52 protein-coding genes and 1 pseudogene (1 of these 53 cut by a window edge) are annotated in these 57304 nt (G+C 57.4%); 26 read left to right on the forward strand and 27 right to left on the reverse strand.

Annotation, left to right across the window (positions count from 1 at the left end; translation table 11 throughout):
* On the reverse strand, window positions 1-125 hold a 125-nt coding region (locus tag L1249_RS03555), incomplete at its 3' end, for a helix-turn-helix domain-containing protein (RefSeq protein ID WP_235253415.1).
* A gap of 131 nt (window positions 126-256) precedes the next feature.
* Between L1249_RS03555 and L1249_RS03560 the strand changes: the two genes are divergently transcribed.
* A complete protein-coding gene (locus tag L1249_RS03560) occupies window positions 257-817 on the forward strand; it encodes a lipocalin family protein (protein ID WP_172416351.1) in 561 nt (186 codons plus the stop codon).
* A gap of 13 nt (window positions 818-830) precedes the next feature.
* On the opposite strand, the gene L1249_RS03565 is transcribed toward L1249_RS03560, so the two are convergent.
* Window positions 831-1748, reverse strand: a complete 918-nt coding sequence (locus L1249_RS03565) for a LysR family transcriptional regulator (RefSeq protein WP_044628472.1) — start codon at window positions 1746-1748, stop codon at window positions 831-833.
* 130 nt (window positions 1749-1878) lie between these two features.
* Between L1249_RS03565 and L1249_RS03570 the strand changes: the two genes are divergently transcribed.
* Window positions 1879-2952, forward strand: a complete 1074-nt coding sequence (locus tag L1249_RS03570) for a tartrate dehydrogenase (RefSeq protein WP_058576721.1) — start codon at window positions 1879-1881, stop codon at window positions 2950-2952.
* A 93-nt stretch (window positions 2953-3045) separates the two neighbouring features.
* Here L1249_RS03570 and wrbA read toward each other — a convergent pair whose 3' ends face one another.
* Window positions 3046-3645, reverse strand: coding sequence for an NAD(P)H:quinone oxidoreductase (gene wrbA / locus L1249_RS03575; RefSeq protein WP_044628470.1), 600 nt, complete (start codon window positions 3643-3645; stop codon window positions 3046-3048).
* Window positions 3646-3990: 345 nt separating this feature from the next.
* On the opposite strand from wrbA, the gene L1249_RS03580 reads away from it, so the two are divergent.
* From L1249_RS03580 to L1249_RS03605, 6 genes are all read left to right on the forward strand, one after another.
* The gene (locus L1249_RS03580; RefSeq protein WP_235253393.1) at window positions 3991-4977 is read left to right on the forward strand and encodes a succinylglutamate desuccinylase; all 987 of its coding nucleotides are present in this window, start codon (window positions 3991-3993) and stop codon (window positions 4975-4977) included.
* A gap of 243 nt (window positions 4978-5220) precedes the next feature.
* A complete protein-coding gene (locus L1249_RS03585) occupies window positions 5221-5991 on the forward strand; it encodes an ABC transporter ATP-binding protein (protein ID WP_137094544.1) in 771 nt (256 codons plus the stop codon).
* A gap of 19 nt (window positions 5992-6010) precedes the next feature.
* On the forward strand, window positions 6011-6712 hold the full coding sequence (locus L1249_RS03590; protein WP_058577210.1) for an ABC transporter permease: 702 nt from the start codon (window positions 6011-6013) through the stop codon (window positions 6710-6712).
* Between the two features lies 1 nt (window position 6713).
* Window positions 6714-7445 (forward strand): ABC transporter permease, encoded by a 732-nt coding sequence (locus tag L1249_RS03595; RefSeq protein ID WP_044628466.1) that lies wholly within the window; start codon window positions 6714-6716, stop codon window positions 7443-7445.
* 134 nt (window positions 7446-7579) lie between these two features.
* Window positions 7580-8350: a transporter substrate-binding domain-containing protein gene (locus L1249_RS03600; RefSeq protein WP_044628465.1), complete on the forward strand. Its 771-nt coding sequence runs from the start codon at window positions 7580-7582 to the stop codon at window positions 8348-8350.
* Between the two features lie 421 nt (window positions 8351-8771).
* Complete coding sequence (locus L1249_RS03605; RefSeq protein ID WP_213262355.1) at window positions 8772-9596, forward strand: TraX family protein; 825 nt, start codon at window positions 8772-8774, stop codon at window positions 9594-9596.
* Here L1249_RS03605 and L1249_RS03610 read toward each other — a convergent pair.
* The 3 genes from L1249_RS03610 to purE all read right to left on the reverse strand — a co-directional run bounded on the left by L1249_RS03610 (window position 9574) and on the right by purE (window position 13033).
* Window positions 9574-11199, reverse strand: coding sequence for a diguanylate cyclase domain-containing protein (locus tag L1249_RS03610; RefSeq protein ID WP_058578227.1), 1626 nt, complete (start codon window positions 11197-11199; stop codon window positions 9574-9576). The genes L1249_RS03605 and L1249_RS03610 overlap by 23 nt on opposite strands.
* A gap of 141 nt (window positions 11200-11340) precedes the next feature.
* Window positions 11341-12471, reverse strand: coding sequence for a 5-(carboxyamino)imidazole ribonucleotide synthase (locus L1249_RS03615; RefSeq protein ID WP_058578230.1), 1131 nt, complete (start codon window positions 12469-12471; stop codon window positions 11341-11343).
* A 34-nt stretch (window positions 12472-12505) separates the two neighbouring features.
* On the reverse strand, window positions 12506-13033 hold the full coding sequence (gene purE, locus L1249_RS03620; protein WP_044628462.1) for a 5-(carboxyamino)imidazole ribonucleotide mutase: 528 nt from the start codon (window positions 13031-13033) through the stop codon (window positions 12506-12508).
* Between the two features lie 216 nt (window positions 13034-13249).
* On the opposite strand from purE, the gene L1249_RS17535 reads away from it, so the two are divergent.
* From L1249_RS17535 to L1249_RS03640, 4 genes are all read left to right on the forward strand, one after another.
* Window positions 13250-13522, forward strand: coding sequence for an XRE family transcriptional regulator (locus tag L1249_RS17535; protein ID WP_044628461.1), 273 nt, complete (start codon window positions 13250-13252; stop codon window positions 13520-13522).
* A gap of 255 nt (window positions 13523-13777) precedes the next feature.
* Window positions 13778-14554, forward strand: a complete 777-nt coding sequence (gene dsrO, locus L1249_RS03630; protein ID WP_137094539.1) for a sulfate reduction electron transfer complex DsrMKJOP subunit DsrO — start codon at window positions 13778-13780, stop codon at window positions 14552-14554.
* Entirely contained in the window at window positions 14538-15731 is a 1194-nt protein-coding gene (gene nrfD, locus L1249_RS03635; protein WP_058578228.1) for an NrfD/PsrC family molybdoenzyme membrane anchor subunit, read from the forward strand. Before dsrO ends, nrfD begins: the two co-directional genes overlap by 17 nt.
* Window positions 15724-18819, forward strand: a complete 3096-nt coding sequence (locus L1249_RS03640; RefSeq protein WP_235253394.1) for a molybdopterin dinucleotide binding domain-containing protein — start codon at window positions 15724-15726, stop codon at window positions 18817-18819. Before nrfD ends, L1249_RS03640 begins: the two co-directional genes overlap by 8 nt.
* A 19-nt stretch (window positions 18820-18838) precedes the next feature.
* On the opposite strand, the gene chrA is transcribed toward L1249_RS03640, so the two are convergent.
* The 4 genes from chrA to L1249_RS03660 all read right to left on the reverse strand — a co-directional run bounded on the left by chrA (window position 18839) and on the right by L1249_RS03660 (window position 22525).
* Entirely contained in the window at window positions 18839-20032 is a 1194-nt protein-coding gene (gene chrA, locus L1249_RS03645; protein ID WP_235253395.1) for a chromate efflux transporter, read from the reverse strand.
* A gap of 101 nt (window positions 20033-20133) precedes the next feature.
* Window positions 20134-21819, reverse strand: coding sequence for a dihydroxy-acid dehydratase (ilvD, locus tag L1249_RS03650; RefSeq protein ID WP_044628457.1), 1686 nt, complete (start codon window positions 21817-21819; stop codon window positions 20134-20136).
* Between the two features lie 95 nt (window positions 21820-21914).
* The gene (locus L1249_RS03655; RefSeq protein WP_230834987.1) at window positions 21915-22208 is read right to left on the reverse strand and encodes a helix-turn-helix domain-containing protein; all 294 of its coding nucleotides are present in this window, start codon (window positions 22206-22208) and stop codon (window positions 21915-21917) included.
* Window positions 22205-22525, reverse strand: coding sequence for a type II toxin-antitoxin system RelE/ParE family toxin (locus L1249_RS03660; protein ID WP_159342797.1), 321 nt, complete (start codon window positions 22523-22525; stop codon window positions 22205-22207). Before L1249_RS03660 ends, L1249_RS03655 begins: the two co-directional genes overlap by 4 nt.
* Before the next feature lie 145 nt (window positions 22526-22670).
* On the opposite strand from L1249_RS03660, the gene recC reads away from it, so the two are divergent.
* Complete coding sequence (recC, locus tag L1249_RS03665) at window positions 22671-26234, forward strand: exodeoxyribonuclease V subunit gamma (RefSeq protein WP_235253396.1); 3564 nt, start codon at window positions 22671-22673, stop codon at window positions 26232-26234.
* A 10-nt stretch (window positions 26235-26244) separates the two neighbouring features.
* On the opposite strand, the gene pncB is transcribed toward recC, so the two are convergent.
* Window positions 26245-27420, reverse strand: a complete 1176-nt coding sequence (pncB, locus tag L1249_RS03670; protein ID WP_235253397.1) for a nicotinate phosphoribosyltransferase — start codon at window positions 27418-27420, stop codon at window positions 26245-26247.
* A 286-nt stretch (window positions 27421-27706) separates the two neighbouring features.
* Between pncB and recB the strand changes: the two genes are divergently transcribed.
* Together recB and recD are read left to right on the forward strand one after the other, a co-directional pair.
* Window positions 27707-31522: an exodeoxyribonuclease V subunit beta gene (recB, locus tag L1249_RS03675; protein ID WP_235253398.1), complete on the forward strand. Its 3816-nt coding sequence runs from the start codon at window positions 27707-27709 to the stop codon at window positions 31520-31522.
* Entirely contained in the window at window positions 31519-33780 is a 2262-nt protein-coding gene (gene recD / locus L1249_RS03680; RefSeq protein ID WP_235253399.1) for an exodeoxyribonuclease V subunit alpha, read from the forward strand. The genes recB and recD overlap by 4 nt, the downstream gene beginning before the upstream one ends.
* Before the next feature lie 195 nt (window positions 33781-33975).
* Here the strand turns inward: recD and L1249_RS03685 are convergent, their stop codons facing one another.
* From L1249_RS03685 to L1249_RS03730, 11 genes are all read right to left on the reverse strand, one after another.
* Window positions 33976-34617, reverse strand: coding sequence for a hypothetical protein (locus L1249_RS03685; RefSeq protein ID WP_152621767.1), 642 nt, complete (start codon window positions 34615-34617; stop codon window positions 33976-33978).
* 145 nt (window positions 34618-34762) lie between these two features.
* The gene (locus L1249_RS17660) at window positions 34763-35131 is read right to left on the reverse strand and encodes a DUF6527 family protein (RefSeq protein ID WP_353956170.1); all 369 of its coding nucleotides are present in this window, start codon (window positions 35129-35131) and stop codon (window positions 34763-34765) included.
* Window positions 35128-36534 carry a ThiF family adenylyltransferase gene (locus tag L1249_RS03690; protein ID WP_044628451.1) on the reverse strand — a complete coding sequence of 469 codons (1407 nt, stop codon included), beginning with the start codon at window positions 36532-36534 and terminating at the stop codon, window positions 35128-35130. Before L1249_RS03690 ends, L1249_RS17660 begins: the two co-directional genes overlap by 4 nt.
* Entirely contained in the window at window positions 36531-37445 is a 915-nt protein-coding gene (locus L1249_RS03695) for a multiubiquitin domain-containing protein (RefSeq protein WP_044628450.1), read from the reverse strand. Before L1249_RS03695 ends, L1249_RS03690 begins: the two co-directional genes overlap by 4 nt.
* Before the next feature lie 81 nt (window positions 37446-37526).
* Entirely contained in the window at window positions 37527-40931 is a 3405-nt protein-coding gene (locus L1249_RS03700) for an ATP-dependent helicase (RefSeq protein WP_235253400.1), read from the reverse strand.
* A complete protein-coding gene (locus L1249_RS03705) occupies window positions 40918-41466 on the reverse strand; it encodes a hypothetical protein (protein WP_152621766.1) in 549 nt (182 codons plus the stop codon). The genes L1249_RS03700 and L1249_RS03705 overlap by 14 nt, the downstream gene beginning before the upstream one ends.
* Window positions 41467-41476: 10 nt before the next feature.
* Window positions 41477-41872, reverse strand: a complete 396-nt coding sequence (locus tag L1249_RS03710; RefSeq protein ID WP_230845013.1) for a hypothetical protein — start codon at window positions 41870-41872, stop codon at window positions 41477-41479.
* A gap of 674 nt (window positions 41873-42546) precedes the next feature.
* Entirely contained in the window at window positions 42547-42867 is a 321-nt protein-coding gene (locus L1249_RS03715; RefSeq protein ID WP_044628446.1) for a DUF427 domain-containing protein, read from the reverse strand.
* Window positions 42868-43089: 222 nt separating this feature from the next.
* Window positions 43090-43746, reverse strand: coding sequence for a carbon-nitrogen hydrolase family protein (locus L1249_RS03720; RefSeq protein WP_228168538.1), 657 nt, complete (start codon window positions 43744-43746; stop codon window positions 43090-43092).
* Window positions 43747-43944: 198 nt separating this feature from the next.
* Window positions 43945-44547: a glutathione S-transferase family protein gene (locus tag L1249_RS03725; protein ID WP_044628445.1), complete on the reverse strand. Its 603-nt coding sequence runs from the start codon at window positions 44545-44547 to the stop codon at window positions 43945-43947.
* Window positions 44547-45773: a YbfB/YjiJ family MFS transporter gene (locus tag L1249_RS03730; protein ID WP_058578241.1), complete on the reverse strand. Its 1227-nt coding sequence runs from the start codon at window positions 45771-45773 to the stop codon at window positions 44547-44549. Before L1249_RS03730 ends, L1249_RS03725 begins: the two co-directional genes overlap by 1 nt.
* A 147-nt stretch (window positions 45774-45920) precedes the next feature.
* Here L1249_RS03730 and L1249_RS03735 point away from each other — a divergent pair, with 147 nt between their 5' ends.
* The gene (locus tag L1249_RS03735) at window positions 45921-46814 is read left to right on the forward strand and encodes a LysR family transcriptional regulator (RefSeq protein ID WP_044628443.1); all 894 of its coding nucleotides are present in this window, start codon (window positions 45921-45923) and stop codon (window positions 46812-46814) included.
* 456 nt (window positions 46815-47270) lie between these two features.
* Here the strand turns inward: L1249_RS03735 and L1249_RS03740 are convergent, their stop codons facing one another.
* A complete protein-coding gene (locus tag L1249_RS03740; RefSeq protein WP_044628442.1) occupies window positions 47271-47618 on the reverse strand; it encodes a zinc ribbon domain-containing protein YjdM in 348 nt (115 codons plus the stop codon).
* Window positions 47619-47717: 99 nt separating this feature from the next.
* Here L1249_RS03740 and L1249_RS03745 point away from each other — a divergent pair, with 99 nt between their 5' ends.
* The 6 genes from L1249_RS03745 to L1249_RS03770 all read left to right on the forward strand — a co-directional run bounded on the left by L1249_RS03745 (window position 47718) and on the right by L1249_RS03770 (window position 52783).
* Window positions 47718-48107 (forward strand): ester cyclase, encoded by a 390-nt coding sequence (locus L1249_RS03745; RefSeq protein ID WP_022522627.1) that lies wholly within the window; start codon window positions 47718-47720, stop codon window positions 48105-48107.
* Between the two features lie 250 nt (window positions 48108-48357).
* Window positions 48358-49203 (forward strand): phosphonate ABC transporter ATP-binding protein, encoded by an 846-nt coding sequence (phnC, locus tag L1249_RS03750; protein ID WP_022522626.1) that lies wholly within the window; start codon window positions 48358-48360, stop codon window positions 49201-49203.
* On the forward strand, window positions 49200-50069 hold the full coding sequence (gene phnD, locus L1249_RS03755) for a phosphate/phosphite/phosphonate ABC transporter substrate-binding protein (RefSeq protein WP_022522625.1): 870 nt from the start codon (window positions 49200-49202) through the stop codon (window positions 50067-50069). Before phnC ends, phnD begins: the two co-directional genes overlap by 4 nt.
* Before the next feature lie 9 nt (window positions 50070-50078).
* Window positions 50079-50909 (forward strand): phosphonate ABC transporter, permease protein PhnE, encoded by an 831-nt coding sequence (gene phnE / locus L1249_RS03760; RefSeq protein ID WP_027960098.1) that lies wholly within the window; start codon window positions 50079-50081, stop codon window positions 50907-50909.
* A gap of 9 nt (window positions 50910-50918) precedes the next feature.
* Window positions 50919-51929, forward strand: a complete 1011-nt coding sequence (locus L1249_RS03765) for a phosphonate dehydrogenase (protein WP_022522623.1) — start codon at window positions 50919-50921, stop codon at window positions 51927-51929.
* The gene (locus L1249_RS03770) at window positions 51923-52783 is read left to right on the forward strand and encodes a LysR family transcriptional regulator (protein ID WP_009287603.1); all 861 of its coding nucleotides are present in this window, start codon (window positions 51923-51925) and stop codon (window positions 52781-52783) included. The genes L1249_RS03765 and L1249_RS03770 overlap by 7 nt, the downstream gene beginning before the upstream one ends.
* A 149-nt stretch (window positions 52784-52932) precedes the next feature.
* On the opposite strand, the gene L1249_RS03775 is transcribed toward L1249_RS03770, so the two are convergent.
* Complete coding sequence (locus tag L1249_RS03775) at window positions 52933-53628, reverse strand: haloacid dehalogenase type II (RefSeq protein WP_044628438.1); 696 nt, start codon at window positions 53626-53628, stop codon at window positions 52933-52935.
* 68 nt (window positions 53629-53696) lie between these two features.
* On the reverse strand, window positions 53697-54032 hold the full coding sequence (locus L1249_RS03780) for a zinc ribbon domain-containing protein YjdM (RefSeq protein ID WP_044628437.1): 336 nt from the start codon (window positions 54030-54032) through the stop codon (window positions 53697-53699).
* 57 nt (window positions 54033-54089) lie between these two features.
* Here L1249_RS03780 and L1249_RS03785 point away from each other — a divergent pair, with 57 nt between their 5' ends.
* Complete coding sequence (locus tag L1249_RS03785) at window positions 54090-54275, forward strand: ester cyclase (protein ID WP_228168641.1); 186 nt, start codon at window positions 54090-54092, stop codon at window positions 54273-54275.
* On the opposite strand, the gene L1249_RS03790 is transcribed toward L1249_RS03785, so the two are convergent.
* Together L1249_RS03790 and L1249_RS03795 are read right to left on the reverse strand one after the other, a co-directional pair.
* Window positions 54250-54753, reverse strand: coding sequence for a GNAT family N-acetyltransferase (locus L1249_RS03790; protein ID WP_228168642.1), 504 nt, complete (start codon window positions 54751-54753; stop codon window positions 54250-54252). The genes L1249_RS03785 and L1249_RS03790 overlap by 26 nt on opposite strands.
* A complete protein-coding gene (locus L1249_RS03795; protein ID WP_044628436.1) occupies window positions 54737-55111 on the reverse strand; it encodes a winged helix-turn-helix transcriptional regulator in 375 nt (124 codons plus the stop codon). Before L1249_RS03795 ends, L1249_RS03790 begins: the two co-directional genes overlap by 17 nt.
* Window positions 55112-55203: 92 nt before the next feature.
* Between L1249_RS03795 and L1249_RS03800 the strand changes: the two genes are divergently transcribed.
* The 3 genes and pseudogenes from L1249_RS03800 to L1249_RS17540 form a co-directional block, all read left to right on the forward strand.
* On the forward strand, window positions 55204-55533 hold the full coding sequence (locus tag L1249_RS03800; RefSeq protein ID WP_044628435.1) for a nuclear transport factor 2 family protein: 330 nt from the start codon (window positions 55204-55206) through the stop codon (window positions 55531-55533).
* Window positions 55530-56303, forward strand: a complete 774-nt coding sequence (locus L1249_RS03805; RefSeq protein ID WP_044628434.1) for an SDR family oxidoreductase — start codon at window positions 55530-55532, stop codon at window positions 56301-56303. Before L1249_RS03800 ends, L1249_RS03805 begins: the two co-directional genes overlap by 4 nt.
* Before the next feature lie 91 nt (window positions 56304-56394).
* Window positions 56395-57304: pseudogene (locus L1249_RS17540) on the forward strand (zinc-binding metallopeptidase family protein) (it continues 58 nt past the right edge of the window).

Consider the following 57304-nt stretch of genomic DNA (forward strand, 5'->3'; position numbering starts at 1 on the left):
AAGGCATCGGTACGCCAGCGTAGTATCGAGTTATAGACAAAACGCACGCAGCCGAAAGTCTGAGCCAGCAGCTCAGCCTGTTCGGGGGTTGGGTAAAACCGATATTTATAGGCGCGTTTCGTCATAGCTCACATTTTAGTCTTATTTATGTGAAGATAGCAACCAACTTAAAACGGAGGAGCGGGAACAGGGGCGGCTGACGCCGCCGCGCTATCCCTCCCTGTCCTAAAAGGACGGGGTTTCCCGCGCAACATTGATGAAACCCACATCGCGGCCAAGGAGCCTGGCCACTCTGGTAGCGGTCGCCGCCACCAGCACACTGCTGGTAGGCTGCACCGGCATTCCCGATGGCACCGAACCCGTCACTGGTTTTGAGCTAGAGCGCTATTTGGGCGAGTGGTATGAAATTGCCCGCCTGGATCACTCCTTTGAAGAGGGGTTGGACTGCGTCACAGCCACCTACAGCCTGCGTGACGATGGCGGCGTTAAGGTAATCAACCGAGGCTACAACCTGGAAGCGCAAGCCTGGGATGAAGCCGAGGGGCGTGCTTACTTTATTGATGATGAGAGCGTTGGTCGGCTGAAGGTCAGCTTCTTTGGCCCGTTTTACGGCGGCTATAACGTCCTTGAGCTAGATGACGACTACCAGTGGGCATTGGTGGCAGGCCCCAACCGCGACTATCTATGGATTCTGGCCCGCACGCCAACCCTTGAAGGCGACGTGGAGCAGCGCCTGCGCCAGCGCGCCGCCGAGCTGGACTTCCCCACCGATGAGCTGATTGACGTGGTGCAGGACCAAACCTGTCCAGGCCGCTAGCGCACCCCGTCTGTCAGCCATTGGGCAAGGCGGGCACCCTGCCCGCCATTTCCCGCTGTAAAAAATCAATGAAGGCGCTAATGCGCGTCGGTATATGGCGTCGGTGCTCAAACACGGCATAAAAGTCAGCGCGAACGCCCTGCCAATCGGGCAGCAGCGTGCGCAGCGCGCCGCTAGCCAAGTGCTCGTTCACATCCCACCAGGAGCGCAGCATCACGCCATGGCCATCCAGCGCTAAGCGAGTAATTACCTCGCCGTCATTACTGGCCAGTTGCCCGCTAACTTTCACCGCTTGGCGCTGCGACGAGTGGCGATACTCAAACCGCCATAGCGGGAAGTCGCTATCATTTTCACGAATCACCAAACAGCTGTGCTGGGCAAGATCGCTCGGCACATTCAGCGCAGGCATCTTCGCTATATAGCTTGGCGAGGCGCACAGCACCCGCCGGTTGGGCAGAATACGCTTGGCGACTAGGCGCGAATCCGGCGGCTCGCCAATGCGAATCCCCACATCAAAACCGTGATCGCTTAAATTGAGTGGGAAATTCGTCAGTTCCAGCCAGCTTTCCACCGCCGGGTGTTCTGCGCAAAAGTGTGAGAGCAGCGGCGCAATATGCCGCCTGCCAAAGCCAAAGGTCGCGTTCACCCGCAGCCGTCCAGTAAGCCCTTGGCTCGCGGTATCGCTGAGTGCGCTCTCCAGCGTTTGCAGCTCTTCTAAAATCAACCCACCTTGAGTGAGATAGCGCTCCCCCTCGGCGGTCAGCGTCAAGCGGCGAGTGGTACGCGCCGCCAGCGTCACGCCAAGCCGGGCTTCTAGCTGCTTTAAGCGTTTGCTGACGGCCGAGAGTGACAGCCCCAGCTCTCGGGCGGTGGCAGTTAAGCTCCCTGCCCGGGCCAGCTGCTGAAAAAAGGCGAGGTCATCCAGCATCATGGTATTCTTCACTTTAAGGCAACAATAGCTTGCATAGTAGCCTGATTATCTCGTCGCCAACAGGCGCTACACTCATACCACGAAAACACGCCCTGCTATTTTGTGACGTCTAACAAAACAAGGAGCCCCCATGGCCCATCGTATTGCAGTCATCGCTGGCGACGGTATCGGTACCGAAGTGATGCCCGAAGGAATCCGCGCACTAGAAGCCACCGCCAAGCGCTTCAATATCGACCTGGAATTCACCACGTTTGAGTTTGGTAGCTGCGACTACTACCTGGAACACGGCAAGATGCTGCCCGACGACTGGGTTGAGCAGCTCAAAGGCTTTGACGCGCTGTTCTATGGAGCGGTGGGCTGGCCAGAAAAAGTACCGGACCATATTTCGCTATGGGGTTCGCTGCTGCAATTCCGTCGTCAATTCGACCAGTACATCAACCTGCGCCCTTGCCGGTTAATGCCTGGCATTAAAAGCCCGCTGGCGGGCCGCAAGCCTGGTGATATCGACTTTTACGTGGTTCGTGAGAACACCGAGGGCGAGTACTCCAGCATCGGTGGCAAAATGTATGAAGGCACCGAGCGTGAAATCGTCATTCAGGAAACGGTGATGAGCCGTACCGGCGTGGACCGCGTACTAAAGTACGCCTTCGATCTAGCGCAAACCCGCCCGCGTAAAAAGCTCACCTCGGCCACGAAGTCCAACGGTATCTCCATCACCATGCCCTACTGGGATGAGCGCGTGGCCGAGATGGCCAAACAGTACCCAGAGATCGCCGTGGATAAGTTCCACATTGATATTTTGACCGCCAACTTTGTGCTGCACCCGGACTGGTTTGATGTAGTGGTAGGCAGCAACCTGTTTGGCGATATTCTTTCCGACTTAGGCCCGGCCTGCACCGGCACCATCGGCATTGCGCCCTCCGCCAACATCAACCCGGAAGGCAAATTCCCCAGCCTATTCGAGCCAGTACACGGCAGCGCGCCGGATATCGCCGGTAAAGGCATCGCCAATCCCATCGGCCAAATCTGGTCTGGGGCGATGATGCTGGAGCACCTGGGCTATAAAGAGGCTGGCGATGCCATGGTCGAGGCCATCGAAGCCGTGCTGGGCGAAGGCGATAGCCAGGTGCTTACCCGCGATGTAGGCGGCCAGGGCACCACGGAAAGCTTGGGCAAAGCCATTGCTGATCGGATTGGCGGCTAATCCCCTATAAAAACAACGCCCCATAACGAGCAACGCCTCGCTGCATTAACAGTGAGGCGTTGCTCGTTTTCAGCTAGCATTTTTAGCTAACGATTAACTCGCCAGCTTAGCGGCAATTTCAGCCACGTGTTTACCTTGGAAGCGGGCGATTTTCAGCTCGCGGTCATCCGGCTGGCGGGAGCCATCGCCACCGGCCAGCGTCGCGGCACCGTAGGGCGTGCCGCCGCTTACTTTCGAAATATCAAACTGCTCTTCAATGCCGTAGCCAATCGGCACGATGACCATGCCGTGGTGGGCCAGGGTGGTCCAGGTGGAGGTAATGGTCATCTCGTCGCCACCGCCGGTACCGGTCGAGGTGAATACGCTCGCCACCTTGCCACGCAGCGCGCCGTTGGCCCACAAACCACCGGTTTGGTCGAGGAAGGTACGCATCTGGCCGGCCATGTTGCCAAAGCGAGTGGGCGTGCCGAAGATGATGGCATCGTAATCGGCCAGCTCTTGGGGCGTGGCTTCCGGCGTGGTGAAATCCTGCTTGCCGCCCGCGTTTTTGAACACCTCTTCCGGCATAGTTTCGGGCACGCGTTTGACCGTGACCTCTACGCCATCAACACCCTTTGCCCCCTCCGCCACAGCGGCTGCTAAGGTATCGATATGTCCATACATGGAATAATAAAGTACCAGTACCTTCGTCATTACTCACTCCTTTGGACTTGCATTCAAGCATCAGACAGGTTGCCCACAGCGGGCAGTGAAAACTCATTGAAACATAGCGCAGTTAAGCGTAGATAAAAGCGAATGTTTTCGACGCCGCGCTTCGATTTCATCGATGTGCCGACCTTGCACTTGTGCCACTTCAGCACTAAAAGCGCTGGGCCTGAAAACGCTTGTAGCGATCTGCCATAAGCGTTTTTTTGTGCCAACAACTTTCATCTTCCCACCGACCATTTTCACGCGAACGACGTCCCCACTTGTGGTCAACGGCCAGCGTGGTAAAGGTAGGGCAACAAAAAGCGAATGCCCATGCTTAAGGACACTTTCATGCTAGGCCAATGGCTCGACTGGACGCTTGACGGCGAACGCCCTTCCCCGCGCATCGGCCGCTTCCCAAGCGGCACTTACCATCTTCATGGGCCAGGTGTTCTGGAACTAACGCCCAATATTTTGCGCCCAGAGGCCCGCGCCTGTGTGTTTTCTGCGGCGATACACGGTAACGAAACCGCCCCGGTGGAACTGCTCGGCGATTGGCTGAGCGCTTTGGAATCCAGCACGCTGCAGCTAGGCGCGCCGGTGCTGGTAATCTTGGGTAACATTCCCGCGTTAAAAGCGCACAAACGCTTCATTGCTACCAACCTCAACCGGCTTTTCAAACGCGATCTGGACGAGCGGGGCCCCGAACCTGACCGAGCGCGAGAGCTAATGGAAGCGGTCGATACGTTTTTCAATCGTCATCATGCGCTGCCTAAGCTACATTACGACCTGCATACCGCGATCCGTAGCAGCTTATATACCCGCTTTGTGGTAGAGCCCTATGCAGAAACTGCCACAGACGCTGAACAGTGGCAGTGGTTGGCCGCTGCCGATATGCAGGCGGTGCTGCATCAACATCAGCATAGTTGGACCTTCTCCCACTACAGCAAACACTATCACCACGCACAGGCGTTTACCTTCGAGCTTGGCCGCGTCGCGCCGTTTGGCGAGAACGACATGGCGGCGCTGGCACCGATGCTAACGTTACTCAGCTCGCTCAGCGCAGGTTGCGAGCCGCCGAAAAAAACCGCCGAAACCATGGCCTTTTTTAAAGTACAGCACGAGCTGATGCGCCAAGCGGAGGACTTTACGCTCTGCCTCGACGATGACGTGCCCAATTTCAGCCGTTTCGAGCCCGGCACCTGCCTCGCCAAAGATGGGGTAGCGGGTGATTTCATCGTGGAGAAGACACCATTACATGTGGTGTTCCCCAATGCCCACGTCGACATAGGCGCTCGTGCGGCACTGTTGGTGGTACCCAGTCATGCCATTACCTGACGGACACTTGCGCTACTGTCTGACGATGAAAACGTACTTTTCATAACGACGTCTTTTTTTATAACAACAACGAGAAGGGGCCGTCAGGACACATCGCTACGTACCAAGACCAATGTCGTCCTGATAAAGTACGCGCATTTGGCACAGTCCTGATAGAATCGCCCCTTTTTTCGCGCCAGCCGCACACACGCACGACGAATTCATTTGTTGCTGCTGCGGCAACCCTGTACTGGAGCCTAAGTTATGGCCGCTACGCCTACTCCCCTTGAAGTGCGCAATATTAAAAAGCGCTTTGGCGATACAGAAGTCCTCAAAGGCCTCTCTCTCGAAGCCCAAAAAGGTGACGTCATCACCCTCATTGGTGCCTCAGGGTCAGGCAAAAGCACCTTCTTGCGCTGCATGAATCTGCTGGAACAGCCGGACGACGGCGAACTGTACGTTCACGGCGAGCAAATCCGTTTTAAAACCACCAAGCACGGCCGCGAACCCGCCGACTGGAAACAGGTGGTTCAAATGCGCGCCAAGCTCTCGATGGTGTTCCAGAGCTTCAATCTATGGGCGCACATGACGCTGCTGGAAAACATCATCGAAGCGCCGATCCACGTGCTCGGCAAGCCGAAAAAAGAGGCCATTGAGCACGCCCACGCACTGCTGGACCGCGTAGGGCTTAGCGCTCGCGCCAACGCCTACCCGGCACAAATGTCCGGCGGCCAGCAGCAGCGCGGCGCCATTGCCCGAGCGCTGGCCATGAACCCTGAAGTAATGCTGTTTGACGAGCCGACCTCAGCGCTGGACCCGGAACTGGTGGGCGATGTACTAAAGGTCATGCGTGACTTGGCCGATGAGGGACGCACCATGGTCGTGGTCACCCACGAAATGAGCTTTGCCCGCGACGTTTCCAGCAAAGTAATTTACCTGCACCAAGGTTTGGTAGAGGAACAAGGGGCTCCCGACGATGTACTCGGTAACCCACAGTCACCGCGCCTGAAGCAGTTCCTGGCTCCTAAATACTGATCCGCGAGGCACCCACACCATGCTCGATTTGCAAGGTTACGGCCCCCGCCTGATCGAAGGGGCGGGCGTTACCGTTCAACTGGCCGTTCTATCGCTGATCTTGGCCATCCTCCTAGGGCTGCTGACGGCCAGCGCCAAGATGTCGCGTAACTGGCTGTTACGTCGCACCGCCACCGTTTACACCACGGTGATTCGCGGTGTGCCGGACCTAGTGCTGATGATGCTGCTGTTCTTCGGCGGCCAGATCGGCGTCAATGCCATCAGCGACATGCTGTATTACAACTATGACATCGACATTTACATCAATTTCAATGCCTTTGCCGCAGGCGTACTGACCATCGGCTTTATCTTCGGTGCCTACATGGGCGAAACCTTTCGTGGGGCGTTCATGGCAGTGGATAACGGCCAGATAGAGGCAGGCAAAGCCTACGGCATGAGCAGTGGTTTGGTTTTTCGTCGCATTCGCTTCCCCCAAATGATGCGCCACGCCCTGCCCGGCCTTTCCAATAACTGGATGGTACTGCTCAAAACCACCGCGCTGGTCTCGGTGATCGGCCTGACCGACATGGTCCGAGTAGCCGCCGAAGCTTCCCGCGCGACCCACGAGCCCTTCGTGTTTCTGATCCCTGTGGCGGTGGCCTACCTGCTCATTGCCAGCGTCTCCGAGTGGATCTTTGCGCGCCTACAAAAACGTTACGACATCGGCTTTGGGGGGCAGTGACATGCTAGATATCTCTGCATGGTTTAACGATCTGCTGGCAGACAACCTGATCTTTACGCCCACCACCCTGGGCTACTACTGGGAAGGCTTGGTGACCACCACACAGCTGGTGTTTCTATCGCTGGTGGCCGGGTTAATTCTTGCGGTTCCGCTGGCCATTATGCGCAGCTCTAAGCATAAGTGGATCAGCCTGCCGGTCTATGTGTATACCTACGTATTTCGCGGCACGCCGCTGCTGATCCAGCTCTACATCATCTACTACGGCGTTGTGTTCATCGACGGTATCCAGGAAACCTTCCTGTGGCCAGTGCTAAAAGAAGCCTTCTACCCGGCGCTTATCGCCTTTACGCTCAATACGGCGGCCTACACCACCGAGATCTTCCGTGGGGCGATCAAAGCCACGTCTAAAGGCGAGATCGAAGCAGCGCGCGCCTATGGCATGTCGCAAAACCTAATGATGCGGCGGATTATTCTGCCCAGCGCCTTTCGTCGTGCGCTGCCCGCTTACGGCAATGAAGTCATCTTCATGCTGCACGCCAGCGCGATTGCTAGCGTGGTGACGCTAATGGATCTCACCGGCGCGGCACGCTTTGTGTATGCCCGCTTTTATGCGCCGTTTGATGCCTTCCTGTTTGTCGCGGCCATCTATCTCTGTTTAACCTTTGCGATTTTGTATTTTTTCCGCTTCCTAGAGAAAAAATTACTGGCCCACCTGCGGCCACAAAATTCCTAGCTACAATAAATCCAACACGTCCAGCGTAAAACAAACGTTGGTTCAAATGCAGACTCCCCCTTTTCGCCGACCTCAACCTGGGGTACGTTAAGGGGGATCACCTTGGGTGAACCTGCTTCTTTTGGAGTCTAAAAATGAAAAAACTACTGACTGCTTCTCTGCTGGGCTTGGCCGTCGCTGCAGCATCTTCTGCTCACGCGCGCGATTACGACAACGTGCGTATCGGCGTCGACGTTCCCTACGAGCCCATGGAATACCGCACCGCTGAAGGTGAACTGACCGGCTTCGACATCGACCTGGGCAACGCCCTATGCGAGCGTATCGGTGTTACCTGTGAGTGGGTCGAGCAGGAGTGGGACGGCATTATTCCAGGCCTGATGTCACGCAACTACGATGCAATCATGTCTTCCATGACCATCAACGACGAACGCCGTCAGCAGGTGCTGTTCTCTGACCCCTACATCACCATGCCGTCTGCCTGGTTTGCCCCCGCCAGCCTGGACATCAGCGAAGCCAACGAAGAGACCCTTGCGGGTAAAACCATTGGCGTTCAGCGCGGTACACTGCAGGATAACTACGTTACTGATAACTTCAGCAGCGTTGCCGACATCAGCCGCTATTCCACCGCCGACGACATGGTGCTGGACATGGAAGCACAGCGTCTAGATATCGTCTTCCTCGACTTCCCGATCGGCCAGTCCACGCTGCTAGACAGCGAAGAAGCCGAGTACGTCGTGGTGGGTGAACGCATTAGCGAGCCTAAAGAGTACTTCGGTGAGGGTTTCGGTATCGCCTTCCGTCAGCGTGATGAAGCTCTGGCCGAACAGTTCAACGAAGCTCTGGCTGAGCTTCAGGAAGACGGCACTTACGATGAAATCTACGCCCGTTACTTCGGCGAAGAGTAAGCGCTAACTGCCTAAGATTGCCTCCCCGCTTGGGGAGGCACGCAAGCGAGACGCCATCATGCCCTCACGCCTCCTCTTATCCCCCGCGCTGCACGCGCTTCGCCCAGGTACCCGTGGCAATATCGCCCGTTTCTACCTGAGCGAATGATTCTACGAATAGCCCACCCCGCCTTTTGGCACGCCCGTGCCAACTTCCCCTCGTTACGCTGACCGGTTCGGTAGCCAGCGATATTCTCTACATTCCTGAGTTCATCGGCGTGGATGCGGATTTTATTGTGCTCAGCGAAGGCCGCTGGGCCATTGACCACGTTTGGGCGCTGGGTAAACCGATTTTCAGCGCCTGCCAGGCCCCGTCACTCCAGCGAACTTGCTCCGCCAAACCGGGTCTTTACTATCACTTAACCACATACAAGGAGGTATCATGGCTGAATCGACGGCGGCTCACGCAACGCCACAGGCAAGCGCCGCAGAGGTGTTTCGCCCCTCTTCCCACTGGACGGCCTGGGGACAGTGGCTGGCGCTGTTCACCATGACTGTGGACCACCTGACCCGCTACGTGCTGCCGGGAGACTGGGATTTAGGTTGGGCGGGTTCATCCATTGGGCGCATTGCGTTTCCGCTGTTTGCCGCCATGGTGGCGTGGCACGGCCTGTTTAATACCCGCAACCCACTGCGCTACTCACGGCGGATTTTGATTATCGGCCTCGCCGCGCAAGTGCCCTATATGCTGATGCCACGCGCCTCGGATGCGTTCATTTTGAACGTCTGTTTTACGTTGGCCAGCGGGTTGGCACTAGGAGCGCTGGTACGGCAAGGCTGGCAGCACTATCAACGGCAAACGTTAGGATTTGGTTGGCTCATGTTAGGCGCTGCCGTCGGCGTTACGGTGTGGTATCTACTGGGATTTTGGGTGGAGTATGGCCATAACGGCCTGCTGCTGATTCCGCTGTTTATGTTTGCCATGCAGGCGCTCAGCGAAACCCGAAATGCGTTGAAATCGCGCCTTTGGGCGGGGCTAGCGGCATTTCCTGTGCTCTGGATTGCCGGGCAAATGAACGCCTCCGACATGGCTAAATCGTTCACCGTCGCCACCTGCGTGATCGTGCTGATGCTGGCTGCCGGTGCTGCCCAGCGAGTGCCGCCGGTGGCGCTGGAGATGCCGCGCCGCCTTTGGCTTGCCTGGTACCCAGGGCACTTTGCCTTGATTGCCCTGTGGCTACTGCTTAGCGGTCAATTGGCAGGTTAGGCGCCTGTTCCGCCACACGCTTGTTCACTTCTTCACGCATCCAGGGCTGGTAGCGGCGCAGCCGTGCCCGTCCTTCGGTCTTTGCCTGATACATCGCCGTATCTGCCTGTTTAAGCACATCGGCATGGTCGCAGGCCGTGGCATCAAAACAGGTGTAGCCCATGCTAGGTGTCACCTCTACCCAGCGGCTCTCTAAACGGTACTTGCCGGACAACGCGCTCTGCACCGCATCCATGTAACGCGCCGCCACGGCGTTGAGCGCCTCAGGGTCGGTGACATCAAATAGCGCCAGCAGCACAAACTCATCGCCGCTTAAACGGGCGGCCATATCATCCGCCTGCAAACACGACTCCAAGCGGCGCGCGACCTGCACCAACAAGTCATCCCCTGCGGCATGGCCTAGGGTGTCGTTAATCAGCTTGAAGCGATCCATATCCATAAACATCACCAAACCACCGCGCTGGTCGTTGTTCTGCCCATTACACAGCGCCTCTAAACGCTCGATAAACAGACGCCGGTTGGGCAAATCAGTTAGCGCATCGTAGTAAGCCTGGCGGTAGATAATCGCCTCGTTGCGCTTTCGTTCGGTGAAATCCTCAATAATCGCCACACCGCCCACCATCTGGTTGCTGGCGCTATGTACCCCGTTGAAGAACGCTCGCAAAGGCGTGCCCACACTGGCGTTGGGCAGTTGGTAAGTGCCTTCGTAATAGCCCGTGCCTTTTTCCAGCGCATCCCTAACCGCCTGAGCCACCTTTCGGTCGGCAGAGCGGTCCAGCATGCGGTAGCCGAGTAACTTTGAGCGCTCCACGCTCAGGATAGCCAGCAGTTTGCTGTTACAGTCGGTAATCTGCCCCTGCTCATCGAAGTGCAGCACGCCTAACGGCGAGTGCTGAAAAATAGAGCGATAGCGGTTTTCGCTTTCGCGCAGCTGCGCCTCCCGGGCGGCCATGTTTACCCGCAGGGCAATATTGTCGTGAATAGTACGGCTAAAGCGGCGGCTAGTGGCGATGATCAAACCTAAAAAAAGCACCAGCATCAGGCCGATTAAAATAGAGAGCGGCGAGCCCTGAAACAGAAACTGCAGCTTAAGCGGCAGCAAAATGGGAAGCACAAAGCCAATGGCGATCCACCACACGGAAGAGAGCGTAGTCACGCCCCCCGCAGCAATACCGGCCAGCACAATCGAGAGCGCGGCAATTTGGGCGGGGTGATTGTGGCTAAACAGCAGCACGCCGGAGGCGCCCCACACGCAGCCAGAAGCAATCGCCCCCACAGCAAACCAACGCTGCCAGCGCTGGCGCTGCTGCTGTAGCGCAGGCAGGCGCTTAAACCGCTGGGCTAGCAGTAATCTCAATCCTGAAATCGCCACCAGCACCGTAAACCACCCCAGCAGTAGCGCGGCATCCACCACCGGCCACATGGCCGCTACCAGCAGCCCACCCGCCAGCACGCTGCTCAGCACTGGCTGCCATAGGTTGTCGTAAAGCAGGCGCACTTTTTCACCGCGCAAACGCTGCATGGTGATGTGATGGTCACGCTGATAACCACTGCGCAGCCCGGAGGCCATCGCCGTGGCGGCGAGGGGTGTGGGGGGCGACATACAAACTCCCTGTTCTTCAGTCGGCTTAACGCCAATCTTATTGGTTAGGCTTTGTTTAATACATCTGTTTTAGCACGTTTAAGTCACAAAAGTAGTCACCATCAGAAATTAAAAAGCCGCCTTTTCAGGCGGCTTCGTTGTTCATAACGTAGATTCAAAACTCCACTCAACGGGGGGCGCATCGGGTATCAACGCCTGACAAGCACGCACTTTTTCAAGCAGCTCGGCGTGACTCGACGCCACGACGTTAACGTGAGCCAGCTTACGCCCTGGGCGCTCGGCTTTGTCGTAGCGATGCAGGTGGGTGTCGGCAATGGCTAGCAGCGCGGCGTTATCACCTTCCAGGCCAATCACATTCACCATGCAGGTGGGCGCAATGGCATTGGTTGCGCCTAACGGCAAGCCTTGAACTGCCCGCAGATGGTTCTCGAACTGGCTGGTCACTGCGCCGTCCATCGTCCAGTGGCCGGAGTTATGCACCCGCGGGGCCATTTCGTTGGCCAGCAGGCTGCCATCACGGGTTTGGAACAGCTCCAGCGCCAGCACGCCCACGTAATCCAGCTCATCCAGCAGCGCACGAATGTAGCTGTCGGCGGCTTGTTGAACGCTGGCGTCCAAATCCGGCAGTGGGGCCACGGAGTAGCGTAGGATGCCGCCCACGTGCTGGTTCTCTGCCATGGGGTAGAACACCACATCCCCATCGCGGCCGCGCACCGCAATCATCGATACTTCGCGCACAAAATCGACAAACGCCTCGACGATGAGCTGCGTATGGCCAATCGAGTCCCACGCCTCTTGAGCCTGTTCCGGTGCTTTCAGCACCGCCTGCCCTTTGCCGTCGTAGCCTTCCGTGACCGATTTGGCCACTACCGGGCAACCAAGCTCAGCGGCGGCGGCAGCGAGCTGCTCAGCACTTTCCACCACGCGATAGGCCGGCGTGGGAATACCCAAGCGATCAAACAGCGTTTTCTCTTCTACACGGTTTTGGCACACCGCAATAGCGCGACTGCCGGGATAAACCGGCTTGTGCTGCTCAATCTGCTTTACCAATTCAACGGGGAGGTGCTCGAATTCATAGGTCACTACATCGACCTTATCCAGAAACGCCGCCAGATGCTGGTTCTCCGGGTCGACAATCACCTCGCCGATACCCGCGCTGGGGTTACCGGTGGTATCTAAAAAGGTGAAAGTGTTCCCCAGAGGATAGCCCGCTAGGGCCAGCATGCGGCCTAGTTGGCCTGCGCCTAGTACGCCAATATTTTTTGCAATCATACGTTCTTCCATCTGAGTGCTCATATTGGGCAACCTACTGTGCTGGCTGGTTAGATGCAGGTACATCGGGGCGCGGATCAGGGTTATCCAACACCAGTTGTGTCTGTTCAGTACGGAACGCCTCAACAGCTTCGCGCACGGCGCTGTTCTGAAGGCCCACAATTTGTGCGGCCAGCAGGCCTGCGTTGGTGGCACCGGCTTTGCCAATAGCTAGGGTGCCTACCGCAATACCACCCGGCATTTGAGCAATAGAAAGCAGTGAATCCAAGCCCTTCAACGCTTTAGACTCCACCGGCACACCCAGCACCGGAAGTGCCGTTTGTGACGCGACCATACCCGGCAAATGAGCTGCACCGCCTGCGCCTGCCACAATCACCTGCAGGCCACGCTCAGCGGCACTTTTTGCATATTCGAACAGCAGGTCGGGTGTGCGATGCGCCGATACCACACGGGTTTCGTAGGGAACGCCCAGCCGCTCTAACATCGCCACCGCGTGCTCCATGACCGGCCAATCAGACTTCGACCCCATGATCACGCCCACTTTGGGTGCGCTGTTCGACATGCAAAACTCCTCGGCCAACGGCCTAACATAAGCTAGAAAGCAGTCCATAAGCCGTGCAAAGCGCGGCTCACTCAGAATTAGGAAGGCGCATAGTTTACCAGAGCCACGGGCATTTGCGGGTGTTACTCGCTGCGTGAAATTTTCATCAAATTAGGCATTGAAAACCGCGTGAGTTGGCGGCATTGTGTGTTTGTCATTTCCGACTGATGGAGTCACATGAGTACGGCATACTCAACTGCTCACGCAGAATCATTAGATCCTCCGCGAAGCAGCCCTGACCTCGATGTCAGGGATTTAGAAAAACGTACGCGCCTCATGCGTATTATTACCCGTCTGATCGCCGTATCAGATCTGGGAAGCCGCGAAATAGCCCGCCAAGCTGGCTTACCCGTTCAAAAGATCAGCGACCTGCTCGCCGGAAGGCTAGAGCATCTGGACATCAACGAGCTTAATGTCCTGCGCCGCACGTTAGAGCTGGAGGCGCCATAGCAACAGCTACTACATCAGAATCTACCCCCTTTCGATACAGGCTGGCCCATTGGGTCAGCCTGTTTTTGTTTGTCACGCTTAATAGGACGTCTTTCATGAAAACAATCAGTTAGCGCTTTAAGATTAAGTGAGCATTAAGAAAAGCGCGCTAACTCATTGACGAGAATCAACTTTCCCCTTCAACGTAAGGCGTAGTCTTAGCGTACCCCGACCATTCGCCCCTGCGAATGACGTTTTACTCGCTAAGGAGGCGCTATGGACGCCATACGCCGCTCGCTACTCGGCCAGCTGGCCCGCTTAAGTGCAGGCGCTGCACTGGTACCCTTTTCTAGCCTTGCCCAAGCAGGCATTAATCAGCAGCCTGCCCGGCGTGAAGGTGATCCCACAAAGCGCTACGGCATGCTGATTGATCTTCGCCAGTGCATCGGCTGCCAGGCTTGCACGGTGTCGTGCCATATTGAGAACGCCGCCCCGCTTGGCCAGTTTCGCACCACGGTCTCCCAGTACGAAGTGCAGCATCAGGAGAGCGGTGAGCTGGCCACGTTTATGCTGCCCAGGCTGTGCAATCACTGCGAAAACCCGCCCTGCGTGCCCGTTTGCCCCGTTGAAGCTACCTACCAACAGCAGGATGGCATCGTTGTGGTTGATAGCGACCGCTGCGTGGGCTGCGCTTATTGCGTTAACGCCTGCCCTTACGATGCCCGCTTTATTAACGAGCGCACCCAAACCGCTGACAAGTGCACGTTCTGCGCGCATCGCTTAGAGGCAGGGCTACTGCCCGCCTGTGTTGAAAGCTGTGTTGGAGGTGCGCGGATTATTGGTGATATGCGCAACCCTGACAGCCAAATCAGCCGCATGATTCAAGAACACCGTGATGCACTGATGGTACTTCAGCCAGAAAAAAACACGCTTCCCCAAGTGTTCTACCTCGGGATGGATGAACGCTTCACTACACGCCCCGTGGCGGAACCCGTGGCGCTTGAAGTGTTTGACCCCCACGGCCAGGAGATGGGCTATGAATTCCACCATTGAACTGCTCGCCCCGCGTTATGACATTGCCTGGTACCCCTGGGCAGTACAGTACTTTTTCATGATCGCCGTCTCCTACGCGAGTCTCTGGCTTGCAGCCCCCGCGTTAATCTTCGGCAAAAAAGCGTGGCTGCCCACCGCACGTCTTGCACTCATCGCTTGCGTCAGCACCACGCTGGTCGCACCTGTTGCGTTACTTGCAGATCTACACCAACCGCTGCGCTTTTGGCACTTTTATGCTTACGCCAACACCCACTCGTGGATGTCCATCGGCAGCGTGGTTCTGCCGCTCTATCTCGTCAGCGTACTGGGCCTTGCTTGGCTGGCTTGGCGCCCGGCGCTCCAGGCCCAGCGCAATGCGCCAGGGCTGAGCGGATGGGTGGCTAAATGGCTAAGCCTGGGCGATAGCGCTACTCCAAGGGCACTGGTGGCCATCGTGGGGGTAGCCGCACTACTGCTTTCCAGCGGCATTATGCTTTATACCGGCGCAGAGCTTGCCATTGTGAAAGCACGCCCGCTATGGAACACCGTATGGCTTCCGCCCATGCTGGTCGCGACAGGCTTCATCGCGGCAGCAGGGCTGGTGTTGGTACTCAACCAGGTAAGCGGGCTGTGTTCGCACGCCACCGTTCGGCAAATGCTGTATGTCCTACTCGCCTTCTGTGCAGTAGCGGGTTTAATCGCGGCTAGCTGGTTCCTGGATGGTATTAACGCCAACGTTGGCTCGGTCGCCGCAGCGCTGGAGTCTGTTCGTCACAGCCCTTCCTGGCGTAGCACCGCGCTGTGGGGCGGTATTACTGGCATAGCACTTTTTATAGCGGTGGCGTGGTTACTCTCACGCTCGACCCAACGCCAACCCGCACTGCTTGCCTGGGCTTGGCTACTCGGTCTGGTAGCTATTCATATGGGCTGGATGTTCCGTTGGGTGGTGCTGATGGACGTTCAGCACGTCGCCCGTAACAGCGCAGGCTTTCACCACTATGGCATCCCCGCTGGCTCTTCCGGCCTGTTAGGTATTGTCGGTACGTTTGGGCTTTGGCTCGCCGCTATCTTACTGATTGAGCTATTTATCCCATGGCGGCAAGCCCAGCAAGGTGGCGTTAAACCGCCGCCCTCTTTCGACACCAATACACCCAGTGACTCGCTTAACGCCGAACAAGGAGCGCCTAACCATGGCTAAGTCTGCTCAAGACCCCTCACGCCGCCGGTTTCTCAAAGGCGCCGCTGCCGCAGGCGGTGCCGCCACCTTTGCAGTAGGCTACGCTGACCCGCTTGCCAAGATGGCCAAAGGACTCAGTGGCAGCGCGGGGGAAAAACCCAAGCACAACATTCACGGCAACTCGCTTACGCCGGAGTACCGCGTTGACTTAACCACTGGCGAGCTAACCCTCACTCCCAATCAACGCACCGCCTTTACCATTTGCTACGGCTGCACCACCCAGTGCGGCGTACGGGTACGCATTGATGACACCCAAGGCGAAGTGCTGCGGGTATCTGGCAATCCTTACCATCCGCTCTCTGCAGATGACCATTTACCGATGCGCACCCCAGTGGCCGATGCGCTTCGCAGCGTCAGCGCCTACGGCGAACAGGGGCAGGTTAACCGCTCTACCGCCTGCGCCCGCGGCAATGCCATGATGAGCCAGATCACTAACCCGTTTCGTATCGACCACTGCTTGAAGCGCGTTGGCGAGCGCGGTAACCGGGAGTGGCAAAAAATCTCGTTTGAACAGCTGATTGAAGAGATTTGTGAGGGGGGCGATCTGTTTGGTGAAGGCCATGTGGATGGGCTGCGCGCCATTCACGACCACGACACGCCTATCGACCCTGCCAATCCAGAGTACGGCCCCAAGGCGAACCAGCTGATGGTCATGGAAGCCGGCGACTACGGGCGCTCCGATTTACTCAAGCGCTTCACGCTCAACGCCTTTGCTACCCGCAACTACGGCCACCACGGCTCTTATTGCGGCTTGGCGTTCCGCATGGGGTCAGGGGCCGTGATGAACAATATTGTCACTAATGCCCATGTAAAACCCGACATTCAGAACGCACAGTTCATCATGTATATCGGCTGCGCGCCTAGCCAAGCAGGCAACCCGTTTAAGCGTCAAGGCCGCTTGCTTGCTCAGGCACGCGCCGCAGGAACCCTTGAGTACGTGGTAGTCGACCCCGCGCTAAATGCTGCCACTTCCCACGCGGCGGATAATAATCGATGGGTGCCCATTCGCCCCGGCACCGACAGCGCCTTTGCCATGGCGATGATTCAGTGGCTGCTGGACCACGAGGGCTATGCCAGCGATTTTCTCGCCCTGCCGGGCCAGTCTGCTGCTGATGCCGCGGGCGAGACCACCCACACCAACGCAACGCATTTGGTCATTGATACCTTCGAACATCCGCGCCGTGGCTACTTTTTGCGCGCCAGCGATTTGGGCCTTGCTGAGGCCGGTAGCGATGCGGATATGCCCGTCGTCGTGTCAGGCGGCGAATTCGCGCTCAGCGAAGATGTCATGGCCGCCGAGCTATTTGCCGAGCGCGCAGTGGAGCTTGCCGATGGCAGCACCGTTACCGTTAAAACCAGCCTAACGCTGCTGCGTGAATCGGCCCATGAATACGACATGGACACCTATGCTGAACATTGTGGTATTCCCAAAGCAACGATTATCGACTTAGCCAAAAAGTATGCCAGCCACGGCCGTAAGGCCGCCGTTAACTGCCACGGCGGTATGATGTCAGGCAACGGCTTCTACGCTGCTTTTGGCGTTCAAATGCTCAACCTGTTGGCAGCCAACTACAACATGAAAGGCGGCAGCGCGGTGGGCGGCGGCACCTATAAAGGCACCGGCGAAGGCCCACGCTACGACTTAGCTAATTTCCCCGGCAAGCGTGGCCCACAGGGCGTGTTTCTCTCGCGCTCACGTTTCCCCTATGAAAAATCGTCGGAGTATCAACGTAAGGTAGCGGCTGGCGAAAACCCCTACCCTGCTAAGGCTCCTTGGCGCTCGCTCGCGCCGCCAACACTCACCGAACATTTACCTTCCGCGCTGGATGGCTACCCTTACCCTATTAAAGCGGTAATTGGCTGCATGGCTAACCCGATTTATGGCCAAGCGGGCTTAAAAGGCGTGGTTGTTGATAAGTTGAAAGATCCCAAGCGCTTGGGGCTGTTTGTCGCGATTGATGGCTTTATCAACGAGACTAACCGCTACGCCGATTACATCGTACCGGATTCAGTGATGTACGAAGTATGGGGCTTTGCAGGCTCCTGGAAAGGCACGCTAGGCAAGCTGACCACCGCGTGCTGGCCGGTGGTTGAACCGCGCCAACAAAAAACCGCCGAAGGCGAGCCGGTGTCTATGGATAGCTTCTTTATTGCCGTAGCTAAACGGCTGGGGCTGCCGGGCTTCGGTGATAACGCCATCCCCGATACTGATGGCAATCTGCACCCCCTCAACCGCGCTGAAGATTACTACTTGCGGGCAGCGGCCAATATTGCCTTCCAAGAGACGCCGCTACCAGAAGCGAACGAAACTGACGTTGCCCATAGTGGCATTGCACCGCTGCTGCCTAAGCTTGAACGTACGCTGAAAGCCGACGAGCGCAGCCGTGTGGCCTATCTGTACGCCCGGGGTGGACGTTTTGAAGATGCCAGCGAACACTTCGTAGGCCAACATTTAAAACGCCAGTGGAAAGAAACCCTGTGTGTCTATAACGAAGCGGTTGGCACCAGCATTGATACCACCAATGGGCTGCCAAACCGGGGCGTACCGTGTCACTCGCTGCCTCAAATGGCGAATAAGCAGCCCATGCGGGAGATCTTCTCAGAGCAAGAGTGGCCGTTACTGGCATTCTCGTTCAAATCCAATCTGATGAACTCCTACGCCATCGGTAACGAACGGCTGCGGATGATCAAGCCCTACAACCCCGTGCAAATGCACCGCCAAGATGCCGAACGCTTTGGCATTCAGCACGGCGACACCATTCGCATTGAAAGCCCTGGCGGCAGCGTGGTGGGGCTAGCCCTGGTAAGCGAAAGCGTTGTGCCCGGCGCACTGGGTATTGAACACGGCTACGGTCATAAAGATTTAGGCGCCACACCACACATCATTGACGGTGAACCCCAGCCTGATATGCCGTGGATGCGGGCAGGCATCAACATCAACGACTTGGGGTTTAAAGACCCTACGCGGGCGGTAGACGGCACTTGGCTTGAACCGATTAGCGGCGCCAGCGTGCGCCAAGGGTTACCGGTTAAAGTAAGCCGCGTATAAACCGGCTGGGGTAGTGATGCTACAGCGTGATCACTACCCCACCCAAAGCGACGACGATCACGACTACCCATGCAGGCAGCTTCCACACGGTGAGCAGCAGAAAGCCCGTCAACGCCAGCACGAACTCGTACGGCCCAAGAATGGCACTGGTCCACACCGGCTGATAAAGCGCCGCGCCTAAAATCCCCACCACCGCCGCATTGGCACCACGCATCAGCGCTTGAGCACTGCTCCACTGGCGGAACTGGTTCCAAAATGGCAGCACGCCGACCAGCAGCAAAAACCCCGGTACAAAAATCGCCAGCAGCGCCAGTAACGCGCCAATCACGCTGGGAATTCCCGGCAACAGCGCGCCTAAATATGCGGCAAACGTAAACAGCGGTCCTGGCACCGCCTGCGCTGCGCCGTAACCGGCCAAGAACTCATCCGCCGTGACCCAACCCGATTGCACTACTTCCGCTTCCAGCAGCGGCAGCACCACATGGCCACCGCCAAACACCAGCGCGCCTGAACGGTAGAACGCATCGACGACGTTCAACCAACCCGCACTCGCCGCCAACAGCGGTAATAGCACCAACAGCCCCGCGAATATTAGTAACGCCAGCGTGCCCGCTTGGCGTGTCACCGGGAAGTGTAGCGATTCGCTAGACGATGCTGCAGCGCTTTGGCGACAAAGCAGCAGCCCCGCCACGCCGCCCAGCACAATCGCCGCCACCTGCCCCAACGGCCCGCTAACCAGCACCACCGCGAACACCGCTGCCAGGGCAATTCCCGTGCGGGTTTTATCCGGGCAGAGGTTGCGCGCCATGCCCCACACCGCGTGGGCCACAATAGCCACCGCCACCACTTTTAAGCCATGAATGATGCCGCTGGCCACCGGGCCATCTAGCACTGCCGCGCCCAATGCAAACAGCACCAGCACGATGGCAGAGGGCAGCGTAAACGCCAGCCACGCCATTGCCGCCCCCCAGGGGCCAGCGCGCATCAACCCTAAGGCAAAGCCCACCTGGCTACTGGCTGGCCCCGGCAAGAACTGACACAGCGCGACCAAATCCGCGTAGGCCTGCTCGCTGAGCCACTGGCGGCGTTCAACAAACGCCGTACGAAAGTAGCCCAGGTGCGCCACCGGCCCGCCAAAGGAGGTCAGCCCCAGCGCTAAAAATGCCCAAAAAACCTCGCTGGCTCGTTCTCGTATCTTATTCTCTACCGCCATCGTACCCACCGTTTACTCATTAAAAAGCGCAAGGCATTAAGGGTACGCCTTGCGCTTGACGACTTAGTGACAGCCTAACCGCGTGGGTGATCCGTCAAGAATTACTCTTGGTCGGTCACCGCACCGGTACTGGCCGAGCTGACCAATTTGGCATACTTCGCCAATACGCCTTTACGATAGCGAGGCGTAGGCTGCTGCCAGGCCGCGCGGCGGCGCATCATCTCGTCATCGCTGATGTGCACGTCGATGGTATCGGCTTCGGCATCGATGGTAATGGGGTCGCCATCTTCGACCAGCGCCAGCGGGCCGCCGTCGAACGCTTCCGGCGAGACATGCCCCACCACGAACCCGTGACTGCCGCCCGAGAAGCGACCATCGGTAATCAGCGCCACGTCGTTACCCAAGCCACGCCCCATGATGGCCGAGGTGGGCGTGAGCATTTCGCGCATGCCGGGGCCGCCCTTCGGGCCTTCGTAGCGGATCACCACCACGTCGCCCGCCACCACGGTGCCATCGTTGATACGCGCCTGGGCTTCCTCTTCCGAGCCAAACACTCGCGCCGAGCCGCTAAAGCGGGTGCCCTCTTTGCCGGTGATTTTCGCCACCGCCCCTTCCGGCGCTAGATTACCGAACAGAATACGCAGGTGGCTTTCGGCTTTGATCGGGTTACCCAACGGCGCGATGATCTGCTGATCCATCGGGTAGGGCTCAACGTTAGCGAGGTTTTCCGCCAGCGTTTTACCGGTCACGGTCAAGCAGTTGCCGTTGAGCAACCCAGCGTCCAGCAGAATTTTCATCAGCGGCTGGATACCGCCAATCGCCACCAGCTCGCTCATCATGTAGTGGCCGCTGGGGCGCAGATCGGCCAGTACCGGCACGCGCTTACCGATCTCGGTGAAGTCTGCCAGGGTCAGCTCGACGCCGACGGTGCGTGCCATGCCTATCAGGTGCAGCACGGCGTTAGTAGAACCACCCAGGGCAATCACCACGGTCACGGCGTTCTCGAACGCCTCGCGGGTCATGATATCGGAAGGCTTGATGTCTTGAGCCAGCAGCGCCAATACGGCTTCGCCTGCAGCTTTGCAGTCGTCGCGCTTCTCTTGGGAAATCGCGTTCTGCGCCGAGCTGCCCGGCAGGCTCATGCCCAGCGCCTCGATGGCCGAGGCCATGGTGTTGGCGGTGTACATCCCCCCGCAGGAGCCTGGGCCAGGAATCGCCGTCTCTTCGATGTTTTTCAGCTCGATCAGGTCGATGTCCCCACGGGAGTGGGCGCCCATCGCCTCGAACACCGAGACGATATCGGTATGGCCCTTGCCGGGCATGATGGTGCCACCGTAGACGAACACGCTGGGGCGGTCGAGCCGTGCCAGCCCCATCACGCAGCCCGGCATGTTCTTATCGCAGCCGCCAATCGCCACCAGGCCATCGAACCCTTCGCAGCCCGCCACGGTTTCGATGGAATCCGCGATTACCTCCCGCGACACCAGTGAGTACTTCATGCCTTCGGTGCCGTTGGCAATGCCATCAGAAATGGTAATGGTATTGAACACCACGCCTTTGCCTCCGGCGGCATCGGCCCCATCCCGGGCAAGCTCCGCCAGCTCACCAATATGGCTATTACACGGCGTCACCATACTCCAGGTAGACGCGATACCTACCTGAGGCTTTTGAAAATCGTCATCGTTGAAGCCCACGGCGCGCAGCATGGCGCGGCTAGCCGCTTTACCGGGGCCATCCACCACCGGGGCAGAGTGGCGGCGGGTATTATGGTTGGTCGGCTCGGTCATCACGGACTCCTCTTCATTGCATGGCAGAGGCCACAGCTTGGCGGCGGTAAGCCGATGACGCAAGGAGAGTTCCAATATTGCAGCACGCTGACTGCTTAATGGACTGGCTGTTTTTGTTGTTCAACATGTACCGTCAGTTCAAAACCACAGGCGTGTGCATAGCGCTGTAGTGTTTTCCAGCCAGGGTTACTGCTTCCCCGCTCCAAGCGGCTAATGTTACTTTTTTGTGTATCCAGGCGTTTGGCAAGCTCTTCTTGCGTCAACCCGGCACGCTGGCGCATAGAAATCAGTGTGGAGGCCAACGCAAACTCCGGTGCCAGACGTTCATATTCCGCCTTCACTTCAGGGTTCTGAAGCGCCTGCTCTTTTAGTGCCTTTAAGTTCATCATGACTGCACCTCGCGCTGTCTTGTCCGCGCTAATGTTAACGCCTGACGCGGCGTTTTCTGGCTTTTCTTGACGAATGCGTGCAGGACGACGATGTGTTTCCCATGCACGTAACAAAACAGAGAACGGCCAATTCCCTCTTTTGCCTTTGCCCTAATTTCAAACAAACCGTCGCCCATCGATTCCGTGTGTGGTGGCCCAAGGTTAGCGCCATGAGTCTCTACCATCTCCAGTAACCGGAGCATTCTGGCCTGTATTTTGGGCGGCATACTTAAAATTTCTTGCTCGACACCTGGATAAAACTCAACCTGCCACTCCATAGCATAACCCCGCTCAAGTTATCTTTTATGATAACCCAACGTACATAAAAGTTCCTACTCCAGATACACGCGAGTACCCCCAACTTATGGCACCATAGCGTCACCGCTACCCGTGACGCTGATTGCCGTGAAGGAACGCCGCCGTATGCCTGCCAATGCCCTGCTCTCCCCCACTTCGCTCACCCCCGGGTTCATGGTGGTACACGCCAATCGGCTGGAGGACTTGCGGGGGCTGGCGGTGGAGTGGATGCGGCGGCACCCGCTGGGGCCGCTAGAGAACGAAACCATTCTGGTCCAGAGCAACGGCATTGGGCAGTGGCTGAAGCTGGCCCTGGCGGAAGACCCCGGCAACGGCGGCGCGGGTATTGCTGCGGCGCTGGACGTGATGCTGCCCGCGCGGTTTTTATGGCAGGCCTACCGCCGGGTGCTCACCCACGTTTCCCACGATGCCGACGCCGTGCCGGAAACCTCGCCGTTCGATAAATCGCGCCTGGTGTGGCGGCTGCTGCGCCTGCTGCCTACGTTGGCCGGGCAACCAGTGTTCGAGCCGCTGGCGCAGTTTCTAGAAACCGACCGTGACCAGCGCAAGCACTACCAGCTGGCCGAGCGGCTGGCGGATCTGTTTGACCAGTACCAGGTCTACCGTGCCGACTGGCTGGACGCCTGGGCTAACGGCCACGACGTGCTAATTACCGCCCGAGGCGAGCACCGCCCTTTGGAAGAGCACCAGCGCTGGCAGCCCGCGCTATGGCGCATCTTGCGGGACGATGTGGCCGCCACCCAAGGCGATGCCGGGTTAAACAGCAGCCGCGCCCAGGTTCACCAGCGCTTTTTGAAGGCCACCGAGCAGCTGGAAGGCCAAGACTGCCCGCCGGGGCTGCCCCGTCGGCTGATCATTTTCGGTATCTCGTCGCTGCCCCAACAAACCCTGGAAGCCCTGGCGGCGCTCTCCCGCTGCTGCCAGATCGTGCTGTGCGTGCACAACCCCTGCCAGTTCTACTGGGCGGACATCATCGAGCACAAGGACCTGCTGCGCGCCCAGCGCTACCGCCAGCGGCGCAAAACCGGCATGCCCGAAGCGCTGGATGTACTGGGCACCGGCGATGCCGATGACGCCCTGCACCTGCACGCCCAGCCGCTGCTAGCCGCCTGGGGCAAGCAGGGCCGCGACTACCTGCGCCTGCTCGATGAGCACGACGACGCGGGCAACTACCAAACCCTATTCGAGCAGCAGGCGCTGCGCATCGATATGTTCGAGCCGTTCAGCGGCGAGGAGCGCCACTGCCTGCTCAGCCAGCTGCAAGACGACATCCGCGAGCTGCGCCCGGTGGCAGAAACCCAAGCCCATTGGCCCGCACTGCCCGCTGCCGATGACTCCATCGTGTTCCATATCGCCCACGGCCCTCAGCGGGAAGTGGAGATTCTCCACGACCAGCTGCTGGCCGCCTTCAGCGCCGACTCGGCCTTGCGTCCGCGCGATATCATCGTCATGGTGCCGGACATCGACCGCTACGCCCCGCACATCGAAGCGGTATTTGGCCAGCTGCCCACGGACGACCCACGGCATATTCCCTATACGCTCTCCGACCAGGCCAGCCGCCACCGCCTGCCGCTGATGATCGCGCTGGAAAAACTGCTGCGCCTGCCAGAGCTGCGCCTGACGGTCAGCGATGTGCTCGACCTGCTGGAAGTGCCCGCCCTGCGCCAGCGCTTTGGCCTGGAAGAGCGCGACCTGCCGGTGCTCGAGCGCTGGATGGAAGGCGCGGGCATCCGCTGGGGGCTGAACGCCCAGCAGCGCCAGCGGCTGGAGCTGCCCGGCGGGCTGAGCCAGAACACCTGGGCCTTCGGCCTGCGCCGCCTGCTGCTGGGCTACACCGTGGGCGACGGCCACGCCTGGCAAGGCATCGAGCCGTTCGATGATATTGGCGGCTTGGAAGCGGGTCTGGCAGGGCCGCTGGCCACGCTGCTGGAGAAGCTCGACGCCACCTGGGAAACCTTCTGCCAACCCACCGATGCCGCCACCTGGGTGGCGCGGCTGCGGGCACTGCTGGAAACCTTCTTCCTCACCGACGATGCCCAGGAAAGCATCATGCTCACCAAGCTGGAAAACGGCTTGCAGCAGATACTGGAAAGCAGCCAGGAAGCAGAACTCGACGACCCGCTGCCGCTCTCCATGGTGCGCGAACACTGGCTGGTACAAATCGATGAACACAGCCTTTCCCAGCGCTTTTTGGCCGGAGCGGTCAACTTCGCCACGCTGATGCCCATGCGCGCCATCCCCTTCAAGCGGGTGTGCCTGCTGGGCATGAACGACGGCGACTACCCCCGCTCCCAGCCACCGCTGGATTTCGACCTCATGGGCAGCGACTACCGTCCCGGCGACCGTTCCCGCCGGGAAGACGACCGCTACCTGTTTCTCGAAGCGCTGCTCTCCGCCCGGGACCAGCTCTACATCAGTTGGATGGGCCGCAGCCAGATCGACAACTCCCCGCTGCCCCCCTCGGTACTGGTGGGCCAACTGCGCGACCACCTGGAGGCTGGCTGGCAAACACACACAGGCGCGCCGCTGCTGGAAAGTCTCACCACCGAACACCCGCTGCAGCCGTTCAGCCGCGCTTACTTCAACCACCCGGCGGGCCGCCTGTTCACCTACGCCCACGAATGGCGGGAAGTGCACGCCCCCCGCACGCCGCCTGCGGTGGAGCGCATGCTACCCGCGCCGGAAAACGCCCCCACCAGCCTCTCGCTGGCGCAGTTGGGCGGCTTTCTGCGCGAGCCGGTGCGCAGCTTCTTCAATACCCGGTTGGGGGTCTATTTCGAGCAGGAAACCATCGCCGAGCTAGACGCCGAGCCCTTCGCCCTGGATGGCCTGCAAAACTGGCAGCTGCAAGACCAACTGATTGCCGCCCAGCGCCACGCGGTGGATAACGGCCAGCCGCGTATCGAGGCGCTGCACGACGCGTTGGAGCGCTTTCAAGGCCAAGGCGTGCTGGCCATGGGCGCCTTCGGCCAGCGCATGCGCGATGCCCTTGCCGACCCCATGGAGGCGCTTTTCAACGCCTACGAAGAAGCGCTAGACGCGTGGCCGCATCCCCTGCCCGACACCATGATTCACTTCGAAGCCCACGGCCTCACACTGGAAGAGCCCCTGGGCGAACTGCGTCAGGATGAAGCAGGCCACCGCTGCCGCCTGCTGCTACTCAGTAGCAGCCTGATTAGCCAAGGCAGCGGGCGCGGCCAGTACCGCTGGAGCCACCTGCTGCGCCCCTGGGTCGCGCACCTAGCGGGCAACCTGGATGGCCCGATGACGACGCAACTACTCTCCAAAGCGGGTCATGTCACGTTAGCGCCGGTGGATGCCGAGACCGCCCGCCAGCACTTGGAAACCCAGCTAGCCGCGTGGCAAGCGGGCTTAGAAACCCCGCTACCGCTCGCACCGCAAGCCGCGTTTGCTTGGCTAAGTAAGCAAGGCACGCCGGATATGGCGCAAGAAAAAGGCCGAGAAAGCGACGCCTACGCCGCCGCCGAAAGCGCCTATGAAGGCGGCCGCTACCAAACCGGTGAAGTAGCCCAAAGCGCGTATTTAAGCCACCAGTGGCCCCGCTTCGAGCGGTTGTTCTTCGAGCAAGCCAATGGGCACACCTTTGCCACATTGGTGGAAGCGCTCTACGCCCCGCTCTTTTTCGCTGTTAAAGGCAAAAAAGAGTAAAGCCAAGCAGCTATGAGCTGCCCATACTGAGCACTTTCTTCGCCAACGCAATCATCTCAGGGTCGCCGGTGTTCTTGGTGGGCACATCGGACAGTTTCACCACCGGCAGCCAGCCTTGCCCTTCGGGGCGGGCCTCGACCATTTTGATCACCATGTTCATGGGCGCCACGCCAATATCGTTGGTGAAGTTGGTGCCAATCCCGAAGGCCATGCCAATGCGCCCCTGGCAGAAGGCGCGAATGCGCTCCACTTTTTCAGGGGTGAGGGCATCGGAGAAGATGATGGTTTTGCTCAGCGGGTTAATGCCCAGGCGCTGGTAGTGGGCAATGGTGGCATCGGCAAATTCAATCGGGTCGCCGCTATCGTGGCGCACGCCGTCGAAGAGCTTGGCGAACTTCTTGTCGAAGCTCTCGAAAAACGCCCGCGTGGTAAACGTATCGGTGAGCGCGATGCCCAAATCCCCCCGGTACACATCCACCCAGTGCTCCAGCGCCAAACTATTGGCCATTTTGAAACCGAAACGCGCCCCGTGGAACATGAACCACTCGTGGGCGTGGGTGCCAATGGGCTTCACCCCGTGGCGCATGGCCAGCAGCACATTGCTGGTGCCGCTGAAGGCCTCCCCGCCGTAGTGGCGCAGCGCTTCCACCACCCGGTCATGCACCGCAAACGAGAAGCGCCGACGGGTGCCGAACTCGGCAATCTTCAGCCCGTGCTGGCGGTACAGTTCGATTTTCTCTCGCGTGCGCTGCTCGATGAGCGCTTCGTCATCTTCCGATACCCCCACGCCGCGCAGTTGGTACCAAAGCTCGCTAATCAGCGCCATCAGCGGCACTTCCCACAAGATGGTGCGGTACCACGGGCCTTCCATCACCACCGACAGCTCGCTGCCCTGCTGCTCGATCGTCACTTCGCTGGGGTCGTAACGAAAGCCCGCGAGAAAATCGAGATAGGTAGGGTCTAGGTAAGGGCAGGTGGTTTGCAGGTAGCGCTTCTCTTCATCCGACAAGCGCAGCGTCGCCATGCGATCCACTTCACCGCGCAGCGCCTCACCAAAGCCCTCAGGAAACGCATGCTCGCCACGATTGATAAACGCGTAGCGGGCATGGGCATAGGGGAAGCGTTTGATCACGGCATTCTGCATCGTGATCTTGTAAAAATCGTTATCCAGAAGCGAGGTCAGCATGAGATCCCTTCACCAGCATCAACAGATCGCCAAGAGCGGCTAGCCTGCTAGATTACCAGTTGGCGACGATACCTCACAGCCTAACCCCTGTTTACTGTGGCTTACGGCCATGGAAGCCGAGCGTGCCTACCTGTTTACAACGAATTCGACACCGTCTTTCAAACCAGCCTCTAACGCGGCTTTGCTCTTTTGCCCAGTACCCGGCGACGCGATATAGTGCCGGTGCCTTGGGTCAGCCACCCAAGGCGCTTTGCTTTTCGCCTGCCGTGATGTTCGGAGAATGAGAATGAGCCAGCCCGCCCCGCTGAACCCGCTGACGCTGCCGCTTCACGGCAGCCGTTTGATCGAAGCCAGCGCGGGCACGGGGAAAACCTTCACCATCGCGCTGCTCTACGTGCGCCTAGTGCTGGGCGGGCAGCACGGCGACGACGACACCGCCTTCGTACGCCCGCTCACCCCGCCGGAAATTCTGGTGGTCACGTTCACCAACGCCGCCACCCAGGAACTGCGCGAACGCATTCGCCACCGGCTGGTGGAAGCCGCTGGTGTGTTTCGAGCTGAGGGCACAAGCGAAGGGGCGCCGGGGGCAAGCCGTAGTGGAGGTCATTCAACAGGGATGTTGAATGTAGCGCCCAAGGATGGGTTCACAGCGCCTCCACGTAGGCTTGCCGCCGGGGAAGCCCCGGTGGTTGCACTAGATCCCTTACTCCTAACACTCCGCGACCAATACGACCCAGCCACCTGGCCCGCCTGCGCCCGACGCCTGGAGCTGGCCGCCGAGTGGATGGACGAAGCCGCCGTGTCCACCATCCATAGCTGGTGCTACCGCATGCTGCGGGAGCACGCCTTCGATAGCGGCAGCCTCTTCTCGCTCAACCTGGAAAACGACCAGCAAGAGCTGGAACAAGAGGTAGTCCGCGACTACTGGCGCACCTTCTACTACCCGCTGGACGCCGAGGCCCTGGGCAGCATCACCGGCTACTGGAAATCCCCCGATCAGCTACACCAAGACGTGCGCAAACTGCTCCACGAAAGCGACGCATTGGGCGCCCCACGCCCCGAACCTAAGCAAACCCTAAGCGCCGCCCAAGCTGAGCGCCACGCACGGCTAACCGAGCTAAAAGCCCCCTGGCCCGCATGGCTAGACGACCTAGTGCCCGCACTGGAGGACGCCGCCCAGCGCAAAGCCTTCAAAGGCCAAAGCTTCAATGCCAAAAGCCGCGCCAACTGGCTAAGCGCACTGCGGGAGTGGTGCGACAGCGACGCCACCCGCCCTGCGCTCACCCCCGCCGCCTGGAAACGCCTCACCCCAGAGGGCATGGCGGAAATATGGAAAGAGGGCGCGCCCCCTTGCCCCGCCGTTTGGGAAGCACTGGCCGAACTTCCCGACGCCCTGAACGCCTTGCCCGAGCCGCGCAACGACCTGCTGATTCACGCCGTGCAGTGGTGCAAAGTGCGCCTGGAGCGGGAGCAGGAGCGACGCGCCGAAATGGGTCCCAACGACCTGCTCACCCACCTGGACCGCGCCCTGCAAGGCCCCAATAAAGAGGCCCTGGCCGCGCAGATACTGCGCCAGTTCCCCGTGGCGCTGATCGACGAGTTCCAGGACACCGACCCCATTCAGTACCGTATTTTCAACGCGGTGTATGAGGTCGCCAAGCCCCGCCGAGACGCCGCCATGCTGCTGATCGGCGACCCCAAGCAGGCCATTTACGCCTTTCGCGGCGCGGATATCTTCACCTACTTAAAAGCCCGCGAAGACACCTCAGGCCGCCACGTCACACTGGGCACCAACTACCGCTCTAGCCGCGCCATGGTAGAGGCGGTGAACCACTGCTTCCGCTACGCCGATGAGCACCCGGCCGGGGCGTTCCTGTTCCGCGAAGAAGGCGGCAACAACCCGCTGCCCTTTCTGCCGGTAGAGGCCAAAGGCCGCAGTGAGCAGCTCACTCACCAAGGCCAGCCGCTGCCCGCCATGACGCTCTGGCCGCTGGAAGCCGACGAGCCGCTCTCCAAAACCGCCTACCAAACCGAGATGGCCGAACGCTGCGCCTCCTACATGGCGGAACTGCTCAGCGCAGGCCAACACGGCAAGAGCGGCTTTCAAACCGACGATACGCTCATCCCGCTCAAGCCCTCCGATATGGCAGTACTGGTAAACGGCCTGCAGGAAGCCCGCGCCATTCGCCAAGCGCTGGCTAGCCGAGGGGTGAAGAGCGTGTATCTTTCGGATCACGATAAGGTATTTAGCTCGCCCATGGCCGCCCAGGTAGAGCGCTGGCTGCGCGCCTGCGCCGAACCGCTGGCTAGCTCCCGCCAGGCCGAAGCGCACCTGCGCGCCGCGCTGGCCACGCCGGTGCTGGGGCTAAGCCTCGCGGAGCTGGACTACCTGCAGCAAAACGAGCTGGCCTGGGAAGAGCGGGTAGAGCAGTTCAGCCACTACCACCGCCTGTGGCAGCGCCAGGGCGTGCTGCCGCTGGTGCGCCGCATCATGGTGGATTTCGAGATTCCCGCTCGGCTGCTGGCAGAGTTCGAAGAGGGTGAGCGCTTGCTCACCGACCTGCTGCACCTGAGCGAACTGCTGCAGCAGGCCAGCGCCGAGCTGGACGGCGAACACGCGCTGATTCGCTTTCTGTTTGATGCCATTGCCGACCCGGAAAGCCACGGCGACAGCCACAAGCTGCGCCTGGAGAGCGACGCGGATCTGGTCAAAGTGGTCACCATCCACAAATCCAAAGGGCTGGAGTACCCGCTGGTGTTCCTGCCCTTCATCGCCAACCACCGCCCGGTGAAAGCCGAAGACGTACCGCTGCGCTGGCACGATGGCGAAGGCAACCTACAGCTCAGCCTAGAAGCGGATGACACGATACTCGCCACCGCCGACCGCGAACGGCTGGGGGAAGACCTGCGCAAACTCTACGTGGCGCTCACCCGCGCCCGCCACGCCACCTGGCTGGGGCTGGCCCCGCTGAAAGGCCTGGAAAACAGCGCGCTGGGCTACCTGTTGACCGGTGGCAGCACCCTTTCCCCCGATACGCTCCCCAAGGCGCTCGATGCCCTGGTGGAAGGCAGCGAGATACAGATTCATCAGCCACCCGCGCCCACCGCAGAGCGCGTGGCACAAGTGGCGCAAAGCAGTGAGCTGGGCCACGCCCGGACGCCCACGCGCCCGGCCAAAGAGCACTGGTGGATTGCCAGCTACTCCGCGCTGCGGCTTTCCGGCACGCTGACCGCCCCGGTGCTGCCACCGCTGGAACCGACCACCGCCCAGGAAGCCACCGCGTTTGAAGTGCTGGATGAACCTCGGGAACTATCTCAAGAACGATCCCAACTAGAAGCGTTTCACTTACATAAGTTTCCACGTGGCCCCGGCCCCGGCACCTTTCTGCACGGGGTGCTGGAGTGGGCAGGCAAGCAAGGCTTTAATACCGCCGCAAATGATAAGGACGCCCTCAACGACATGCTGTGGCGGCGGGTGCAGCTACGCGGCTGGCAAGCATGGCAGGAGCCGCTGGCGGGCTGGCTAAGCGCCCTGCTCACCACACCGCTACCGCTGGCCGCGCCCACCCCGCAAAGCGTGGCGCTGAATGAGCTGGAAAGCTATCAGGTAGAGTTGGAGTTCTGGTTTGCCGCCAAGCGGGTGAATACCCAAGCCATTGATGCGCTGGTAAGCAAGCACTTACTGCCAGGGGTAGAGCGCCCCGCGCTGGATGCCGATACCCTCAACGGCATGCTGAAAGGCTTTATTGACTTGGCCTTCGAGCACCAGGGGCGCTTTTACGTGCTGGACTGGAAATCGAACTACCTAGGCCCCAACGACAGCGCCTACGAGCCAGAAGCCCTGCGCCACGCGCTGCTCGCCAAACGCTACGACCTGCAGGCTGCGCTCTACCTGCTCGCCATGCACCGGCTGTTAAAAGCGCGCCTGCCGGATTACGACCCACACCAGCACTTGGGCGGTTCGATGACGGTATTCCTACGCGGCAGCCGCAGCCCTGGGCGTGGCGTAGTGGGCGAACCCGCCCCGGTTGAACTCATCGAAGCCCTGGATAGCCTGTTTGCAGGCGAGCCACACGCCACCCAGCAGGAGGCCACGGCATGAGCCGCCAGCACGACACCCACACCTTCGACATGTTCGGCGATACGCCCACCGCCAGCGCCCACCCGGCACTCAGCAGCACCCCGGAACTGCTGGCCCTGTGCGAACGCTGGGTCGCACGCGGCTGGCTGCGGGACCTGGACCGCGCCCTGGTGCGCTTTCTCGCCAGCGAAGCACCGGATGCCCCCACGCTGCTGCTACTGGCGGCAGCGCTGGCCAGCCACCAGCTAGGCCGCGGCCACGTGTGCCTGGATATTAACGCCACGCTGAACGCGCCGGATTTTGCCCTTTCGCTACCCCCCGAAGGCGACGACCTCACCGACCCGCCGCCGCTACCCAGCGACGTGCTGGCCACGCTCACGCTCAGCGAATGGCAAGCCGCCCTGCACCACCCGCTGCTCACCAGCGAAGGCCCCGGCAACACGCCGCTGGTAGTAGTCACCACTCACTCAGCCAGTGGAACACCCAGCACGCGGCTCTACCTGCGCCGCTACTGGCAGTACGAACAAAGCCTCCACCAACACATCGCCGCCCGCTTGGAAGCAACCGACACAGAAAGCACGAGCACAGAAGGCCTACGTGGGAGGCCAATTCATTGGGCGATGGGTGACGCCAGTCACCCTGGGTTACTCCCCCAAGCCCTGAACATTCTGTTCAAGCCAAACAACGCCCTGGACTGGCAAAAAACCGCCTGCGCCCTGGCCGCCCGCAGCCGCTTCGGCATCATTACCGGCGGCCCCGGCACCGGCAAAACCACCACCGTGGTGCGCCTGCTCGCCCTGCTGCAAACCCTGCAACTGGCCCAGCACCCCCGCCAGCCGCTGTGCATCCGCCTGGCCGCCCCCACCGGCAAAGCCGCCGCCCGCTTGAACGAATCCATCGCCGGGCAGGTGAATGCGTTACCGCTTGATGAGTTGGCAACGCTGTTAAGTGAACACTCACCTGCGGCGGCAGCCAGCGATATCACGATTCCCACGGAAGTGACAACACTGCACCGCCTACTCGGCGCACGCCCCGACACCCGCCACTTCCGCCACAGCGCCGCCAACCCGCTAGCCCTGGACGTACTGGTGATCGACGAAGCCTCGATGGTGGATATCGAAATGATGGCCGCCACCCTCAGCGCCCTGCCCGCCCACGCCCAGTGCATACTGCTGGGGGACAAAGACCAGCTCGCCTCGGTAGAGGCCGGTTCGGTACTCGGGGACCTGTGCCGCCGCGCGGAAGCCGCCCACTACACCCCGACCACCGCCGAATGGCTGGCCCAGGCCACCGGCCAGCCGCCGCCCGCAGAATTCATCGACCCCGCAGGCCAACCGCTCGACCAAGCCATTACCATGCTGAGGGTAAGCCACCGCTTTAATGAACACAGCGGCATCGGCCAGCTGGCAAAAGCCATCAACCAGCCGGGCCATGCGCAAAGCGAACGGGAAAAACAGCAGGCGGTCACGGCCGTGCTGCGCCACGGCTACCCGGACATTCACCATTTGGTCATGAACGACGACGCCGCACTGGACAAGCTAGTGATTCACGGCAGCCCGAGCAGTTTTCTGAATAACGGCGAAGGCCGCCGCGACCATAACGGCCAGCCCATCGCCCCACCCACCGGCTACCGCCACTACCTCAACGTGCTGCACGCCCAGCGCCCACGGGGGGAACCCTTCGAAGAGAACCCAGCCGTATATAACGCCTGGGCCAGCGAGGTGCTCAGCGCCTACAGCCACTTCCAACTGCTGTGCGCGCTGCGCAAAGGCCCTTGGGGGGTAGAAGGCTTGAACCAGCGCATCGCCAGCACATTGCGCCGCGAAAAGCTGCTGTTCGGCAGCGACTACACGCTGGAGAAAGGCTGGTATGAAGGCCGCCCGGTTCTGGTGACCCAAAACGACTACGGCCTAAAGCTGATGAACGGCGATATCGGCATCACCCTAGCCGTGCCAGACCCGCGCAATCCACAGCAGAAGCTATTGAGAGTGGCCTTTCCCACTAGCGACACCGACAAGCCCATCCGCTGGGTGCTGCCTTCCCGCCTGCACACGGTAGAAACCGTGTTTGCGATGACGGTACACAAATCCCAAGGCTCGGAGTTCTTGCACACCGCGCTACTGCTACCGCCGACGCTTAACCCGATTCTGACCCGCGAGCTGGTATACACCGGCATCACCCGCGCCCGCGAATGGCTCACGGTGGTGGAAGCCAAGCGCGGGGTGTTGAATGAGGCCGTGGTGAGGGAGGTTGTTAGGGTTAGTGGGGTTGGAGGTTGATTAAAACTCACCTCAACCTCACAAGCTTCAAATGCTATAAGTTTCAGCATCTTGTTGAAGTTGGGCTAAAAGTCCTAATTTTGGATAACTTAAAGTTGATCTTTCTATGCTAACTCCGCCACTAAACACTATTGATCATCGCAAAGAACATATGGGCGCATTAAAATTTATAGTGCATATCCTTGAGCAGGCACTTTAATTTTCATCGCTCTGAGAGCTTGCTCTTTTACTTATCGCAGACCATCCACCAACAATTCGAACGGCCGCGTTTATAGCTCGTACTGAATCTAAACAAAACCAAGCTAGCATCAAACTTGCCATCACCGAAACGACTCCTATTATCGCTACGTCTCCAGCAACGTCAGAAGACATAGCAGCCGCTGTAAAAAGAAGAGACATGATAAGCATAAGCGCCGATACCATGAAAAAAAACACGGAAAATTTTTCTTGCCACCATAGCTTACAGTAGCTTCGTGACAAAACAGGATGAGACATTGACTCACCAAAACTCATATATCTCCGCCCATATTTGTAGTCAGTGATACTAGATAGCGGGCTTTTATCATTGAGGAAATATGAAATCTCAAAAAATGTCATGCGGATATTAAAAAGCTCTCTGAAGGCCAACTCAACTCTTAGCGGGTGAGAGTTGATTCCTTCGTTACTAAGAACCTCGAAAACACCCTCTAATTTATCTTTACGCGCAGTCCTTCTTAATGAAACAGCTTCTTTCATTAGCTTCCAAAAAACTGGCGCAACTACGATAAAAAGAACAAATGTAAGAACGATACTATCCGCAACACCTGCTGCTCTTAAAGCTTCTAGATACTTATCCAAGAACACCTCCAGAAAAAACAAAACTCTTCACAATGAAAAGTTATTTAAAATTAAAAATAGGTACTACTGTGCTGAACACTTTACGAAGAGGAGCATATTGAGTCGATTAGCATCAACGTAAAATAATAAACTGCTCGCTCAGCTTCTAAAACCGTTCGCGTACTTTAGAAGGTTGCCCGCCTTTGCACCAATCTACCTTGCCTTTTCTAATCCAAAAGTGGCACCCACAGTTGTTACGTTGATGGACTGAAGGCACGACAGTGGGTCTACGCCACCAGTCCAAAGTAACTTTCCAATTTGGCCGCAGGTGAGGGTTGAGCGAAAGGTCAATTCGCTCTCCGCAACCCCCAGGGCATCGAAATGAAGCCCATTTAGATATGCCGCTGTCACAGACCAAAACAAAGTTTTCAGCTGCACGCTGTTCACGCGGGGGTAACTTTGTACGTATCTCCGCGGTGAAGTCAGCCTTAATTAAACCGAGCTTTCTCGCAGTATTTATAATCAATGTCTTCATAAATAGGTCACCATATCTAGACAAGGTTCGACATCTGCACGGCCAAGGGTATTGAGATCATCGCAAGCAGGGCAGCCAGGTATTGAGGCCACGCCAGGAAACCGATCATCACTGGCATGAAAGCGCCTAATACGCGTGGCATGCATACCCGACTGTCCATGAAAGCCAGTAAGCGCAGCGAGGAGTTCACTTATAGCCATGCACCCAGCCTCTGTCGTAAATGCAGCCACCGCTGGAGCGGGGTCTCCCTCACCAAGTACATAGGCCTCCTGTTTTAAGGCTTCATACCCTACCGGATCACGGCGTTTAAGAGCTTCCTCATGCGCACGCCGCGGATCAATATTTCCACCACATAGCAGGCACGGATGGCCGTCGACTAGAGTTGAAACACGAGCAAAGAGATCAAAGCCGCTATCTGGTCGTCGCTGCATGGCAAGGCCGACATCGATAACAGGGATGCCATAGAATCGGCTGAACCTATTCAAGATCAGTCTGCCAGCGTGATCATCTGTGCAAGAGAACACGACATCACAAGCTTTTAAGGCCTCCACGGTGCCAGTATCACCAACAAATGCGTCGACCGTGACAAGTTTCATTCCAATGTCAGTTTCTTGAACCATACGTTGATGAATTTCCGCCTTGGACGTTTTGTCTACGACATCCTTGCGACGGCTGCCGTGAAGCCGATTAAGATTGGAAAGCTCCGCCTTATCTCTTTCGAACAATATCGCCTGCTGGACGCCGTGACGCATCAGCAGCGGAAGCACCACACTACCCGTGCCACCACCTCCAACCACACCTACACGAAGATTTGAAAGAGTGCGATTTGCAGTATCCCCGAATAGAAGCTGCTGCCGATCAAGAAAATCAGGAGGTGCAATGTTGCCTTTAGCTGAGGTTAAGGCAATGCGTGGTCCAGAATGAAGAAAACGTTCGATCGGCTCAACTTGATCACGCGAGCCCCATATCCGCGCAGCCATCACACCATCACTGTTGATTACTATGCTAATCAGGCCCTGTGTACCCTTCAATTTTGCCGTACGGGCAAGCTCAGCCTCATTGCGATCATCCTGCTCCGAAAACTCAGCGATCCCATCTGGATGTGTGTGAACAATTGCCGGAATCCATCCTTCACGCGCGGCTTCCCCAAAGAGGAGCATCAAGCTATCTGTCGTCCAGGTGATGTGAACCGGCGAAGTGTCGACCACCTCTCCCCGGTCAATATGCTGGAAGGAGTGACTGACAAACCGGCGACGCCGGACTCCAGACCATGGATCCTTCTCAATATCGGCGACACCAAATAACAGTGTTGCCGCAGCCTCATGGCCGTTTGAACTTTCAAGTAGCGACCTAATCTGCATTTCGTGTGACGCCTGAAGAACGAGATCAAAGCTAATCATCATGGACGAGCCTCTTCGAGAGCCACACGAACCCGGGCTACCATTGTTTGCAGGCCATCCACCCCAGGACGCCAAGCCGAGCAATGACGCGACCACCGCTGCCAGACTCGGTCAGCAAAATTGTGGTTCACATTCGCTGCACGAGCTTCGCGTCCGCTGGCAGATAGCTTGATCCACGGTGATGTATAAAACATATCGGGCGGAGTGTCCGGATAGCCGGGGGGCAAGATGATCAGGACATCAGTGATATCATGGTCGTATTTGCCTTGCGGTAAGGAGTACGCGGTAAGAATGACCCCGATCATGTCACCACTCTTAACGACTTCGAAGTCAAGGGCTCGGCTTTCAAGAAATACACGATCCCCAGATGGAATTAACTCCTTACCCTCAGTGGTATGATCAATGATCGAGATGAAACGTTCGACACCAGTTTTTCCGAGATCGATGAGATCGTCATCATTGATTTTCTGATCATGGCCGCCCGGAACATCGAGCCAAAGCGCATAGTTAGGCGCAAGAGCAGCAAGTTTTTTGACAACGAAGCCGGAAATGAAACGCTTCGGCCATTCGAGATCCTTGTCATCAACCTTAAATAAAAACTTGCGGTCGGTTTGGGCTACCAGTATTCGTTCAGCGCCACGACCACGCAGATCATAGGATTCATCGAGGCGAATATCCTCGAAATCACCACTGGGGAGGATTGCCGTCGCTGTATATTCGTAAACGGGAGCACCACCTGCTGCTTCGATGAACTGGCGACCCAGAGGCATAGGGTCATCAAAAATATGTTTTTTGAAGTCCAATGTTTCATCCGCGATTAATACCCGAAAATGGGCACCAGGCTTGAGCGGGCGTCCGTCTCGAACGGCGTCAAAGAGATCATCTACATTCTGGTCTTGAGGATTATCAGTCATAAGGTACTTCCTTCTGTAGTTGCGGGGCACTGTGCCCCGCTTTCAGAAGGTTAATCGCAGCATTTCCATAAGACCGGTAAATCAGTTGAGATTTTTTTTGATGAGCGGCCCATCTGGAGGATTGCCACAAACGAAGAAGTGTGGACAACGGGGGCAGGTTCGATTGGGGTTGGGTGGGAAATCGCCAGATAGAATTTTACCGACAGCGTCAACGATCTTGTCTTGGCGATTTTTTATCTTCTTCTGGCTCAGTGAAATAGGAGCGGCTACCTCATCCGTAAGGAAAACAAACTCTACTTCTGCATCCCGACCAGCCGCTAACTGGTATGCTGCAGCATCGAGTGACTCGGTAGCGTTGGAAGTCTTACGACCGGTCCAGATGCGACGGAATACAAGCCGACCGTCGCTCCTTTCGACATAATCATCAGGCTTAACCACTATCTTAGCCGCGCCTATGTCGATTTCGAAGTCGCACAGAGCTAGTGGTTTGTCGCTTTTTCGGAGGGTAATCAAAAAGTCGAACAGCCTGCGTCCAGCGACTTCATAATCTTCTGCATTTGCGTTCTCTGCCGGGCCACGCGCCTGCCAGTACTCATCAAAGTCGGGAATTTCATTCGAAGGGCCGTTTAAGAGAGCATCAATTGCACCTTGAACAGCGGCATGCATTTGCATAAAAGCACTTTCAGTACGACGCCCACCTAATTTAAGGACGTGCGTGAACAAGAAGCGGCGCGGGCATTTGTCGAAGAGCGCGAGTTGTGCAGGCGTTAAGGTAACCGTCTCCTCAAACTGGACGTCTACGCAGCTTGACAAAAGCGGCGGCACTTCGTTTGCAGCCAGAGGCGCTTCGATGCTCACCGTATCACCGAGACGGTCGATAAACGGTGACGACTTCTGGGATTTGGCGCCTCCCCGTGATTGCACGCCTCGCTGTTTCGAAGGCGCGTAGAGAAAGAGGCGGTCTTCTGCACGGGACAAAGCGACGAAGAAGAGACACTCCTGTTCTTCATCATGCCCAGGCTTAAGTGCATCGAGGCCCCGAATACCTTCCCCACCAATTAATCCATTTGGGGGCGACAAGGCCCGAATTTGATTGGCGGATTGAGGCAATGAACCGGCAGACAGTGAGGGCATATGCACCGCCTTGAACTCAAGCCCTTTGCTTTTATGAATCGTCAAAAGGCGGACAGCATCAAGGGATTGAGCGGCCACGGGAAGATCCCTCAAGTCTCTCTCGTCCGACAAAATGACGAGTCGACGAATATGATCCAGCAGGTCACCAACTGGGTAACCACGCCGCTCAATATATGTCGATCTCAGAAAATTTTGCAGTTGCCACAATGCGATCGCAGACAAAGGCTCTTTTTCGGTCAGGCCATGTGCATATCGGGCTGCAAGGCGAGTACGATCAAGGTAAAGCGAAGCGAAAGCCCTCCAAGGCGTTGCCTCGGGCTTAAGCCCATTAAACGCCTTCGCAAGAGCGGCAAACCCGCTTGCACCTTCAGACGAAATTGCGCCATCTGTAGGAAGTAAGACGCGCCAGGCGAGCGGCTCAAGGGGAGAGGCATCAGCCAAGGCCTTTGCAGCGGCCACAACGTCGTGCAATGGCACTGAAAACTCAGGAATTGTCGCAACCTTTATGAGTGCTATCGCACGCGGGTCGACGAGAAGAGAAAGTAGCGAGAGCGCTTCTTTGATTTCTGGCCGGTCGAAAAGAGGGCCCAGAAACAGGACGGATACGTTTTGCGCTTCAAGACTAGCAGCCACCTCTGCCAGCCGATCATTGGACTTACAGAGGACAGCCTGATTCTTGTAGGTGATTCCGCTGTCCTTACAAGCGGTAATCCGAGCAGCAAGCTCATTTAGTTCGTCGTCTTTCGTACCTACACGCACAAAAATGGGCTTTTGGCCGGATGGGCCCCGGTATGCCTCCGACTGAAATCCAGCTTCGGCAGCTCTCATATTTGCACGTGCGAATCCAGCGTAAGCATCGCAAACCTCTTGGAAAGAACGGTAGTTAACCGTCAACCCCATTGTCTGACCACCAGGAAAGTCGTCGGTCTCAAATCGCGCAATATTGATTGATGAGGCACCACGAAAACGATAAATCGACTGTTTGGCATCCCCCACAACCCACAGGCCTTGCCCGTCAGGCTTCAACGCCTTCAATAACCGGACACTTGCTCGATTGACATCCTGGTATTCGTCGACAAGGACATGGGAGTAACGTGAGCATAGCTGCCCACACACATCTGCATCCGTCTCGATAAGCCTAACGGTACGAGATACCAGGTCACCGAAATCGACCGCACCATGCTTGGCTTTAAGGGACTCATATGCCTCATACACCTGGGCAATTTCCAAACACTTCTCGCCATGAATGCGTTCTTCATCGTTTTGAGCCGAGCCGTATGTCAATTGAGCAAGTATTTTATAATCTTGGTGGTCGACCACTTCGTCTTTGGCACGGGAAATTGCAGCTAGCAGGTCCCTAAGAATATCTGTCGGATCATGTAACTCCTTAAAGTGTTGGAGATTCAGCCGAACAAATTCATTCTCTAACAAGGCGACAGATTCGGCTGTATCGAGCAGCCTCGGTTCAGCCGGCAGTGACGCTCGCTCATGAAAACGCCGAAGAATGTCCAGTCCAAATGAGTGGAAGGTGCCGATAGTCAGTTCCCCTGCCGCCTCTGGCCACGCGGATAGCGCTCTGTCCGCCATTTCACCGGCAGATTTATTAGAAAATGTCAGGACAAGTATGGAAGATGGCTCAACCGCAGAGTCCCTTAGCGCGGCCAGCCGGCCTATGAGCGTCTGAGTTTTCCCAGTGCCGGGTCCCGCTCGCACCAACAAAGGCCCGCCACGGTGGCATGCAGCGCGGTTTTGTGCGGCGTTTAATGGCTTCGGATGATCGCCTTTTGACACTTTCGCTTCTGCGACTGTGGGAAGCCAGATTGCATCAAATATCTGGACCGCGACCATATCGTAAGGAGCCCGAAGCTTTTCCGCTATTGCCTGAGCGGAAAGTCCTTCTTCGAGATACCAGCGGCGAGCAAGCGCTCGTGGAAACAGAAGCTCTCGCGCAAATAGGTCCATTTGCACTTCCTGTCGAGCTTTCCGGCTGTAATCAACAGCTCGTTCGGCACCAGAGGCACCGCCGTCTGATGGGCGGGTAGGATCAATCTCTGAGCTCGTCGTGATGCCCACGTGCCCACCGAGCTCGGCGTGTCCAATCTCATGGGCAACGAAAAATGCATCCAGAAACTCTTCGCCTGTACGTTCGTGTCGAATGGTTCCAGCAGGGTCATAAAGCGCTCGACCACCATTGAGCATGGCGTGTCCTGGTGGATACCCTCGAACCTCGATATCCCGCCTAGCAGCTTCCGCCAAGACGAATGTATACGGCTGCGCTGGATCATATCCTGCGCAGACGAGATCATCATGCAGCGCGGCTGCACGTTGTCGAGCAAACTCAGCTACGTCCATCTACTTCGCAGAGCCGATCTAGTGCGCGCTCTTCCTGATCACTCAAACCTAGACTATCAAGAAACTCGTTATACTCAAGCACAGCCCCTTCGTCTGGCTTTCCATCAGCCTTGAAAGCAAAACCTATGCTCGTCCGAGGTTGACTCCGCAAGAAGTCAACCAAAGCGTGAACCGCAACACCCAGTTCTCGGGCTAAACCTGTTACAACTGGCTCAGGTATAGAGCCAAGCCGAACTTTGCGGTCCCGAAAGCCAGCAAAGAAGTCTCTAGGCAAACCAACTTTCCGAGCCAAAGATCGGAGTTTATCGCCAGCCAGTGCTTCCTCAATCCCATTACGGCCAATTGCTGTTGCGGGAGCTAAGTGCCGTGTTTTCAGCTGCACGCTTTGTATATCATTTCGCGCATCCGTCAATGCCAACTCATGGTAAAGGTCTGTCAATTCCAATGCCAAGCTGGGGTATCTGTCGATATAGCTCTTAAGAACCGCATGATTCAGAGGTTCTTCCATTGTAAGCTCATCGAGTATGTCTTCCATGTTAATGTCATTAGTCATCTTGCACCTCAATGCAGAGGCGTTCGCGGATTCTTTGATAAGCACGCTTACGCATTGCCCGAACTGTCTTTGGTGTACGACCAAGTAGCTTTGCAATCGTATGTACTTCTGGATCTTCACTTTGGTCAGAATAGCCTGCTTCTTCCATATCAATTAGTCTTCTTTCATCCTTTGGGAGGGAGTCAATCGCAGCACGCAGCTGAAACCGGTAAGTAAATTCCTCCTCTTGTGTCATACCTCCTGGCTGGTACTGACTCAGGCTCTCCTCTACTTCACTTGTGACTTCACCACTTTCGTCATACTCAATTGGTGTCAGTGGTACGTCTTTGGCAAAACCATGCCGAAAAGCACTGGCACGAAGACTTGCAATTGTTCGGTCAAAGACCACTTCGTAAATATCAAGCTTTTCCTCGTAGTTTGATCTGTCGCAAAGCAGGAGCTTAACTACGCGCTCAAGAACGTACTCCTGAAGATCTGTATACCTGCCACCACGAATTTCCTTCTTCGGGCAAGCATGACGAATCCGCTGTTCTAGAAGTGGGTACAGAACGTTAAATTGAGCGTCAGACTTGTGTGCTATTGGGATGATCAGCCCAGAGGCCTTTGAAGCCCGAATGATCGCTTAAACCAGTGTCCACTGTTGCTGGGTAAGATCATGATGTCGGGTTTGCCGAACCCAATGAACTAGAACTTCCGAAGGTATGTAATCTGGCGAACGTCGATCAAGGATGCGCGCACGTTCTGTGAAAACTTCGAGTGATACGCTCGCAATTTCGACCAGCATGTTTTCTATCGGTTGGCGACGGCAGTATAGCTGACCATCCAGCTTAGCTTTGCGCAAAGGTGGTATTTTGATTGTATCGTTCACTTAATCGACATCCATATTCAAGTGGGAATCGAACAGAGTTCCTAAGCAGATAATTTTATTAACATTTTGATCTGGTTAAAATCATGAATCTCGCTCAACTTGGTTGACTCAAGGCTAAATGCATGTAAGTCTTTGAAATCTAGACGTAGTCAATACTTACAGGTCAATATACGTCAGCTTTGAGTCGCAAAGCGTCATTCGCTTACTTCCTCATAAAACGCCACCCTTCCAGCAATAGCCCTCACACCTTCTATCGGCTCCTCATAACTCCAAGCAATATCCCGCCGCTCACCCAGCGAGAAATACACCGCATGCCCTTTAAACGGGCAATGGGTGATCGTTTCCGAAGTGGTAAGTAAGTCCATCCGCACGTCTTCACGTGGGAAGTAGTGGCGTGGCGGGTAGCCGTGTTCGCGAAGTTCCAATGTATTGGTAGAGTCAGCTAACAGAATGCCACCCACCCGCACTTGCATGCGCTGCTTGCTTGAGTGAAGCGTTATGCGTGCATTCTGCATCGTGTTGTCCCTGCGGCGTTGTTCGCTCTAGTGCTTCGAGACTAGCAGTAAAAATAAGTTAAGCCTACCTTGGGAGCTTAACTTTTAGTCGGTAATGGATGCTTTGGGTTGTAGGTGAGTCATCACTTTTACGCCACCGCTTAATACACCGCAGTGAATGCGGCACAGCACTAAGCTGGTCTGGGTGCCGTTGGCCTTAACGGTTAGCTCCCCTGCTGTATTCTAGCTACCGCTATTACCGCAGGTTTGCCAGCCGCCCGTAGTAGAAACGTGGTTGGCAAGCAGTACCGACAGTTGGTGGCGCTTTGCGATGGCGGAAAGTAGCTCGGCATCTTTTGCATAGCCGCTTGGGGAGATCAGCGCGCTGGCGAGATATACGTCCGCTTGTTGGGCGGCGGCGGTAGCGGCGTGGCTTGGGTGGGTGAAGTCGGCGCATACGGCCAGGGCGATGCGTGTGCCGTTAACGTTTATCAGGTCGCTCTCACAGCCGGGGGCACAGTAAATATCTTCCCCTTCGTGAAGGTGCTGTTTTAGGTAGAAGGTATGTTCGCCGTTGGGAAAGCAGATCACCGCTGCGATGTGGGGTTTGCCGTTAGGGTTGTGCAGTGGGCAGCCTGCTATTACTACCGTGTTATTGGCGACGGCAGCGGCGGTGAGGACGGCAAAGGTGGCATCGTCGCGGGGCATGGCCAGTTGGCTGAGTAGCGCCAGCTCGTAACCGGTGAGCGAGAGTTCGGGAAAGGCCACCACGTTGGCCCCCAGCGCGGCGGCGCGTTCTATGCAAGTTAGGTGCATTTGTAGGTTGTCGTCTACCGCTGCTTTGCTAACCGCCAGTTGGGCGAGTGCAATGGTGATGGGGGCTGGTTTGGTGGTTGTCATTTTTTGCTTCGCTGGCTGGGTGCTGGAAGGGTCGCGGGCTAAAGCCACCTCCCACCGTGCCTTTATCGGTTTTTTGCCATACAAGGTAAATACCGCTTATCGGCCAAAAACAAAAGCAGCTTGGGGATGGTTGACCCGACGATATCACCCCGCAGTCGCGAGGCGATATTAGCAGCCTGGATATTAGCGTACGCTTGGCTAAACGAATGCAGTTTCCTGAAAGCTTCCACGTGCAGTCACACCCGCATGCCATGCCAGAAGCCGCGGATACTCTTCTTTCCAGTTCACCTCTGGCAGCCTGAATGCCAAATAATCCAGCGCGACCGCAATGGCGATTTCGCCCAGGTTAACGTTTGAGGCCTGCTGTTTTTCGCCAAGCTCATTGTTCAGCTGTTTAAGCAGCCGCTGAATGGCTCGCGAACGGCGCTGACCCAGCTCGCTCTCGTCAATCTCGTTGCCATAATGCTTTCTGGCAATCACGGTCGTGAACGCGGCATCCATCAGGTTTTGGCCCAGCCCGGCTAGGTGCAGCACATCCCCCCGGCTGGCTGCTGGCAGCATTGGCGGGTTGGGGCTAACGCTATCCAGGTAAACGGCAATCAGCATTGATTCGCTAAGCGTGGTGCCCTCCTCCGTTACCAGCGCGGGAATACGCCCGGCGGGGTTGGCCTTTAAGAGTTCGGCATCGTCTGCCCAAGGGTCGCACCACTTCAGCGTCACGGTGTCCGCCAGGCCTTTTTCCAGTAATACGATGCGCACAAGGCGAGCATAGGGCGAGGTTGCGTTTAAGTAGAGTTCCATTATTGACTCCTGTAGTGCTTTGTAGGTTGTTGGGCAGAAGGATCCGTGTGGCGCTGCTGTAAGCCACGGCTAAGCAGCACCAGCAAAAAGCCAGCGACGAGGATAAGGCCGCTGATGGCAAACAGTGGCGCGTAGCTGCCCCAAGTGCCATAAAGCGCCGACATGGCATAGCCTGCTACTGCCTGGGCGGCAGCAAAAGCGGCGGTGGCTTGCCCCCAGAGTTTCTTGTGGGCGGCTGGCCCTACCAGCTCAGCAAGGCGGCCAGAGGTGAGGGCCACAATGCCGGGGATCATAGCCCCTACCATAAACGAGGAAACCGACTGGCTGAGCAGTGCAAGCGAGAACACCGGCAGTAAGACGGCGGCGGCCTTTGCCGCAAAGGCGATCATCAAGCCCCCCTGCCAACCCACTCGATGCGCCAGTGCGCCTATCATGAACGGCCCACACAGGGCGCCCAACCCGAAGATACCCCACTGCAATGAAGCTGCTTGATTGCCCAGGGCGTTTTCCCTGGCGAGATAGTCCACCCAGAACACGGTATGCGGCACAAAGCCAATCGCATCCAGGGCGTAAGCGCCCACCACCAACATAACGATTATCTTTACACCCGCACCCCGTATGGGACTATTCCCCCTTGGGCTAGCCGTGATCGGTGAGGCCAAGTGCGCTATTCCCCAGTCGCACAAAAGGCCAGCGGCAATACACAGCAGCCCAAGCGTGCCCCAGGTGACGGAGAGGCTTAACCCTAGGAGTAACGGTACGATGAAAGCCGAAAGCAGTGCACCAAAGCCAATACCGGTAAATACCATGGCGCCGACACGCGTTCGCCTTTCAGGGGGCGTGGCTGCCAGCGCCAGCGAGGGTCCAACGACCATCAAGATGGCCCCGGCAATCCCCGAGACCAACCGCCAGAAGAAGAACCATAGAAAACCACCCGCCCCGGCGCAGAGCACAAAGCTGAGCGCGATACCCGCGAAGCTTGCGGCCATCACCATGCGAGGAGAAAAGCGCTCACTCAGCGAGTGGGCGGCGAGTGCGCCGATAAAATATCCCAGCAGGTTGGCGGCCCCCAGGTAAGCGCCTTGGCTCGCGGTGAACCAACCCTCTTGAATGATCGCAGGCAATAGCGGCGTATAGGCGAAGCGTGCGATGCCAATCGCCGCCAGGGTAGCCATTATGCCTGTCATCAGCGCGGGCAGATCGTGGGTAGTGAGTGTTCGCTTCATCACGCCAATTCCTTTTTGTGCCACCCTTTGGTGGGGTCGTCAGCACGTTGGTACATCGCCAGACTACGCGCGAGGAATTATTTCTAGAAACGATTAGTTTTGATAGCTACTATCTTGTTTATAGATAACCTGACAGGGAGACGGCGCGTGCAACTTAAATCGCTGCGACTGCTCGTGGCCGTGGCCGACACCGGCAGCTTTGGTGCGGCGGCCAAGCAGCTGCACACGGTGCAATCCAATGTGACCACCCACATTAAAAAGCTCGAGGAGGAGTTAGGCGTACAGCTGATTCACCGTGCGGGGCGGGTTCGCCCTACCAGTGCCGGGTTGGCGCTGGTGGAGTACGCCGAGCGCATGCTGTCGGCCCACGATGAAGCGGTGTCGCTGTTCAAAGGCCAGGAGAAGGCGTGTGGGCGGCTGCGCATCGGCGCCATGGAGACCACGACGGCGTTGCGCCTTCCGCCGATACTAGCGGCGTACCACGCAGCGCAGCCTGACGTTGATATCCAGATCAAGACCGGGCCTACGGCTGAGTTGGTCGAGTTGTTGCTTAACGGGCAGGTGGACTGTGTTTTCGTGGCCGGTCGGCTCGAGCATGGCCGCTACCACTCGCTCAAAGCGTTTAGCGAGCAGCTTGTATTAGTCGGCTCTGCGCCGATGACGAAGATGCCCTCTTCACAAGCGCTGCTGACATCTGCCTTCTTGGCGTTTCGCCAGGGATGCAGCTACCGCCAGCGTATCGAGCTGCTGCTGGCCTCCCAGGGTGTCAATGCAGGTCGGATCTTCGAGTTTGGTTCACTGGACGCAATGCTTGGCTGCGTTGCTGCCGGAATGGGTTACACGGTGCTCCCCCGTGGCACGGTTGAAGCCCACCAGCACCGGTTCGGGATTCACACGCTGGCACTGCCCGCGTCCATCGCCAATATAGATACCTATTTTGTCGCCCCCGAACCAGAAACCTGGACACCCGCCCTGGCAAGCTTCGCTGAGACGTTGCGTGATGCGGTGGTGGAGGATGAACTTCAGTTGACTGCGTCGTGAATGGGGTAGCGACAATACGCTATAGCGTTGCTGTCCAAAACACATTCATTCAGGCAAGCCGTATTTCTTGCGAATATCCGCCACACTCGTAATGTTACCCGCTTGGCTATTTGCCATGCCCTTTTCGATGGTCTCCCGGATGTAGATCTCATGCATAAGGTCTTCCCAGGTGGCATTCACAGGAATGTTGCTCAATTAGCTTGTGCGCGTCATCTTTGCTCATCGTGGCTGACATGGTGACTACCTTTTTTAGGTACGTAGAAAATACTTTTATAGGTTACCTTGGGTTACCGTGAATGTTGCGGTTTATGCCATTTTCTGCAAATACATCGCGTGTCCTTTTAAATATTTTTGATTGCCTCCGCTATCTGCTTGAGCCTGGGCCCAGGAATCCAACTCACGGCTTAAATACTTAATACCTATAACTGCCACTATCCCAACAAATGCTACTGATGCCTACTGGCTCCTGCAGGCCTTCTTCACAAAATGGGCCGTCACCATCATGTCGCCGACGCCGTCGACCTTGCAGTCCAGTTGGTGATTCTTGCTATCCAAGAGCCGCTTGATAACCGCTTTGGTGCCCACCTTGAGTACCAATGAGCTGCCTTTGACCTTGAGGTCTTTGATCATCGTTACCTTGTCGCCTTCCGCTAACAGGGTGCCGTGGGCATCTTTTACCGTCACGGTCTCTTCTGCCTCAGCCTCAGAAGGGTTCCATTCGTGAGCGCATTCGGGGCAGATGAACAGGCTTTGATCCTGATAGACGAATTCGGATTGGCAATGGGGGCAAGGTGGGCACGACATGAATGATGACTTCTGTGGTTTGGTTTAGGCTGCTTATGATACTGAGCCTGTATACCCTTGGCGAATGCCTTCACGCCTGCCCAAGAAAGGAGAACCAGGATGAACAAACGTGACCTGGAAGCAACCTACCGTGATTACATCACCTGCCTCAATAATCAAGACTGGACGAACCTTGACCAGTTCGTGCATGACGATGTCCACCACAACGGCAGGCGCCTAGGGCTTGATGGTTATCGCGCCATGCTGGAAGCCGATTACGAGCAGATACCGGATCTTCACTTTAACATTGAGCTTTTGGCCGTTGATTCACCCCATGTCGCGTGCAGGTTGCGATTCGATGTCACACCCAAAGGTAGCTTCCTTGGCCTTGCGGTGGATGGCAAAAACGTGACGTTTTGCGAAAACGCGTTCTACCTGTTTAGCGATGGCAAGATTAGGGAGGTCTGGTCGGTCATTGATAAAGCCGCGATTGAGGCTCAGCTTGGTTAAACGTTGTGGTTATCTCCATTAACAAACGAATAGAGCAGAATATCGGATCGGTACGCCCAGCCTTGGTGGGCCTCGTTTTGTGACGATATTGGTCTAGAGAAGCGTTATCTGAGCCGTTTGACTGGCTACCTGCGCTCCTTGGATAGTCATTAACTTATCACCTGAACGACACAGCTTTGTCACTTAGGCGGGCTACCGTTGCATTGTAAGTCACAATAAAGTGAGCTTATACATTGCAGAAGGTGATCCAATGGAGCCTATTCAATCCTCTGACTTAATGCTCCGCATCGAGAAAATGGGGGTGACATATCCTGGGAATGTCCTCGCACTCCGCCCCACCACCGTCGATTTCCACAAAGGGGAGTTTACGGTACTACTCGGCCTTTCCGGTGCGGGTAAATCGACGTTACTGCGTTCTCTCAACCACTTGGTGCGGCCCAGCACTGGCAAAGTGATCTCGGCCGAGCTAGGTGCGCTCGAAACCCGGTCTACGGTACGCCGCCATCGGTGCAAAACCGCCATGGTTTTCCAGCACCATCAGCTCATTGAACGCCATACGGCGCTCCAGAATGTGCTGACCGGTCGGCTTGCTTACCACAGCACCTGGCGCAGTTTGTTTCCGCTACCCAGGCAGGAACAGGCGCTTGCTCTGCACTGCCTGGACCGCGTAGGCATGGCCGAGAAAGCGCTTACCCGGGTCGATCAACTCTCCGGCGGGCAGCAACAGCGGGTGGGCATTGCGCGTGCCTTGGCGCAGCAGCCCGCCATGATATTGGCGGACGAGCCAGTGGCCAGCCTTGACCCGGCAACCTCTGAGCGAGTGCTAACGCTACTGCGAGATATATGCCGTGAGGATGGTATTACCGCCATTATTTCACTGCACCAGCTGGAGTATGCCCAGCGGTTTGCTGACCGCATTATCGGGTTAGCGAATGCCCAAATCGTTTTCGATGCGGCCCCCTCACAGTTACAGCAACGCCACCTGAACGAGATCTACCACGGCACGCGCGGAGCTGTGACCGACGCCGCTGAGACCACCGAACCCAACCCTCAAACCACCACTCCCTCCCCGATAAAACTGGAGATTGCCCAATGAAACCGCTATTCAGCTTTTTCTTTGCCATCTGTCTTATGTTTGGAATCGCCATGCCGGCCTTGGCGGCGGACCCTGATCCAAATCCGGATCTATTAAAAGTCGCGCTACTCCCCGATGAAAACGCTTCTGAACTGATCAAACGCAACCAGCCATTGAAAGAGTATCTTGAAAGTACCCTTGGGAAAGAAATTGAGTTAATCGTCACCACGGATTACTCCTCCATGATCGAAGCCATGCGCTTTGGTCGCATCGACCTCGCCTACTTCGGCCCGCTCTCCTATGTGATGGCAAGAAGCAAAAGTGAGATCGAACCCTTTGCCGCCATGATTGTGGATGGCAAGCCCACCTATCGCTCCATCATTATTGCCAATGTCGATTCCGGCGTTGAGTCCTATGCGGATATCGAAGGCATGAAAATGGCCTATGGCGACCGTGCCTCTACGTCAAGCCACCTGATTCCCAAAACCGTGCTGCTTGAATCGGCGGGGCTGGAAGCAGGCGAGGACTATGAAGCCCATTTCGTTGGCTCCCATGATGCCGTGGCGGTGAACGTGGCCAATGGTAATGCGGATGCAGGCGGGCTATCGGAAGTGATCTTTGAGCACGTAATGGACCGCGGCCTGATAGACCGCAACCAGGTTAGGGTGTTGGGTCACAGCGGGGAGTACCCTCAGTACCCTTGGGCGATGCGTTCCAACCTGGACCCTGAACTCAAGCAGCAGATCCAGGATGCCTTCATCAGCATCGATGATGAAGAGATTCTGGACAACCTAAAAGCCGAAGGTTTCGCCGTTATCACGGACGCCGATTACGATGTGATTCGGGAAATGGGTAGTCTGCTCAACCTCGACTTCGGCAAGATGTAAGGGGGCATGATGAATCCGTCCAAAACAGTGCCGCCACCCCTTTCATCGCTTTCTCCTGACGCCGTGTTGGACGAACACGCCCGCGGCTGGCGGAGCAAGCTCTTCCAAGCGGGCTTGGTGCTGGCAGTGGTTCTTCTGGCGAGTTGGTATGTAGATCTGCTGGATTTTCGCACCCTGGCCAACGGGGTGCCTGCCATCGCTACCCTAATGGGAGAATCCCTACCGCCCGACTTTACCAACGCCATGGATTGGATAGCGCCGCTGGTCGATACCCTTGCCATGAGCATTGCCGGCACGGCGATAGCGGTCACTGCTTCCGTACCCCTGGCGTTCCTGGCCGCTCGCAATACCTCGCCCCACCCCGTGGTATTCCACGTAACCCGCACGCTGCTGAACGCTCTTCGCTCGGTGCCCGAGCTGATTATGGGCATTATTTTCGTTGCTGCCGTGGGGTTTGGCGCCTTACCGGGCGTGCTCGCGCTCGGCCTTCATTCTATCGGCATGGTGGGTAAATTCTTTGCCGAAGCGATCGAGCATGTCGACCCAGCCCCGGTAGAGGCCGCCAATGCCGCTGGCGCGACGCGATTACAGGTTCATTGGCACGCGGTGCTCCCGCAGGTGCTTCCGCAGTTTGCTGATGTCTCTATCTACCGCTGGGAATACAATTTCCGCGCCTCTACGGTGATGGGCATGGTGGGGGCTGGCGGGATCGGCTTCGAGCTAATGGGCTCTTTACGCGTCATGCAGTACCAGGAAGTCAGCGCCATCCTGATTGTCATACTCGTTATGGTGACGATGGTGGATAGCCTTAGCGGCCATCTTCGTAAGAAATTCAAGTAAGGAAATCAAATGAAACCAAGGGTTTTCATTACCCACCGGGTACACAACAGTGTGTTGGAAAGGCTGGAACAACACTGTGAAGTGATCACCAACCAGTCAGCCACTACCTTGACCGCCGCCGAGGTAAAGGCCCGCGCGGCAACCGCAGACGCCATGATGGTGTTTATGCCGGACCAGGTCAGCGAGGAATTTCTAGCGGGCTGTCCCAAGCTGAAAGTTATTGGTGCCGCCCTGAAGGGATACGATAATTTTGATGTGGAGGCCTGTACGCGTCATGGCGTTTGGCTGACCTTCGTGCCGGATCTGCTGACGGTGCCAACGGCTGAGCTAACCATCGGGCTAACCATTAGCCTAATCCGCCATGTCCGAGCGGCCGATGAGTACGTTCGTTCCGGCCAGTTCAAGGGATGGCAGCCCACGTTTTATGGGCTGGGGGTTGCCGGCGCGACCGTGGGTATCGTCGGCATGGGTCCCATCGGCCAGGCAGTGGCAACACGGCTCCAGGGGTGGGGCGCGAGCTTGCTGTATTCTCAGCCAGACGCCTTGCCCGCTGCTGAGGAGGCCGCGCTAGGCGTGGCGCGCAAGTCGCTTGAAGAGCTGCTCGGGCAAGCCGACATTGTCATTTTGGCCCTGCCGCTCAATAAACAAACCCTGCATACCATGAACACTGCGCGCTTGGCCCTGATGCAACCAGGCGCTTTTTTGATCAACCCATGCCGGGGTTCTGTAGTGCAGGAAGCTGCCGTTTTGGAAGCATTGGAGTCAGGGCAGTTAGGCGGCTACGCAGCGGATGTTTTTGAAATGGAAGATTGGGCTCGAGAGGATCGCCCGCAAGAGATTTGCCCCACCTTGCGAGCACATCCCAACACGCTATTTACGGCACACATTGGCTCTGCCGTCCAGGATGTGCGGCTGATGATTGAACAGCGTGCTGCCGACAACATTCTTCAAGCGTTACAAGGAGAATGCCCTCAGGATGCGGCTAATTCGCCCACTATCACTGAGACAACTCCATGCTGAACTTGGTCTGGCTGAAAAGTTTTACCACACTGGTTCAGCACCGACGTTTTCAGGCCGCCGCCCAAGCTCTCGGTATCGCACAACCCACGCTTTCACAGCACATTCAAAAGCTCGAAGAACAGCTAGGTGCCCTGTTGATACGCCGCAGTAAAACGGGTTGCGAGCCCACCAAAGCAGCCCTGGCGCTTATGCCGCTTGCGCTTAGTATGTTGCAACTGGACGAGCGTGCTCGAGAAGTCGTTAGCGGTACGCGTTTACGCGTAGGGGCAAGTTCCAACATCGGTATTTACATGCTCCAGCCCTACGTGAGCACGTTCAAGAACATTCCGGCGGTACCTGAGCTGGATCTTGTGATTGATAACAATCCTAACATTGCTAGACAACTGACTAGCGGCGAGCTGGATATAGCGGTGATGGAGTGGTGGCACCCGAAATCTGGCTTCCAGGCAATGGATTGGCGACAGGAGCCCGTGGTGTTAATTACTTCACCCGATCACCCCTGTGCGGAATGGCATGAAATAGACCGGAAAACCCTCGCAGGAATGAGCCTGCTGGGCGGTGAACCCGGAACAGGTACGGGCCGGTTGCTGGCGAGTTTCTTCGGCGAAAGAGGGCCGTTCCCGAAGGTTTCAATGCAACTGGGCAGTACCGAAGCGGTTAAACAGGCTGTCAAAGCAGGCCTGGGCGTATCACTGGTGCTGGCGGCTTGCGTCGAAGCGGAGATCCGAGCGGGCACTTTGTGTGCTATCCCGGTCAGTGATGCCGGGCTGGCCAAGAACCTGAGCGTCATCTGCCCGGAGACGCTTGCACGGCAACCACCAGTCTCCACTTTCGTTAGTCATATCTGTCAGTGAGAAGGGAGGGACTAGTGATGACTGCGGTGCACGCGGGATGCTAGAAGAATACACTTTTAGAGTGTGTCGCCTTTAAACGGCCCCCGCGTGCCCTTTCCAACCCGCTTTCGAACCAACGCCGCCGTGCGCTTAAGGTGCGTGTTGTTGGCTCACTGTCTTAGATGCTCGCTCAACGCGACGAGATCTTCAGCCACAAAATCCCACGCTTCTTCAGCTTCTAAATCTTTGCTCTGGTGGGGCCCATACTCGGTGCGCCGGGGGATAAACGCCGTTTTCATGCCCACTGCGCGGGCAGCACGCAGGTCAGCATTATGCGCGGCGCACAGCATTACCTCTTCCGGCGGCAGGCGTAGCAAGCGGCAAGCCCCTAAATAAACCTCTGGGTCAGGCTTGTAGTGCTCGAATAACTCGGCGCAAAAAATCATATCCCACGGTAGCTTGGCGTGACGGGCAACATCGACCATTAATGAGACATTACCGTTGGTTAGCGTGGCGATGATGCCGTGCTCTTTCAAGCGCTGTAGGCCTAGCGGTACATCCGGCCAGGGGTCTAATTGGTGCCAAAAGTGATTGACGCGATCAATGGTCGCTTCGTCTAGCGCTATGCCTTGTTGATCGAATAGTTTGACCAAGCTTTCTCGATGCAGCTCATCGAGTACCGTCCAGGGGATTTCCCCTCTGCGCACCCTGTCCATGGAAGGCGCATAAAGCTGCCGCCATTGGTCAGCCAGTTCTTCACTGAGTAGATCGATCCCCAGTTCTTTCTCAAGTCCCCTGAACTGATGAATCAAGCTGGATCGCCAATCAACAATAGTGCCAAATACGTCAAACACGATGGCTTTCATTCGTATCTCCTTGTTGGATGGTTATTGCTGACGGCGTCGTGAGGTGGCAAGAAGCATCCTGGGCTGGTTTAGGCTTTTTTCACAAAGTGGGCGGTCACCATCATGTCGCCGACGCCATCTACCTTACAGTCTAGTTGGTGATCCTTGCTGTCCATTAATCTCTTGATCACGGCTTTGGTGCCCACCTTGAGTACCAGTGAGCTGCCTTTGACCTTGAGGTCTTTGATCATCGTGACCTTGTCGCCTTCCGCTAACAGCGTGCCGTGGGCATCTTTTACCGTGACGGTGTCTTCCGCCTGAACCTCAGCAGGGTTCCATTCGTGGGCGCATTCGGGGCAGATGAATAGGCTTTGATCTTGATAGACGAATTCGGATTGGCAATGGGGGCACGGTGGGCATGACATAAACGATAACTTCTTTGGCTTGGTTTAGACTGCGTATGATACTGAGCCTGCTTACCCTTGGCGAATGCCCGCACGCCAACCAGTCTAGGGCTTGAGGGTTATCGCGCTATGCTTGAAGCCAATTATGAGCAGATACCGGACCTTCACTTCAATATTGAGCTTTTGGCGATTGATTCACCCCATGTCGCGTGCAGGCTGCGATTGAGGCTCAGCTCAGTTAAACGTTGTGGTTATCCCCGTTAACAAACGAATAAAGCAAAATATCAGATCGGTAGGCCCAGCCTTGGCTTGCCCAAAACCGCTGGGCGGCTTCGTTCTCAGGAAGAATCATCAGGTGTGATTTCAAAATACCTTCGTTCTTCAATGCTTCCAGGCAGAGGCTAACCAGCTGTGTGGCAATGCCTAATCGGCGGTGGGTATGTGATACCGATAAGTGCTGCACATAGCCGCGCTTGCCATCGTGGCCCGCCATGATGGTACCCACCAGCTCTCCTGCTCTCTCTTGGTTTCTATCTCCCTCTTTGCTCTCTCCTTCGCCTTCTAATTCGGCCACAAAACTGAGGCCGGGATTGCGCAGTAGGTACTTCTCGATGCCTTCCCGTGAATCGGCATCGCGTAGCCGCACGCCTTGGCTTTCGCTCCACAGGGCAATGGCGGCTTCGTAGTCGTTGATCGTCATGGTGCGGTAGCGCATCAGGCGGTTCTCATTGGGTGGCGACATCGTCTTGTTCGTTCTGCTCGGCAAGGTGGTTGAAGTGATCCTTCTGCTCGGCCCATTTCAACAGCGCATCCAGCGCGGGGCAGAGCGCTTGGCCCCACTCGGTTAGGCGGTACTCCACTTTGGGCGGCACTTGCGGGTACACCTTGCGCGCCACGATGCCATCGGCTTCCAGTTGCCGTAGCTGCTGGGCGAGCATTTTTTGCGAGATGCCGGGGATCAGCTTTTCAAAATCGGAGTAGCGTTGCACGTTACCGTCAAAGAGGTGGAAGAGAATAATCAGCTTCCAGCGCCCTTCCAGCATTTTTAATACATCTTCCACTCCGCTGGCCGCGCTAGTGGGCGTGTAAATCCTTCTCATGGGTAAGCCACTTACCTTTTTGTGCGTTCTTGATAATCGGTAAGCCTAAGCAGAAGATCCTCGTACAGCAACCACGATGAGGAAGGCCTACCATGAGCGTGTCACTCTCTACTCCCATTGCCACCTATATCGCCATTAGCAACGGCGCGGATGATGCCCCGCTGGCGGAGTGCTTTACCGCCGATGCCCGCGTGCTGGATGAAGGGCAAACCCACCAGGGCATTGCCGCCATTCGTGCCTGGTTACGCGACACCCGCCGCCAGTTTGAGTACCACGTGGCGCCCACCGATGTCTCTCGTGATGGCGACAAGATGGTGATTACCACCACCGTGACCGGCAATTTTCCCGGTAGCCCGGTGCAGCTGTTTCACCATATCGAATTGGTCGATGAGCGCATCCACAGCCTGGAGATTACCCCATGAACCTGCAGCTTAGTGGCCGTCGCGTATTGATTACAGGCGGTGGTAAAGGCGCGGGCGCGGCTGTGGTGGCGCTGTTTCGTGAAGAGGGCGCGCAGGTGCTCACCACCGCCCGAAACCGCCCCGCTGCCCTACCTGAAGAACTGTTCGTCGCCGCCGATCTCACCACGGCCGAAGGCTGCGCGACAGTGGCAGAAGCCGTGAAGGCGCGCATGGGCGGTGTGGATATCATCGTGCATGTGGTGGGCGGCTCATCCGCCCCGGCGGGCGGCTTTGCGGCCCTGGGTGAAGACGAGTCGCAGCAGGAGCTGAACCTGAACCTGTTCCCCGCCGTGCGGCTAGACCGCGCCCTGCTGCCGGGCATGCTGGCCCAGGGTGAAGGGGTGATCGTTCACGTGACTTCTATTCAGCGGGAGCTGCCTTTGCCGGAATCCACCACCGCCTACGCGGCGGCCAAGGCGGCGCTCTCGACTTACAGCAAGAGTTTGTCGAAGGAGGTGTCGCCGCAAGGCGTTCGAGTGGTGCGCGTCTCGCCGGGTTGGATCGAGACGGAGGCTGCCGTTGCCTTGGCAGAGCGGCTGGCCGAGCAGGCAGGCACCGATTACGAGGGGGGCAAGCAGATCATCATGGGCGCGCTGGGCGGCATTCCGCTGGGCAGGCCCTCTACCCCGGCGGAAGTGGCGAACCTGATTGCGTTCGTGGCCTCGCCGCTGGCGGGCTCGATTACGGGCACGGAGTTCGTGATAGATGGAGGCACGGTACCGGTGGTGTAGCGCTTGAGTCGGCGGGTATCTCAATTGCCGTTGGCGTCGGCGGGCGACGGCCCCTAGACTGAAGCTTCGTTTCTCTTAAGATACCCGGCCTATGCGCGTGTTTTCTAATCCGGTCGGTGCCGGTTCACTCTGGTTCGATAATTTGGTCACGGCGGATGGTGTGCCGGTGGCCTACGACCCCCAGGCGCGGGCGTTCATTCCCATGCCGCCCTTCTGCGCCAACCGCGAGGTGATTGGCTGTAACTGGATTGCCCCGAAGCAGGGCGAGTTCTGTCGCGCCTGCGCGATGACCGCCCTGGCGCCAGACCCTTCCATTTCCGATGCGATACCCCATTGGGCGCACACCGAGGCGGCCAAGCGCTGGGTCATCGATAATCTGGCCGCTGGCACTGGTTTCGCCCGGAAGACCCGGGCGCGCCGCCGGTGTTTCATATGTTGGCAGAAGGCGGTACGCCGGTACCCATGGGACACGTGGGGGGCGTGGTGACGATTAGCGTGGCGGAAGCGGATGCCGTGCTGCGCACCACCCGTAAAGAGGCGCTGGATGAACCCTACCGCACCATGATTGGCCATATGCGCCATGAAATCGCCCATATGCTGTGGTGGCGGCTTAGCCTGCGAGAGGATTTTCTGACGGCCTTCCGCGAGACGTTTGGCGATGAGCGGGAAGACTACCCGGCGGCGCTGCAGCGCCACTACCAAAACGGCCCGCCGGCGGATTGGCAAACGCGCTTTCTTTCCACCTATGCCTCTTCCCACCCCCACGAGGATTGGGCAGAAACCGCCTCGCACCTGCTGCACCTGACGGATATCACCGACAGCTTCGTATCGTCGGGCATGACCTCGCCCGCGCTACCGGACGACCACAACTGGGATGCCTACGCAGAGCCGGACGCCGAGCGGCTGATACATATTGCGGCCTCTTTGGTAGCGGGCGTTAACCATGTCAACCGTTCGATGGGGCTGTCGGATCTCTACCCATTCGTGCTTTCTGACGTGGC

Origin of the sequence: Halomonas sp. Cn5-12 (genome assembly GCF_021532545.1) — a bacterium.
Classification (GTDB): domain Bacteria; phylum Pseudomonadota; class Gammaproteobacteria; order Pseudomonadales; family Halomonadaceae; genus Vreelandella; species Vreelandella aquamarina.

Bases quoted from the DNA above. Each gene is read 5' to 3' on its own strand.
- L1249_RS03730 (WP_058578241.1), bottom strand. From the start codon at position 45,773: ATGAAGCGAACACTCACTACCCACGATCTGCCCGCGCTGATGACAGGC.
- L1249_RS03605 (WP_213262355.1), top strand. From the start codon at position 8,772: ATGGCTGAATCGACGGCGGCTCACGCAACGCCACAGGCAAGCGCCGCA.
- L1249_RS03585 (WP_137094544.1), top strand. From the start codon at position 5,221: ATGGCCGCTACGCCTACTCCCCTTGAAGTGCGCAATATTAAAAAGCGC.
- L1249_RS03790 (WP_228168642.1), bottom strand. From the start codon at position 54,753: ATGTCGCCACCCAATGAGAACCGCCTGATGCGCTACCGCACCATGACG.
- L1249_RS03570 (WP_058576721.1), top strand. From the start codon at position 1,879: ATGGCCCATCGTATTGCAGTCATCGCTGGCGACGGTATCGGTACCGAA.
- L1249_RS03655 (WP_230834987.1), bottom strand. From the start codon at position 22,208: ATGATGAACTTAAAGGCACTAAAAGAGCAGGCGCTTCAGAACCCTGAA.
- L1249_RS03595 (WP_044628466.1), top strand. From the start codon at position 6,714: ATGCTAGATATCTCTGCATGGTTTAACGATCTGCTGGCAGACAACCTG.
- L1249_RS03745 (WP_022522627.1), top strand. From the start codon at position 47,718: ATGAACAAACGTGACCTGGAAGCAACCTACCGTGATTACATCACCTGC.
- phnC (WP_022522626.1), top strand. From the start codon at position 48,358: ATGGAGCCTATTCAATCCTCTGACTTAATGCTCCGCATCGAGAAAATG.
- L1249_RS03590 (WP_058577210.1), top strand. From the start codon at position 6,011: ATGCTCGATTTGCAAGGTTACGGCCCCCGCCTGATCGAAGGGGCGGGC.
- purE (WP_044628462.1), bottom strand. From the start codon at position 13,033: ATGTCGAACAGCGCACCCAAAGTGGGCGTGATCATGGGGTCGAAGTCT.
- L1249_RS03740 (WP_044628442.1), bottom strand. From the start codon at position 47,618: ATGTCGTGCCCACCTTGCCCCCATTGCCAATCCGAATTCGTCTATCAG.
- phnD (WP_022522625.1), top strand. From the start codon at position 49,200: ATGAAACCGCTATTCAGCTTTTTCTTTGCCATCTGTCTTATGTTTGGA.
- L1249_RS17660 (WP_353956170.1), bottom strand. From the start codon at position 35,131: ATGAAGACATTGATTATAAATACTGCGAGAAAGCTCGGTTTAATTAAG.
- L1249_RS03725 (WP_044628445.1), bottom strand. From the start codon at position 44,547: ATGGAACTCTACTTAAACGCAACCTCGCCCTATGCTCGCCTTGTGCGC.
- recB (WP_235253398.1), top strand. From the start codon at position 27,707: ATGAGCCAGCCCGCCCCGCTGAACCCGCTGACGCTGCCGCTTCACGGC.
- dsrO (WP_137094539.1), top strand. From the start codon at position 13,778: ATGGACGCCATACGCCGCTCGCTACTCGGCCAGCTGGCCCGCTTAAGT.
- L1249_RS03580 (WP_235253393.1), top strand. From the start codon at position 3,991: ATGCTAGGCCAATGGCTCGACTGGACGCTTGACGGCGAACGCCCTTCC.
- L1249_RS03770 (WP_009287603.1), top strand. From the start codon at position 51,923: ATGCTGAACTTGGTCTGGCTGAAAAGTTTTACCACACTGGTTCAGCAC.
- L1249_RS03720 (WP_228168538.1), bottom strand. From the start codon at position 43,746: ATGACAACCACCAAACCAGCCCCCATCACCATTGCACTCGCCCAACTG.
- L1249_RS03780 (WP_044628437.1), bottom strand. From the start codon at position 54,032: ATGTCATGCCCACCGTGCCCCCATTGCCAATCCGAATTCGTCTATCAA.
- phnE (WP_027960098.1), top strand. From the start codon at position 50,079: ATGAATCCGTCCAAAACAGTGCCGCCACCCCTTTCATCGCTTTCTCCT.
- L1249_RS03640 (WP_235253394.1), top strand. From the start codon at position 15,724: ATGGCTAAGTCTGCTCAAGACCCCTCACGCCGCCGGTTTCTCAAAGGC.
- L1249_RS03695 (WP_044628450.1), bottom strand. From the start codon at position 37,445: ATGACTGATAATCCTCAAGACCAGAATGTAGATGATCTCTTTGACGCC.
- L1249_RS03610 (WP_058578227.1), bottom strand. From the start codon at position 11,199: ATGTCGCCCCCCACACCCCTCGCCGCCACGGCGATGGCCTCCGGGCTG.
- pncB (WP_235253397.1), bottom strand. From the start codon at position 27,420: ATGCTGACCTCGCTTCTGGATAACGATTTTTACAAGATCACGATGCAG.
- L1249_RS03775 (WP_044628438.1), bottom strand. From the start codon at position 53,628: ATGAAAGCCATCGTGTTTGACGTATTTGGCACTATTGTTGATTGGCGA.
- L1249_RS03560 (WP_172416351.1), top strand. From the start codon at position 257: ATGAAACCCACATCGCGGCCAAGGAGCCTGGCCACTCTGGTAGCGGTC.
- L1249_RS03800 (WP_044628435.1), top strand. From the start codon at position 55,204: ATGAGCGTGTCACTCTCTACTCCCATTGCCACCTATATCGCCATTAGC.
- chrA (WP_235253395.1), bottom strand. From the start codon at position 20,032: ATGGCGGTAGAGAATAAGATACGAGAACGAGCCAGCGAGGTTTTTTGG.
- L1249_RS03765 (WP_022522623.1), top strand. From the start codon at position 50,919: ATGAAACCAAGGGTTTTCATTACCCACCGGGTACACAACAGTGTGTTG.
- L1249_RS03705 (WP_152621766.1), bottom strand. From the start codon at position 41,466: ATGGAAGACATACTCGATGAGCTTACAATGGAAGAACCTCTGAATCAT.
- L1249_RS03660 (WP_159342797.1), bottom strand. From the start codon at position 22,525: ATGGAGTGGCAGGTTGAGTTTTATCCAGGTGTCGAGCAAGAAATTTTA.
- wrbA (WP_044628470.1), bottom strand. From the start codon at position 3,645: ATGACGAAGGTACTGGTACTTTATTATTCCATGTATGGACATATCGAT.
- L1249_RS03795 (WP_044628436.1), bottom strand. From the start codon at position 55,111: ATGAGAAGGATTTACACGCCCACTAGCGCGGCCAGCGGAGTGGAAGAT.
- L1249_RS03565 (WP_044628472.1), bottom strand. From the start codon at position 1,748: ATGATGCTGGATGACCTCGCCTTTTTTCAGCAGCTGGCCCGGGCAGGG.
- L1249_RS03715 (WP_044628446.1), bottom strand. From the start codon at position 42,867: ATGCAGAATGCACGCATAACGCTTCACTCAAGCAAGCAGCGCATGCAA.
- L1249_RS03805 (WP_044628434.1), top strand. From the start codon at position 55,530: ATGAACCTGCAGCTTAGTGGCCGTCGCGTATTGATTACAGGCGGTGGT.
- L1249_RS17535 (WP_044628461.1), top strand. From the start codon at position 13,250: ATGAGTACGGCATACTCAACTGCTCACGCAGAATCATTAGATCCTCCG.
- ilvD (WP_044628457.1), bottom strand. From the start codon at position 21,819: ATGACCGAGCCGACCAACCATAATACCCGCCGCCACTCTGCCCCGGTG.
- L1249_RS03600 (WP_044628465.1), top strand. From the start codon at position 7,580: ATGAAAAAACTACTGACTGCTTCTCTGCTGGGCTTGGCCGTCGCTGCA.
- recC (WP_235253396.1), top strand. From the start codon at position 22,671: ATGCCTGCCAATGCCCTGCTCTCCCCCACTTCGCTCACCCCCGGGTTC.
- L1249_RS03615 (WP_058578230.1), bottom strand. From the start codon at position 12,471: ATGATTGCAAAAAATATTGGCGTACTAGGCGCAGGCCAACTAGGCCGC.
- recD (WP_235253399.1), top strand. From the start codon at position 31,519: ATGAGCCGCCAGCACGACACCCACACCTTCGACATGTTCGGCGATACG.
- L1249_RS03690 (WP_044628451.1), bottom strand. From the start codon at position 36,534: ATGATGATTAGCTTTGATCTCGTTCTTCAGGCGTCACACGAAATGCAG.
- L1249_RS03700 (WP_235253400.1), bottom strand. From the start codon at position 40,931: ATGGACGTAGCTGAGTTTGCTCGACAACGTGCAGCCGCGCTGCATGAT.
- nrfD (WP_058578228.1), top strand. From the start codon at position 14,538: ATGAATTCCACCATTGAACTGCTCGCCCCGCGTTATGACATTGCCTGG.